We start from the raw sequence: 54607 nt of genomic DNA, 5'->3' as shown, positions 1-54607 counted from the left end.
GAGCTGTTTTAAAAAGTGATTTTGCATGATGTCTTGTTGTAATAGCGCAAGAGGTATCACTGATACTACCAGCCACCAACACAGGCAAACGCACGATTACCCCCCTTCCATCCGGCTAATCTCTGGCAATAGCACAATGTTCAGGCCACGCTCACCAGCCGGAATGAAATTTCATACAGCGCATTCAGCCCAGGGTAGATTTCACCGATCACCTGTTTAAGCTTTGCCAGCGTCATGTTCTCCTGACGGGCATGTTCCTCGTCCAAATCATCAAGCAGCACCGGCGTCACGCTGATGACGTCGATCGTGCAGAAATAGACGTCATCTTCGTAGCGGCCCACGCGCAAACGCTGGCCGGGCTGGAAATGGGATTCGCTGCTGTCGCGCAGAGTAATGGTTTTGAGCCCGGCGGTAATGTCGTGCTCAAAGCGGCGGAAAAACGTGATGTCGTTAGCCATGCTGCCTCCTGATAAACATTCGGCAGCATGATAAATCCCTTAGACGAACGGCGCTAACGGATCCGCCGTTTCAAAGGCGATTTTTCTGTCTGCTACCGGGGGGTAAATCAGTTCCTGGGTAATCGACAGCTTAATTTTCTTTGCTTCCTCGCGCACGTGCGTCACTTTTTGCTCCCAGCCTTCGGTAAACACCGCGCCCCAGCCGCCAAGATCGAGACAGGTTACATAGTTAATCTGGCGGTATGGCAGTGGTGCCACGTCCAGCAGGCTTGCCGCCACGTTATAGCCCACAAAGCGGCCAAGCATGATGGCGTGCTGGCAGGTCATTAGCGCGAGGTTACCCTGATCATCCGTTTCGGCACGCGCCACATCCCCTGTCGCAAAAATAGCTGGCTGCCCTTCCACCCGTAAAAAGGCATCCACGTGCAGGCGGCCTTGTTTATCACGCGGGGCATTAATCTGCGCCGTTAGCGGGCTGGCCTGCACGCCAGCGGTAAGAATTACCGTGCTGGAAGCAATGCGTTCGCCGTCGGCCAGCACAATGCCGTTCGCATCAATTTCGCGGACGTCAGTATTCAGCCGCCACTCCACGCCCAGCTCTTCGCTGGCCGTGGCAATCACATCGCGCAGTTCGCGGCTGTAGCGGCCGCCGATTTTATCGCCCCGTTCCACCACAATAACGCGGGCATTGGTTTCTTCACCCAGTACCGCGCGCAATCTGCCTGGCAGCTCGGTCGCCATCTCAATGCCGGTAAAGCCACCGCCACAGACAATGACCGTGTTGCGGGCTTCGCTTTCCAGCTGCTGCGCTAAGTCAGAAATGTGCTGCTCCAGGCGCAGGGCGCTCTCGAGCTGGTCGAGGTCAAAAGCATGCTCTGCCGCGCCGTCAATCAGATCGCGTTTCAGGTTGCTGCCCGTTGCCAGGACGAGGCAGTCATACTGCCGCGGCGTGCTGTTGCCCTGCTCGTCACGGTACCAAACGCACTGATTGACGCTGTCGATGCGCTGCGCTTCGCCTTTCACAAAAGTCACGCCAGTAACGTCGAACAACGGCTGAAGCGGAGCGACCAGCGAAGCCACCTCGGTTTCGTAAAAACGTGGGCGAACGTGCAGTTCAGGCTGCGGGGCCAGCACGGCGATCTCAATGTCGTCACGGTTATGCATCGCCGCCAGTCTGGCCGCACTCAGGGCCGCCCACATACCGGCAAAGCCGGCGCCAAGGATCAGGATCTTCTGTTGCATGGTTCTACTCCGGTAAAGGCCCTCAGTGGCCAACGACTGCGACTATACTTGTCGTAGTTAACTGCGACAAGATCTTTCGGAGTTTATTTTTAATCCCCTGTTTTAGGGGTTACAGATTGCATCGCGTGAGTAAAATCCCTACATTACCTGGATTAAATGAGTCGGAGGCAGTATGGCGTTTTACAGTTCGGGCGTGGAGTACGGCATTCATAGCCTGATATGCATGGTGGATGGCAAAGGTGAAGGCCGCGAAATGAACGTGCGCGAAATCGCCGAACTGCAGGGCGTGCCCTACGACTACCTCGGTAAAATTTTCACCAAACTTTCCAGGGCTGGGCTCGTCATCAGCAGCGAAGGCAAAGGCGGTGGGTTTATCCTTTCCCGTCCGCCAGACCAAATCAGCGTGCTGGACATTGTGGAAGCCATCGACGGTGAGAAAAGCATTTTCGACTGCAAAGAGATTCGCCAGCGGCTTGCCGTGTTTGAAGAAACGCCGCCTGAATGGGCCTGTGAAGGCATTTGCGGCGTACGAGCGGTGATGAACATTGCCCAGCAGCGCATGGAAGAAGCGCTAGCCCAGCATACGGTGCTGGATCTGGCTCGCCGCATGTACCGTAAGGCACCGGATGAATTTGTTATCGAGGTGCAAGAGTGGATCCGCGACCGGCGGAGCAATTAACCTTTCGCTTAGTACAATTTCGCAGATTCAAAGCCAGCCAGCGCATAAGTCGTTGGCTTTTTTGTTTAAAAAACAGGCGTAAACCGGTAAAAGGCAGCTTGTTTAGCCATCCCCCATTCCGGACATCCGAACGGCTTTCCTTCCCTACCGCCAGAACAGCACATTATATTACTTTCCGATCTAAACGCCGGGTTTATGTTCTTTAGAAGCGTCAATTTGCCGCCCTATCATTCCATACATGAACACTTTTCATGTTGAGAGAATGATGATTGCCGATTCCGTCCTGGACCTGATAGGCCACACGCCGCTGCTGCGGCTCAATCACCTTGATACCGGCCGCTGCGAGCTGCTGCTTAAGCTGGAAAACCAAAACCCTGGCGGCTCAATTAAAGACCGCGTAGCCCTGTCGATGATCGAACACGCTGAGCGCAGCGGTAAGCTGCAGACGGGTGGAACGATTATTGAAGCTACGGCGGGCAACACCGGGCTGGGGCTGGCGCTGATTGCCACACAAAAAGGCTACCCGCTGATTCTGGTGGTGCCGGACAAAATGAGCCAGGAAAAGATCTTCCATCTTCGCGCGCTGGGCGTGGACGTGCGCCTGACCCGGTCAGACGTCACTAAAGGCCACCCGGAATATTACCAGGATTACGCCCTGCGGCTGGCGGCAAATATTCCTGGCAGCTACTACATCGATCAATTTTCCAACGCCGCGAACCCTCTGGCGCATACCACCGGCACGGCAGTTGAGCTTTGGGAACAAACCGGAGGCCACATTGACGCCATCGTCGTAGGGGTGGGTTCCGGCGGCACGCTTGGCGGCCTGCAGCAGTTTTTCCACCAGCACTCCCCGCAAACTGAGTTTGTACTGGCCGATCCCTGCGGATCCATTCTTGCCGACGTGGTGGAGCACGGTCATCACGGCGAAGTCGGCAGCTGGCTGGTGGAAGGCATTGGGGAAGACTTTGTGCCAGGCCTTGCCAATTTTAAACAGGTCAAGCACGCCTACCGGATCAGCGACCGGGAAGCGTTTTCCACGGCCCGCGAATTGCTAACCCACGAAGGCGTCCTGGCGGGTTCTTCTACCGGCACCCTGCTTGCCGCCGCTTTGCGCTATTGCCAGGCACAAAGCACGCCAAAACGCGTGGTCACCTTCGCCTGCGATAGCGGCAACAAATATTTATCGAAAATGTTTAACGATCAATGGCTCAGCCAGCAAAACCTGGCGTAACTATTAAGGAAAATTCATGAATAAATTTGCTACCCAGAGCGTGCATAGCGGCACTTTTGATGATGCACACGGCGCGGTGATGCCACCGATTTATGCCACCTCGACTTTTGCTCAACCGGCACCGGGCCAGCATACGGGGTTTGAATACTCTCGCAGCGGCAACCCGACCCGCCAGGCGCTGGAAACGGCCATTGCCGAACTCGAAGGCGGTCAGCGGGGTTACGCGTTTGCTTCTGGCCTCGCGGCTATCTCAACTGTGCTAGAACTGTTGGACAGCGGCAGCCATATCATCGCCGTTGACGACGTGTACGGCGGTACCTGGCGGTTGATTGAAAACGTGCGCAAACGCAGCGCCGCGCTCCAGGTCAGCTGGGTTAAGCCTGACGACCTCGACGGGCTGCAGGCGGCTATTCGCCCTGAAACACGCATGATTTGGGTGGAAACGCCCACCAACCCACTGCTAAAACTGGCAGACCTGGCGGCGATTGCCGATATCGCGAAACGCCATCGTCTGATAAGCGTGGCCGACAACACCTTCGCATCTCCCGCACTTCAACGCCCGCTGGAGTCCGGGTTCGATATCGTGGTGCACTCAGCCACCAAGTACCTGAACGGTCATTCTGATGTTGTCGCCGGGCTGGCGGTTGTGGGCGGGAATGACGACCTGGCGCAGCAGCTTGGCTATTTACAAAACGCGGTCGGCGGCGTGCTTGACCCGTTCAGCAGCTTCCTGACGCTGCGGGGCATTCGGACTCTGGCGCTGCGTATGGAACGCCACAGCAGCAACGCAATCCAGCTGGCTGAGTGGCTCCAGACTCATCCTGAAGTCGAAAAAGTCTATTTCCCGTGGCTGGAGTCTCACCCGCAGTATCATCTTGCCCGCCAGCAAATGTCGCAGCCGGGCGGCATGATTTCAATTGTGGTTCGGGGGAATGAAAAACGCGCTGAAGAGGTGATTCGCAAACTGAAGCTGTTTACGCTCGCCGAAAGCCTGGGCGGCGTTGAAAGCCTGGTCAGCCAGCCATTCAGCATGACTCATGCTTCTATTCCGCTAGAACAGCGGTTGAGTAACGGCATTGTGCCGCAGCTGATTCGTTTGTCTGTCGGGATTGAAGACGCAGAAGATTTGCAGGCGGATCTGGCACAGGCGCTGAGTTAACGAATAATTCGCTAAAGCGCAGTAAGAAATACTGTCATAAATATAAATAATGGCCTTTTGTTGGCTCTGACCACATCCAGAGGAATACAAAAGGCCATTTATTTGCTGTGCGTTAATAAATTAAAGTTGTTTAGTCTTTAACCAAAGTACTGTCGGCGTAAAATATCTGCCCCGTCGTCAATCGCTTTATGAATTGCTTTCACGCTACGCTTTTCATCTTTTTCGCTCAGGGCTTCCAGCAGATCGTCGTAATTATGGTGACCCTGCGTCATTTCTTCCGACTGTGGGTACAAATAATTAAAGCATGGCCCAATGCGCACCCAAAGTTGCTCAATTAACACGGTGAGCGTTGGCATCTCTGCGTACTCAAACAGCTGGAAACGAAACTCCCGATTAGCCTGCAGCGCAGCTTCGACGCTAACATGTTTCGCTTCAAGAAACGCATCACATAGCTGCTGCAGTCGAGCGAGTTTGGTTTTATCCATATAACGCGCCGCCTGCTCTACCGCCATACCCTCCAGATTTTTACGGATGGTTGTAATTTCGTGGTAGCGCCCCAGAGAAATTTCAGGCACCAAAAAAGCCTGTGCCGGCGTCGCGTCAAGTGCGCCAGAAGAAACAAGACGTAGAAGCGCTTCACGCACCGGCGTAATGCTGGTACCAAGCTGCTCTGCAATCTCTTTGGTCACTAATCTTGCGCCGGGTTTTAAGGTTCCCACGATCAACGCACTCTTTAACCTGCCCTCAACTTGCATGGTTAAACTCATTCTTTGCGCTTTTTCTAAGTCAAGCATGTTTATTTCCTATAGCAAAATAACTACTTTGTATTTGCAGTTTAATAACTGGCTTGTCATCAATGGAGTATATAGGATATATCATGTACTCTTACCACAAATTTATACCACCATGCGAATTAACCTGACGAAACATTCGATATCCGTCAATAATTTAGACGGTAACGTATAGGGATTGACTACAATGAAAGCATCTGGCCGTAAGCTCGCAACTCTGGCTGTATTAATTAGCCTGGTAACCCCCTTTAGCTACGCAAGTGAATTAGTTATAGCCCAACCAGCTTCCGCCACCGCGATGGATCCTGGTTTCCTTAAAGAAGCCGCCACCCTGGTGGACAATATTTTCGATACGCTGGTCCTGCGTGATAAAAACATGCAGCTTCAGCCCGGTCTTGCCACATCCTGGAAAGCGCTGGATGACACGACCTGGCAATTCGACCTGCGTCCCGGCGTCACTTTCACCAACGGTGAACCTGTTAACGCGGCGGCGGTGAAATTCTCTATTGACCGTATTCTTGATCCGGCCAACCACGCGCCAACGATTTCTTACATCCGCACCATTAAGTCGGTAGAGGTCACCGGCGACTATCAAGTTCGCATTCACACCGACGGCCCTGACCCGCTGCTACCAACCCGTATGAGCCGCTATCCAACCTATATCGTACCGCCTGCCTATGTAAGTAAAGTCGGTGCTGCGGAATTTGCACGAAAACCTATTGGTAGTGGAGCATATACATTAAAAGAATTTATACCAGATGAACGTGTCGTTATGCAGGCTAATCCACATTATTGGCGTGGAAAACCCACAATTGACAAGGTGACCTGGCGTCCAATCCCTGAAGCAACCGCCCGCATTACTGCCCTGTTAACAGGGGAAGTACAGCTGGTTGACAGCGTCCCTGCCGACCTCGTTTCAACCCTTAAAAACAAGCCAGGCATCCATCTTGAGCAGGTGAAAGGCGGTGGGCTGACCATTTATCTCGGCCTGAAGAATGGTGAGAAACCTTTAAGTGATGCACGGGTTCGCCAGGCACTGTCGCTGGCGCTGAATCGTCAAGCCTATACCACCCAACTGCTGCACGGTTTTGGCACGCCAACCGGTACCATGGCTGGCGCGAAGGACTTTGGCTACCTCAATGTTCCAGCCCCTGAGCAGGACATCGCCAAAGCTAAAGCCTTACTTAAGGAAGCGGGTTACCCGGACGGCTTCACGCTGAAATTCCAGGCACCGCGTCGTTATATCGCCAGCGCTGAAGTGGCTCAGGCGATTGTTCAGGATTTAGCCGCCATCGGCGTGAAAGCACAGCTTGAAGTGCCTGAATGGTCCGTCTATACCCAGCAGGTGGCTTCTGGTAAACAGGCTGAAATGTACATGCTGGCGTGGGGCTCAACCCAAACGCTGGATGCCGATGCCGCGCTTTACCCTATCCTGCACTCCGGTGAGCCATACTCCACGGTCAGCAACCCTGAACTGGATAAACTGCTGAACGCCAGCCGCTCGACGGTCGATGCGAAAAAGCGCGAAGTTATCCTGCAGGACATCCAGAAAGTTGTCGCCAAAGAGCAGCCGTTGATCCCGCTCTACCGCGAGGATTCTCTGTATGCTAACAGCGACAACCTGACCTTTACCGGCCGCGCCGACGCACGTATCCCGCTGTATGATTTGAGGCTGAAATGATTTTTCCCGGACGCGCCCTGACCCGCCGCCCGCGTCGCCTGATTTCAGGTGACGGAGCGCTGGGGGGCTTATTGCTTGGCATCGTGATCCTGCTGGCACTGGTGGCCCCGTGGCTGCCCTTGCCCGACCCGTTAACTAACAACCTGGCGGATACCTTCCTGCCGCCAGTCAGTGAAACGGCAAGCGGGATGCACTGGCTCGGCACCGATCAGCTCGGGCGCGATTTGCTGTCAAGGATCCTGGCGGGTACCCGCCTTTCCCTGATGGTGGTATTACTGGCGGCGGCAATTGCCGCCGTTATCGGCACCTTGCTGGGGATGCTGGCAGGCTACGTTGGTGGCTGGCTGGATGCCGTTATCATGAGGCTGATGGACATTCAGCTGGCAGTGCCGTTTATTCTGTTAATTTTGCTGGTGATGGCGCTGTTCGGCACTTCACTGGAAAACATTATTCTGATCATGGGCGTGACCAGTTGGGCGATTTACGCCCGTGTGGCGCGCGCCAAAACGCTTGAGCTTCGCGAGCTGGAATACATCGAAGCCGTTCGCGCCATGGGGTTTTCCACGCCGCGTATTCTGCTGCGACATATTCTGCCTAACCTCGCCACGCCGCTGGTGGTTCTGCTGACGCTCGATATTCCAAGGTTGATTGTCCTTGAAGCCTCCATCGGCTTTCTGGGGATGGGGATCCAGCCGCCAACGCCAACGCTCGGTAACCTGATTGGCGAGGGCCGTTCCTACATGCTGCTGGCGGAATGGCTGGTGCTGTGGCCAGGGCTGATTATTGCGGCGCTGGTGATCGGCTGTAATCTGCTCGGCGACAGCCTGCTGCGTAAAACCCACACGAGGCTCGACTGATGCTGCGCTACATTCTTTCCCGCTTCGCGCAGGCCGTGCTGGTGATGTTCGGCGTCTCGCTGCTGATCTTTTATAGCCTGCACCTGACCGGCGATCCTGCCGCGGTAATGATGCCTCCAGGCTCTTCCCAGCAAGAAATAGACAACTTCCGCCATGCAATGGGTTTTGACCGTCCGCTGCTCTGGCAATACGGCCATTACCTGAACGGCCTGCTGCACGGCGACCTTGGCCTGTCGCTCCGCTATGACCAGCCAGTGACCGAGCTTATCGCCCAGCGCGTGCCTGCCACGCTGCTGCTGGCCGTTTCTGCCCTGGCGTGGAGCACTGTCGCTGGCCTGCTGCTTGGCCTGGTGAGTGCAGTCTGGCGCAACAGCGTTTGGGACTTACTCGCCCGCCTGTTCGCCTTCAGCGGCCAGGCCGTGCCGGTGTTCTGGCTGGGCCTGCTGATGATTATCTGGTTCAGCCTGCATCTGCGCTGGCTGCCCTCCAGCGGCTACGGCACGTTCAGCCATTTGATTATGCCCGCCATTAGCCTTGGGGCCTATTACATGAGCGCCATTGCGCGCCTGGTGCGTGCCAGCCTGATCGACGTGCTGTCTCAGGATTACATCCGCACGGCGCAGGCCAAGGGGCTGAGCTCGTGGCGGATCTTGATTCGCCACGGCCTGCGCAATGCGCTGATCCCGGTCGTTACCGTGCAGGGGATGTATTTTGCTTCCCTGTTGGGCGGCGCGCTGGTGACCGAAATTATTTTTGCCTGGCCCGGCATTGGCCGCCTTGCGGTGCAGGCGATTCAGAACCGTGACTTCCCGCTGGTGCAGGCGATTGTCCTGCTGGCCGCGCTGGTGTTTGTGGTGGTGAACCTAATCATTGATTTGCTGTACGTGGTGCTGAACCCGAGGATCCGGCTATGAAGTCACTTGATACCACGCTGGATCTCCTGCACCAGCTGACGCCTTTCCGCAGCGTGGCGGGTAACATCGACCAGCAGCGCGACCTGGCACAATGGCTTGAGCGTTGGTTAATTGAAGAAACTGACGCTGAAGTGCTGTACCCGGTCAGCCAGCAGCTTCAGGACGATGCCCCGCCTCTGGTTCACGTGCGAATTGATATCGGCTCGCCACGTACCCTCGTGCTGTACAACATGTACGACGTGATGCCCGCCGAAGAAGACGGCTGGGAAGTCGACCCGTTCGTGGGCGGCCTCAAACACTGGTCGGATAAAGGCGATGTGTTTATTTCTCGCGGGGCGGAGAACAACAAAGGCCCGCTGGCAGGCATGCTGATGGTGGTGCGCGACCTCTATCATTCGGGCCGCCTGCATACCAGCATTGAGATCCTGCTGGAAGGCGAAGAAGAGATTGGCAGCGGTAACCTGCGCCGCTACCTCGCCCGCCAGCCTTGTCCTGTTGCCCCGGCAGAAGCGGTGCTTTTCCCTTCCCTGTGCGAATACGGCGGTGGCGCACCGCGCATTTACCTGGGCTTCACCGGCCGCAGCGGTGGCCGCCTGGTGGTCAGAGGCGGTAGCTGGGGCGGGCCGAAAGCCGCGATCCACGCCAGCAACGCGGCGTGGATTGATAACCCGATCTGGCGGCTGGTGCAGGCGTTAGGCACCCTTGCCCCACCTCACGCCAACGGCGTACTCGAAACGGGCGAGCTGGATGAAGAAGCCAGCTCAATTCTGGACGATCTCGCGCTGGAATTTAATCTGGCGGAGGAACTGACCTTCCGCCGCAGCGAAAAATACGCGATCAGCGGCGACAGCTTCAGCAACCTGGCTTACCTGCTGGGTAGCGCGGTGTTGAGCGTTTCAGAGATAGCCAGCCTGCCTCGTGGCGCTCAGGGCGTGATCCCCCCGGAAGCCTTCGCCGATTTGGTGCTAAGAACGCCGCCCGTCGTCGATGGCGAACGCCTGATGCAGCGCATAAAAGAACAGCTTGCCAGCCCGGCTCTCGCCGGAGCCGTGTTTGAGCCGGGAGACAGCTATCCCGGCTACCGCTTCAGCATTGATGACGCTGGCGTGCTTGAACTGATGGCGAGCTATCACCAGCAGCAGGCAAAACCGCAAATCTGGCCCTGGGCGCCAGGTTGCGCACCGGCCTACGCCTTCGCCCCTGTGGCACCAGCCTTCCTGATTGGCGGCCTGGGCTACGGTGGCAACGCCCACGGCGTGAACGAATTCGTCACGCTCAGAGGCTTACAACGCTACCAACAATCGCTTAATGACTGGCTACTTGCCTTTTAAAGACCGCCAGCACCCGGGAACCAGACAGGATAATGCATGAAAAACGTCAATGATTTTGAACGTGTTACGCTCGGATTCTTCCCCACGCCGCTGGAATCTTTACCTCGCCTGAGCGAAACGCTGGGCGTTAACGTAAAGATTAAGCGCGACGACTACAGCGGCTTTGGCGGCGGCGGTAACAAAGTCCGCAAGCTGGAGTACCTGATGGCCGAAGCCTGCCGCGAAGGCGTAAACGTGGTGATCACTACCGGCGGCCACCAGTCGAACCACGCGCGCATGGTCGCCGCGGCCGCCCGTAAATTTGGCATGAAGCCGGTGCTGGTTCTACGCGGTGATGAGCCACAGACTTATCAGGGCAACCTCCTGCTGGACAAACTTTTTGGGGCGGAGCTGCAGTTCCTCGACCCGGAAGGCTATTTTACCCAGATCGAAGGCGCGATGCAGGCCCATTCCGATGCTGCAACGGCGCGCGGCGAAAAGCCGATGATCATTCCGCTGGGCGGGGCCACGGCGCTGGGTGCGCTGGGCTACGTTCGCGCCGTTGAAGAGATGGATGCCCAGCTTCGCGCCGCGGGCGAATCTGCCCCGGACGTCATTATCGCCCCAACCGGCTCTGGCGGCACGCTGGCCGGACTGTATGTCGGCGCCCGTCGCTACTGGCCGAAAACGCAAATTATTGGCGTCAGTGTCAGCGCCAAAGCCGACTGGTTCCAGACTCGCATTTCGGCGATGGCTGACGACTGCGCTCGCCTGCTCGACTGGGATCAAAGCTGGCAACCGCAGGATATCCTGATCGAAGACGGCTTTGTCGGCAGCGCCTACGGCGTGCCTTCTGACGGCGGCATTGAGGCGATTTACCAGGTCGCTCAGCAGGAAGGCGTGCTGCTGGATCCGGTTTACACTGGTAAAGCGATGCACGGTTTAATCACCCTCGCGAAAGAAGGCCGTATTGCCGCCGGTAGCAGCGTTGTGTTCATGCACTGCGGGGGTTCTCCGGCACTTTACCCGTTCGCTCAAAAACTTCTGGAGCACTGATTATGCAGATAGTGAACCGTCAGCAGGTGGCCGACCTTGGGGGAAACGACCCGGTACAAGCTCTGCAAGACATCGAGGATACAGTACGGTTGTTGAGGCACGGCGAGGCCGTGATGCCCGCCGAAACCCACGTCAACCTCGATACGCCGCTGGGCAAGGTTTATGCCCTGCCTGCAAGGGTCGGCGGACGGTTCAATGTCACTGGCGTAAAGTGGACGGCGCATCGCCCTCGCGCCAACGACGGCTATCCACAGGCGATGGCCACTACGCTGGTTAACCGAGCAGACAACGGTTTGCCGATAGGCCTGGTCGAAAGCGGCAGCCTGACCGCGACGCGAACCGCCGCCGTGTCTGCCCTCGCCTTAAAGCTGGCGGCTCCCCGCCGCCCTTCACGTATTTTATTGCTCGGCGCAGGCGTGCAAGCCCGCGCTCATCTTGAGATGCTGGTCGCACATTTTCCCGATCTGGATATGGTCTATTGCTGGAACAAAACGCCGGAGCCTCTCGCCGACATGCTCAGCCATGCCGACGAACTCCCCTGGCCGGTCACCCAGTTTGAAACATTAAGCGATGCGTTGCGCCAGCATTGGGACGCGCTGATTACCTGCACCAGCGCCAGCGAGCCGTTTTTACGCCCTGGCATCTGGCGTGCCGGAACCGTAGTTTTGCAAATCGGCTACCACGAAGTGGCTTTTGAAACGATTGCCGCCGCCGACAAAGTGGTGGTCGATCTCTGGGGCGACTTCAAGCTGACCAGCGCCAAAAGCCTGTTTCAGATGTACCGCGCCGGGCTTTTTGACGAGCAAAACGTCGCGGCAGATTTAACACATTTGCTGGTCGATGGCTGGCGGCCTGCGGAAACGGACAAGGTTTACTTTTCTTCTTTCGGCCTCAACGTGTTTGATATCGCCCTCGCCGCTCGCGTTCTAAGCGCTGCTGCCGAACAGGGCAAAGGCAGCAACTTGCCTTTTGGCTGGGAAACCGCCAATGCTGATTAACGCTCCCGATTTGGCAAAACGCATGGCGGACGGCGAAAAATTTGCGCTGATCGATGTCCGTGAACAAGCAGCGTGGGAAACAGCCACCCTGCCCGGCGCACTAAGCCTTAACGTCTACGACTATTTTGTCTCTGACTCTACCCCAAAAGGTTACGCCGCGATGGCCGGAGCGTTTGTTCATGCCTGGCAACAGCTAAAGATCGCGAGCGGGACAACGCCAGTGTTCTTCGAGCAAACCGTGGGCATGCGTTCTCCTCGTGGACTTTGGTTTTTGTGGTTTGCGCTGGGTACTGAAGGGGTAATTTTGGATGGCGGTGTGGATGCGTGGATTGAGGCCGGGGGGAAATTAGCGCCGGGGACAGGCCCTTCGGCGATTGTTTCTGACGCCGGAGCCCCTGAATGTCAACCGGCCATGCCTCAGCTGGCCGCCACCCGCGCCGAAACGATCGACGTCGATCCGGCCACAGCTATGCTGCTGGATGCCCGCCGACCAGCGGAATATGACGGCAGCTTTGTGCACGAATGCTGCGCGCGAGCGGGACGTATTCCTGGCTCAACGCTGCTTTTTTGGGAGGATGTGGTCGAGAATGGCCAGTTCAAATCCGCTGCAGAGCTGGCGCGCCTCGCCACCGAAGCCGGATTCACACCGTCAAAAAGAGTGATAACCTGGTGCCACCGCGGCGCACGCGCCGCCACTGTTCTGGTGGCACTCAAACTTGCTGGTTACGAGAACGTGGCCGTTTACGTCGGTTCCTGGCACGAGTGGGCAAGCCACCGGGAATTACCGCTGCTTAGCGGAGAGTAATCATCCCGCCTTACGCAGCTTCAGCGCCTGCTGAATATTCGGCGCGGCGGCAATCAGCTGCCGCGTGTATTCATGCTGCGGCCTGTCCAGCACCTGCTTTGTGACCCCGGTTTCCACAATTTCACCGCGATATAACACCGCAACTCTGTCGCAGGCCTGCCGCACGGCACCAAGATCGTGGCTGATAAACAGCACGGTTAGCCCCAGACGGTCACGCAGATCGGCGAGCAAAGCGAGGATCTGGCCTCGCACCGAAAGATCGAGCGCTGAAACGGCTTCGTCGGCCACCAGCAATTCGGGTTCAAGCGCCAGTGCTCGGGCAATGGCAATACGCTGGCGCTGCCCGCCAGAGAAAGCCGCTGGCAGTCGATCTGCCGCAGCGGCCTCCAGCCCAACCAGTTCCAGTAATTCGCGAACACGGTTTTGAACTTCCCCGGCAGGTCTCAATTTATGCACGCGCAGCGGTTCAGCAATCTGCTCGCCTACCGGCATTTTGGGATCAAGGCTGGCGTAGGGATCCTGGAAAATAATCTGCGCCCGACGGCGCATTCCCTGTTGTTCCTCACGGCTGGCACGACGCACGTCCAGACCGTCAAAAATAATGGTGCCGCTGTCCGCCGGAATTAAACCTATGGCCGCCCTGCCGAGCGTCGTTTTACCCGAGCCGGACTCGCCGATCAGCCCGACAATCTCACCTCGTTCAATTTCGAGGCTGGTGGGTTTAAGCACGGTCTGGCGGCTGGCGGGGAAAAACGGCAGCGTATGCGCCTGCGGGTAACTTTTGGTGAGCTGCGACAGCTGCACCAGCGGTGAACGAGTGACGTCTTTGCGCCGGGTAGGCTGAGGCTCTGGCTGAGAAGCGGCAATCAGCCGGCGGGTGTAATCAGCCTGCGGCGCGGTCAGCAACGTCGGCACGTCGCCCTGCTCAACAATGTTACCCTGATAGAGCACGCAGGCACGGTCTGCATAACGGGCCACCACGCTCAAATCATGAGTGATAAACAAAATGCCCATCGCCATTTCCTGCTGCAATTCCTGCAGCAAAGCAAGAATTTGCGCCTGAATGGTCACATCCAGGGCGGTGGTTGGCTCGTCGGCAATCAGCAGCGCGGGTTTGCAGCTAATAGCGCTGGCAATCATCACGCGCTGGCGCATGCCGCCGGAAAGCTGATGAATATACTGTTTAGCTCGCTGTTCAGGGTTCACAATCCCGACCCTGTCCAACAATGCGACCGCCTCACGGTGCGCCTGCTTCCAACTGAGTTTTTGGTGGCGCACCAGCACTTCTGCGATTTGCTCCCCCACTTTCAGCACCGGGTTCATGCTGCTCATCGGTTCCTGAAAAATCGTGGCGATTTGCTGCCCGCGAAGCTCACGCGGATAGGCTTTCCCCACCGCAGAAACAACCTGCCCGTTAAACGTTACATCACCGCCGGTGTGCCGGACGCCCACAGGCAGCAACCCCATAACCGCCAGCGAAGTTAACGTTTTCCCCGAGCCAGATTCACCTACCAGCGCAACAATCTCTCTGCGTGCAACGCTGAATGAAGCGTCCTTCACCAAAGGCTTGCCTTCCAGCGTATTGATACAAAGCGAATTAACGGTTAACAGCGGGTTTTGATTGGTCATACCGGTTCCAGACGGGCGCTAACAGCGTGATTTTTGAGACTATAATATCTGCCCTGACGCGACAAGATGATTTGCTGATAGCTTATTCATTTGGTCTTACTCTCCGGTGTTATTTATACTTCCGTCATACCAACCTGATGTGATTGTTGCCATGACGACCCAAACTCTTCCCCGCCGCTGGGCGCTGCCTGCGGGCCTGCTGGCCTTGCTGTTAAGTGCGCTGGCGCTGGTGTTTATCAGCCATCACTGGAGCGCTTTTATTCAGTGGTGCCTGAGTATGCAGATCAGCCTGCACCGCTACCTGGTCTTCTATTTACTGCAAATCAACAACCATCAGTACAGCGGCGGCGTCTGGCTGCTGGTCGGCAGTTTTTTTTATGGTGTCCTGCATGCCATTGGTCCCGGGCACGGTAAATTTATCGTCACCACTTATCTCAGCACCAACCAGGAAACGCCGCTTGCCGGGCGTGTGGTGCCGTTTCTTGGCAGCCTGATGCAGGGCGTGAGCGCCATTATTTTTGTCTTTGTGCTGGCGATTGCGCTTAATTTGTCCAGCGGCGATCTCAGCGAAAGCCGCTGGTATGTGGAGAAAATAAGTGCGGTACTGATTGGCTGTTTCGGGATCTTTATTGTGCTGAAAGCGCTGCGACAGCAAGCGCCGCTCCGGATGAAATCCTTCACGCCGATAAGCAGTGATGCAACAACGCTGCAGCATCATTCACACGATGATCGGTGCGGTTGTGGGCACAACCACGGCGTTGGCTACGATGGCCGGAACGGTAACTTGCTCACGCACCTGGGCGTGATTCTGGCGATTGGCGCTCGGCCTTGCAGCGGTGCCATCATGATTTTGGTGTTTTCGAATGCGTTGGGATTTATTAGCTGGGGCATTGCCGCGGTGATGACTATGGCTCTCGGTACTGCCCTGTCGATTCTTGGGCTGTCCGTGCTGGTCACCCGCACCCGCGACTCAGTGGGTAAACTCTGGCTTTCGCGCACGCCCACTCAGGTTCGCATTATTACCACCGGGCTGAAAGTCATTGGTGGCTTACTGATCGTGCTTTTTGCCATAGTGCTGTTTATCACCACGATTCCCGTTAGCGCCAACGGCGACTTTATCGCAGCGGGCTGCTAGCACAGAACGGATTAGAACAGAGAGAACAGCAGCGCGACCGGGAAACTCATCGGCCAGGTGGCGCCAATCAGCACCGAACAAAGCAGCTTAATGCGTTTGGAGTCTTTGGCGAGCAGCCAGGTGATCCCGGCACAGATCAACGCCATTACGGCGTAAAAAACCAGCATGTGTTGATAAAGCGTCATACAAAACATTACTACTTGTTAAAAAATTTTGCAGAATATGCTCTTTTTTATGACGCAGATCAAGTTTAGAAACTTTATTTACTCAGTAATAGCTGACTTCCGTCGTCACCTGATGACGCTGGGTTTGCTGCGTTTTTCCGATACCGGTCACCAGGGTGATGTCGCAGGCGATGGGCGATAAATGCTCGTCGTAGCGGCAGTGGCTTTCCGCCGTCAGAAACGGCGTTCTCATCGTTTCAGTCACCAGTTTGTAATCGAACGGACGATGCTCCGCGTCCTCGTAGATGACTTTGGTTTGCGAAGCGACTTTGTCGCTCATGTAAAAATCCACCTGGTTGGGAAGTCCGTTAGCATCATACTCGTGATGAGCAATCCGCTGGCCGCCCGGCATGAAAAAAATATCCTTCAGCAGTCCGTTAGGCCAGTAGGCATACTTCACTTCGCCCAGCTCATCTTTTTTCTGTTTCACCAGGCACTTTTCATCAAGCTTGAGGGATAGCGGTTTGCCATTTTGGATTCCTGTCAGCGTGTTACCTTCACGATGAAGCTGTAGCACCATTTTTTGCGCCGAGTCCCGGATATCGAGGCTGGTCACGCACCCTGTACGATCCACCTTTAGGCGGTTCTCATAATTTATCTCCCCCGACGGGGGGTTCATGACGGTATGCATTTCGCGCACGTTGCCTGCTGGCGCATTGAAATCAAACATCGTCGCCAGGTTGGCGATAACCGGGTTTCTTGCCATTTGGGCATAAGAGAAGGAACAGAAAAGGAGTGGTGCCGCCAGCAGAATGGCTTTTTTAAACTTCATACATCTTCCTTGAAAGCAGACCAACACCTCGTCGGCAACTAGCAGAAAATAAACAGATTAATTCTGGGATTTAACGTGACACTTTACGCGATCCGCCAAACAAAACCCACCGAAGTGGGTTTTTAGGGCACTTACAGCTTAGGAATAATCAATACCTGTCCGGGGTAAATTTTATCCGGGTGGCTTAGCATCGGTTCATTCGCTTCAAAGATGGTGTTGTACTTGTTGGCATCGCCATAGACATGTTTAGAAATGGCGCTCAGCGTGTCGCCCGATTTTACCGTGTACCAGGTCGATTCCTGCGCCGCATCCGTTGCCTGAATATTGTTTTCAACGCTGCTAATACCGGCCACATTACCCACCGCGACCTGAATTTTTTCTTTCAGCGCTTGAGTCAGCCCATCTCCCCCGGAGATCACCGCTTTGCCGTTTTCTACCGTGACATTCACTTTGTCAGCGCCGGGAATGCCGCTGTTTTTCAAATGTTCCTCAAGTTTGCTGCCCTGCTCGCCTTCATTCCCTTTCAGCGAATCCCACAGTTTCGCACCTGCGTCTTTGACAAAATCAAATAACCCCATGGTCTTTTCTCCTGTTTACTGGTCCCTGTAAGTCTGGCAAAAGAAGCAAAAATCGCCAGCTCGGTGTTTATCATCATGCACGGGGTATTTTTTATGATGTGAGATGAAGCAAGCTAAAAGCAGGTTGCTTAACCGAATGGTGTTAACCAGGAGATGGCCTTTGTGATGGCAATTGATTTTTTTATAAAACTTAATGATATTGATAAGGTTGAATAAAAAGGTTAACCCATATGTTCTCATTCTTGAAAACACTTGGCCGGATGTTTGACAGTCAGGATGCAGGCAAAAGTCAAAAGAAATACTCTGACCAGGAGCTTATTCAGTGGGCTACCGGCTGTATGCTGGAAGGTCTCCCTGATGATTTCTATCAAGCCAGGCTTCTATGTGTTCGTTTCCCCAACCCAGGGAAGCCAGGCTGTTGGATAGTAAGCATAAACCACGATGTAATGTTAACTGCTGAATCAGACTATGAGCGCTTCCATCCTGCTGATGATCTATACCCAACGCAGTGCGTTGAAATGCTCCTTGATGGTAAAGAGTGGCAAGAGGCCACTATGATTTTTAACAAGGAAAAAACTTCATTCAAATGGATTTGACATTATCACAGGCACTCAGTGAGTGGCTGCCGTTATGCCTCGAACCGTTGTTTTTATCACATGCAAAATCACTGGAACCGACAAAATGATTCGGAACGCAATCAGCATGTTAATAGTGATTTCATAGATAATGTCTACGGTCATATAGTCGATGAAAGGCGTATACATTAGGATCCTGAACACAACAAGATATAAGCCGACCAAAAAAATGTAAGCGAGGACACTCTTCAGGATAAATACCATCAGCGGCTTTAGTCCTAATTTTTTTTGCCAGTAGAAGGCGTCTTTCATCGTACGAAAATAATTCAACATCCTTGATTTCCACTCACTAAACCTCATGGAAACATTTTAACGAATTAATTCACTTGAGACACTGTGTTTGGATGTACTCCTGCAACCCTGCTATTTGCTTGCTGCTGGTTTCGATTTTCTCCCTGAGACGCAAATAATTCCGTTCAGCGGCGGCAGTAAGTCCGGGGCTTGTGCGTCTCTGCTCTTCGTACATAATCACGATAGCGCTAATTGTTTTTTTGATTTGCGGTCACCCTGCTACAGCGATTCGCAGCGAAGAGTAATTTGTCACCGCAAAGCTTATGAGTCACGCCATACATTTGCATGCTGGGCGTTGAGTGCTGGAGCGAACCCGAGCTTTATTGCCAGTCAGATGGGACATACAAATGCGCAGATGGTTTTTAATGTCTACGGAAAATGGATGACAGAGAAAAACGGCGATCAGATTGCTATCCTCAATAGTAATTTTGACTTCTCTGCCCCTTCACTGCCCCATAAGAAAGTGGTTGAAACACAATAATATTGTATTACAACCACTTAAAACCTAATCAGTGCTTAATCATCACATGCCGAATAACGGTGTAATCCTCCAGCCCGTAAAGCGACATATCTTTTCCGTAGCCGGACAGTTTTTGCCCGCCGTGCGGCATCTCGCTCACCAGCATAAAATGTGTGTTCACCCAGGTGCAGCCGTACTGCAGCTGGGCGCTCAGGCGATGTGCACGGCCCACATCCTGCGTCCAAACCGAGGATGCCAGGCCATAGCTGGAGTCATTGGCCCACGTTAATACCTGCTGCTCATCGTCAAACTTAGTGATGCTAACGACCGGGCCGAACACCTCTTTTTGTACAATGGCATCGCCCTGCTTCGCCCCGGCCAGTAGCGTAGGCTGATAGTAATAACCGTCGCTTGTCACCTTGTTACCGCCCGTCACTACCTTGATATGCGGCAGCGCTTTGGCTTCTTCAACGGCTTTGCTGACTCGCTCAAGATGTGTCTTTGAACTCAGCGGACCCAGCTCGGTGCGTTCATCCTCAGGCGGGCCATATTTGAGACTGGCCACGGCTTCCCCTAGTTGCTCAACCAGCCTGTCGTAAATGCCGTTTTGGGCGTAGATCCGGCAGGCGGCGGTGCAGTCCTGCCCGGCGTTGTAATAGCCAAAGGTACGCACACCTTCGACCACTGCCTGTAAATCCGCATCGTCGAACACGATAACTGGCGCTTTGCCGCCCAATTCCATATGCGTACGCTTAATCGTCGGGGCGGTATGGCTAATAATGTGTTCCCCGGTAGCAATGGAGCCGGTAAGTGACACCATGCGCACTTTTTCATGTCCGGTCAGCGCATCGCCAACGGTTTGCCCTCGCCCAAACAGCACGTTAATCACGCCAGCGGGGAAGATATCCTTCGCCAGCTCAGCCAGTTTAAAAGCGGTCAGCGGCGTAATTTCAGAGGGTTTGATCACCACGCAGTTCCCGGCGGCCAGCGCCGGAGCCAGTTTCCAGGCAGCCATCATCAGCGGATAGTTCCAGGGGGCAATAGACGCCACCACGCCAACCGGATCGCGGCGGATCATCGAGGTATGCCCGCTCAGATATTCTCCGGCAGCCAGGCCGCTCAGACAGCGGCTTGCCCCGGCAAAAAAACGGAAGACATCCACAACAGCCGGGATTTCGTCATTCAGCACGCAGTGGAAGGGCTTGCCGCAGTTTTGCGACTCGAGGCGGGCAAAGTCATCCCCGTGTTGCTCTATGGCATCGGCCAGCGCCAGAAGATGTTCGGCACGTTCTTTCGGCGTCGTTTGTCCCCATGTGGCAAACGCTTTATCCGCCGCAAGTACCGCCTCGTTGACTTGCTGAACGGTGGCTTCAGCCACCTCCAGCAGCACCTTGCCAGTTGCCGGATTGAAGACCGGCTGCTTTTCCCCGAGGCCATCCACAAGCTGGCCGTTAATTAACAATTGGCTTTGCATCCCGATCTCCTTTCCCGTTCTGATAATGAGGCCCGCAGAGGCGAGTTAGCGTAAAAGGACTGAGTAAAAAGCATAGTTCCGGCGGTTCGACGCCTGAGGCAAAGCATGGGGATTTTCATCAGGTTGTGATACACCACGCAGTAAGCCTGTAAAACTGCTTCACTCTCTTTGGTATAACAGGCGCGAGAGAAAATTAGGTATCTATTGAAAATTAATATGCATAGCACGCGGCGCGCCCTATGCTTTAGGCAGCCCTTTTCTTAGTTAACCGCCAGGAGGCACAATGACTATTTCAGCCCGTAATCAATTAACCGGTACCATCAGCAACGTCACGGACGGCGCAGTCAACGACGAAATCGAATTAACCCTGAACGGCGGCGGCAAGCTGGTTGCCGTGGTCACCCGCAGCAGCAAAGAAGCGTTAGGCCTCGTTAACGGCAAACAAGCCCTTGCCCTGATCAAAGCCCCGTGGGTCGTGCTGGCGAGTGAAGATTGCGGTTATCACTTCTCCGCTCGAAACCAGTTTCCCGGCGCGGTAAAAGCGATTGCAGAAGGCGCAGTGAATACCACTGTGCATATTCAGACCGATGCGGGTTTTGAATTAACTGCCGTTGTGACTAACGAAGCCGCTGATGAAATGGCGCTTAAGGTGGGTTCTCGCCTGCTGGCGCTGGTGAAAGCCTCATCCGTGTTGATTGCGGTGAAAAAATAACGCTTTAACGTCCGGCAGCCATTCCGGCTGCCGATTTTCACTCGCTTACTTGTAGCGTACGTCAAGCTTGCTGTAGGCCACCACCGCTTCTGAACCGTCCTTGTTTTTGTCCTGGTTGTAGTTGCCCGCCTTGAAGTAAAGCTGGATACCTTCCCAGCCCTGTTTCGGGTAGTCAAAGGTTTGACTGGCCTTTTTGCCTCCGACGCTGGCTTCAACCTTCACTTTCATGCCGCTCGCCGTGCCTTTAGCTTTAATGCTGTAATCAATTTTGTCTTTCAGCCCGACGCCCGAAAGTAGCGTGGTACGTTTCTCCGGATCGCCGTAGTTTTCTTTCACGCCCGCCACTATCGCGCCGTCTTCCCAGCGCAGTTTCAACATCTCTGAGCCGCCGGGCTTGTCGCCGTGAATTTGAGCAAAAATAATCGAGCGCGTGGACGGATTTTTGACGATATACACCGCCCCTCGCTGTTCATTGTCAAAATCACTGCCATTGACGAAATTGTGCGTAGCTCTTAGCTCGACGCGCGGAAATTCGCTGTGCGGCGTAGAGCCAAAACCGGACGGCGCTTTAAACACCATCGCCCCGGTAGGAATGGCAGAATCACAGTTTTTGTCCCCGCCGCAGTTGCTGTAGAAATAGCGGTTATGCAGCCCCGGCGTGATCTTCACTTCATTCGGTTTTTCACTGCCATCAAAGGATTGCAGCAGATAGTCCTTTGTCAGCACCGGATAATTTTCCCCCGGCGCGTTCTGGCCACTCTCGGCCCATGCGCTGCCGCTCAGCACCGCCAAAAACAGGCTAACAGGCAGCCCGTAACTTACTGTTTTACGCTTCATCTTTAACCCCAATGCAAAATGTAAACCCGCCCAAGCAGCTAACCACTAATCAGCGTAGATGCTTTACTTAAAATCTGTTGCGGTAACATGTCAGTAGTAACAATGGGTTTCCGGTAATTAACTTGATGCATAAAGGGAACAATCATGATCAAAAAACTGCTCGTTTCAGTCCTGTTTGCGGCTAGCTACTCCGCCTTCGCGCTGGCGGATAACACAGGCGCAGCGTTTAAAACGTTTCCGCTCGGCAAGCTTGAGTTAACCGCGCTGCACGATAAAAACAACGCCCTGCCCAACGATGGCAAAGTGATTGGCGTTGACGTGGGAGAAAAAGCGGTCGCGGATGTGCTGTCTGCGGCGGGCGCGCCAACGGACAATATCAAACTCAGCGTCGATGCCCTGCTGGTCAAAGACGGCAGCAAAGTCATCCTGCTGGATACCGGGCTTGGCCCTGGCGCTCAGGGGCAGTTGATTGCGAGTCTCGCAAAGGCGGGATATCAGCCAGAGCAGGTAACCGACGTGCTGATCACCCACGTTCACGGCGACCATGTTGGTGGGCTGCTGACGGCAGACGGCAAGCAGGCGTTCCCTCACGCCACGGTGCAAATCTCCGCTCCGGACTGGGCATGGCTGCAAACGTTGCCGAAGATGAAAGCGCTGGCTGAGGCCATCCAGCCGCAGGTGAAAACCTTTAAACCTGGCGATCAGGTGCTGCCGGGGATCACCTCTGTCCCGCTGCCAGGCCATACGCCAGGGCACGTTGGCTACCAGATTGTCTCCGGCAAGCAGCGAATTCTGGACATCGGCGACTCGGCGCACAGCTCGATTGTTTCGCTCACGAAGCCCGAATGGGCGATTGCCTATGATAACGACCGTAAGGAAGGGATCGCCAACCGCAAGGCGCTGCTGGCGAAACTGGCCGCCGATCGTGAGCTGATTTTTGCTCCACACTTCCCGTTCCCGGGCGTCGGCCATATTGTGGTGAAGGGCGACCATTACGTTTTCCAGCCGACAGAATAACTGTGACAGAAGCCGGTTCGCCGGCTTTTAAATTTCCGGCCTGTGGAGCTGATACCAGACATGCCGCAGCAGCGGATGCTGCTCCGGCACCATGGGATGATCAAACTCACCGTTTCGGCGCATGCCCAGTTTTTCCATCACCCGCTGGGACGGCAAATTTGGCAGTGCGGTAAAAGCCACGATGTTGTCCAGATCGTATTCGTCGAAACCAATGCGCAGCGCTTCCCTCGCGGCCTCAGGCGCGTACCCTTTGCCCCAAAACGCTTTTCGTAGCCGCCAACCGATCTCGACACACGGGCCAAACGGCAGCGAGTAGCCTGGCCGGTTCAGGCCAACGAACCCGGCCAGCTCTCCGCTATGGCGTTCTTCCACCGCCCAGAAACCAAAGCCGTTTTCCGCCATACGCTGGCGGAATGTCTCCAGATAAGTCCGGCTTTCTTCCGGTGTCAGGGGCTGCAGGAAATAACGCATCACGTCCGGGTCGGCGTTCATTTCGGCAAACGGAACTAAGTCCTCATCTCGCCACGCTCTCAGTAGCAATCTTTCAGTCTTGTACATGTTGCTCCTCAATCAATTCCTTGATTAAACGTGACAACGTCACTGCTGCCTGGCGCTCCCTGTCGCCCCACGCCCACGAGGCGTTGAAGCGGAAATAGTTATCCCAGGCTCTGCCCGTAGTGAACATTTTTCCCGGAGCGATGCTTATCTTATGCGCCAATGCTCGCTCGTTAAGCACGCTGGCGTCCTGCCCCTCCGGCAACTCAATCCAGAGGAAATAGCCGCTTTCGCTGCGGTGGATTTTGACTTCTGGCGGGAGAAGCTCACTCAGCGTTTGCCAGGCCTGCTGTTTTCGCTCGGCCAGCATCCTGCGCAGTTTTCGCAGGTGCGTGTCGTAGCGGCGGGTAGCCAGAAAATCGACCAGGGCCAGCTGCATCGGCGAACTGGTGGACAGCGTGCTCATCAACTGCAACTGCTGAATGCGGCGGGCGTGCTTCCCGGCGGCAACCCAGCCGATGCGAAACCCGGCCACCAGACATTTTGAAAATGACGAACAATGCAGGGTCATACCGTGGGTATCATACGCCCGGGCTGGCAACGGCCTCTCCCGCCCGTAATAAAGCTCGCTGTAAACGTCATCCTCAATCAGCGTGACGTTATGCGCCTGCAACAGCTCCACCAGTTGCACTTTTTTCTCCGGCGGCAATGTCACACCCAGCGGGTTCTGGCTGTTGGTCATTAGCCAGCAGGCTTTGACCGGGTATTCCGCCAAAGCCTGCGCCAGCGCGTCGAGATCGATCCCGCTCACCGGGTCGGTGGCAACCGAGAGCGCTTTCAGCCTCAGACGCTCCAACGCCTGCAGCGCGCCGTAGAAGCAAGGGTTCTCGACAATCACCCAATCACCCGGCTCGGTAACTGCCTGTAGGCTTAGATTGAGCGCCTCAAGTGCGCCTGCGGTAATCACGATTTCATCCGGTGAAACGTGCATCCCCTGCTGGGCGTAACGCTGGGCAATGGCGTGGCGCAGCGCTTCGTTGCCGGGCGGAAGGCTTTCAATCACGCTGATGGCGGTCGCCGTTTTGCTGACCGCCGCCATTGAACGGTGCAGTGCCTGAAGCGGGAACAGTCGCGGGTCCGGGAACGCAGAGCCGAACGGCACCACAGAGGCATCCGTGCTCGCCTGCAGCACATCAAAAATATAGGTATTGATATCGACGGTTTCAGCACGGGTCACCTGCACCGCAGGCGGCGCACTGCGCGCCACGGGCCTGGGCGCAACGTAGTAGCCAGACTGCGGCCTGGCCACAATCGCCCCCTGGCTTTCAAGCATCTGATAGGCGTGTCCGACGGTCATAAAGCTCATGCCGCTGTGTCCGACCTGCTCGCGCAGCGACGGTAAACGATCCCCCGGCTGCCAGACACCGAGGGCAATCTGGTCGAGGATCTGCTGCGCCAGCTGCTGGTACTTTTTCATGCACTGCTCCCTGTCTATATCACAGCGCTAAAAATACGCTGTTTTGTACAACTGTTATAGTCAGAAAGTGATTTTTAAACACGGAAAAACGGGCGGCAAAGCCGCCCGTGAGGAGATAAATGCGGGGATTTTACTTCACATCGGCCAGCGCCGTTTTCTCGACGTAAGGCTTCATCAGGCTGTCCGCCGTTTGCTGGGCGGATTTCGCGGCCGCTTCCGGGGTCACTTTCTGATCGTTCACCACCGCCGCCAGCTGGTTTTCCATCGCCTGACGAACAGCAACCGTTTCATAAGTCGAATACCAGGGATGGGCATATTTCAGCTGATCCAGCGCGATTTGCGCCCGCGGATCTTTCTGCAGGTATTCTTTCATTTCCGGCGTGTCGTAAGAGGCTTTTAGCGGGGAGAAGTACCCGGTGAAACGGCTCCACGCACCGTTAACCTGCGGACTAACCAGATAGGTCAGGAACTGATAAGCCGCCTTTTTCTGCGCGTCGGAAATGCCTTTGAAGCTCACCAGGCTCGCCCCGCCGATGGGCACCGCCCGCTGTTCTTTGGCGGGCATCATCGCCACTTCCATATCAAAATCTTTGCTGTTTTCACGCATAAAGCCCAGCGTGCCGGTGCTCAGCATCGCCATGCCCAGTTTGCCGCTGAAGAACGCGGCGCTGATCTGCTTGGAGTTAAGCACGCCGGACGGCATTACTTTGTCGCGGTAAACCATGTTCTGCCAGAAACGCAGCGCGCCAATGGTGGTCGGCGAGTCGTAATACACTTCGCCCGGGTAGTTTTCGTTGAAGTAGTTGCCGCCGTTGGCGCGAACCAGCGAGGAGAAGATCCAGCCGCCGTAATCGTCGTTGGTGGACGGCAGCATGATGCCCCACTGCCCTTTGCTGGCGTCAGTCAGCTTCTTCGCATCGGCCAGCATTTCGGCCCAGGTCTGCGGCGGCTGCTTAATGCCCGCCTGGTCGAACATCGTTTTGTTGTAGTACAGGATTGGCGTGGAGTTATGGAACGGAATCGAGTAAGTCACGCCCATGACTTGGGCATTCTTGTGCATTGCCGGCCAGAAGTCGTTCATCAGGAAATCGCCTGCTTTGCGGTTGCCGTATTTAAACAGCTCGTCCATCGGCAGGATTTCGTCTTTTAGCGCAAGGTCGGTGGTGAAGTTGGCCGACATAATGACCAGCGCCGGTGGCTGCCCGGCTTTCTGTGCGGATTCCGCTTTAATTTTGGTGGTGTCGTAGCTGCCGGTAAAAATACCGCGGACTTCGACGTCCTGCTGCGAATCGTTAAACGCCTTGATGACGCGGGTCATCTCCATTGTCAGCTTGCCGTCGACCGGCGCCGGGAACATAAAATCAATTTTCTCTTTTGCCAGCGCTGCGCCGCTAACGGCCAGCGAACAGCAAACGGCAAGCGCCCGCCATTTATGCATCAGGGGGTTAAACATGGTCAATCTCCTGGTGTAAGTTGTGGTGAAGGTCTGTGTGGAAAAGGTGTATATCCGATGAAGAAAAACCGAGGGTAAGCGTATCGCCTTTTTCTGGTACCTCGCCGCGGTGGCGACGGGTATAGCGTAACGTTCCCAGGGGGGTGCTGACATGGAGCAGATAATCTGCGCCCATCAGTTCTCGTTGCAGCACCGTCGCCGTTAGCGTCAGGTGCCCGTTTTCTGGCCTGTCGGTGAGGTGCTCGGGGCGGATCCCGAACCAGACGCTTTGCTCTTTTTCCGCAGCTGGCGGCAGAGGTAGATTCAGCGTGGCAGGCAAAACGCGGCCGTTTTCACAAGGCAGAGAAACCAAATTCATGGCCGGGGAGCCAATGAAACCGGCGACAAACAGGTTGGCTGGATGAGCATAAAGGTGCTCCGGCTCGCCCACCTGCTGCACCACGCCCCCGTTCATCACCACAATACGGTCGGCCATAGACATGGCTTCCGTCTGGTCATGGGTGACGTAGATGGTGGTGGTTTTCAACTGATGATGCAGCGCCATGATGCTGTCGCGCACCTCGGTACGCAGGCGCGCATCCAGGTTGGAAAGCGGTTCATCCATCAAAAAAAGACGCGGATTGCGCACAATGGCTCTCGCCATCGCCACGCGTTGGCGCTGCCCGCCGGACAGTTTGGCCGGTTTACGATCGAGCATTTCGCCCAGTTGCAGCATCGAGGCCACCTGCTCCAGGCGTGGCTGCCAGCTGGCTTTGTCTTCTTTGCGGATCTTCATGCCAAAGGTGATGTTGTCCCGTACCGTCAGGTGTGGAAACAGCGCATAGTTTTGGAAGATCATCGCGAAGTTACGCTCACGCGGCGACATCGCCGTAATGTTCTCCCCGCCGAGCCAAATCTCGCCGCCGCTAACCTCTTCCAGCCCCGCCAGCATCCGCAGCAGCGTACTTTTACCGCAGCCTGACGGCCCGACCAGCACCACAAACTCGCCTTCGTCGATGCTGAGCGACAGCGCGTTCAGCGCCGCTTTGCCTTCAAACTGTTTGCTAACCTGATTCAGTCTTAACATAGCGATTAGCACTCATCCGTCGGGCAACTGATCGCCGCGTCATACAGCCACGGGCCAGCATAATGCGCCAGCGAATGCTGATAGCTTACCCACTGGTCGCCCACCTGACGGTGCATCAGGCAGGACGGCGGCGACAGATCGTAATACGGGCGGCTGTCCTCAAAGTGGTATGGCACCTGGTGAACCGTACCGGGAATAGTGGCTATCGTTGCCTGGCGGTATTGGGTCATCGTCAGGCTGTGGTTGTGGCCACAGAAAATACGCACCAGTGACGGGAATCGGGTCACTAAATCCAGCAGCAGGTGGCCGTTTTCGCAGGCAATTTTGTCCATTTGCGCATTACCCAGCGGCAGCGGAGGATGGTGCATAAAGACGGCTGTCGGCTTGTCGCCTCTCGCGGTTAACTGCGCCTCAAGCCAGGCTACGGTATTGTCGGTCAGCCAGCCTTTGGAGTGCCCGGCGAGGCTAGAGTCGATAAACAGCAGACGGGTAGCGAAGTCGTCCACCGCATAGCGGATGTTTTCCGGGTCGTCCCCCAATTGCGGGCAAAGCGGACGCAGGTATTCCAGAAAATGTGCCTTATCGTCGTGGTTGCCGGGGATCAAATACAGCGGCGACTTAATGGTGCCCAGCACCTGGCGCGCAACCTGGTACTCCGAAGGGCGACCGCAGTTAACGATATCCCCGCTGACGATGACAGCGTCCGGGCGCTCACGCAGTGCGTTTAGCTGCGAGGCCACGTCGGCATTGCCCGCGTTAATGTCGATAAAGCCGTACAATTTCTGGTTCTGACTGCGGAAATGGGTGTCGGAAATATGGGCCAATAACATCACTCAACTCCTTACTTGATACCTGAAAAACCAAAACTTCTCAGAAACTGTTTCTGGAAGGCGATAAAGGCGAGCATCAGCGGCAGGCAAACCATAATGGTCCCGGCGCTGATCGTGCCCCACTGGCCGCCGGATTCGGCGCCCATAGCAAACGAAACGAGCCCGACCGTCAGCACCTGTTTGTCCGGGTCGTTGAGCATCATTAGCGGCCACAGGTACTCGTTCCAGTGGTAGGTAATGCTCACGGTGGCGAAAGCCAGCACCGAGGGCCAGCACATCGGCAGCAGCACGCGGTAAAGCACCTGCCACCAGCGGCAACCCTCCATCAGCGCGGCCTCCTCCAGCTCTTTGGGGATGGCGAGGAACGCCTGACGCATCAGGAACACGCCGAACGCGGAGGTGAAATACGGCATCATCACGCCGGTCAGCGTGTTGAGCAGCCCCAGCGTTTTGAGCGTCATCATGTTCGGCACCATCATCACGACGGGCATGATCATCAGCTGCACCAGAAACAGCAGAAACAGCGTTTGCTTGCCGCGAAATTCATGGCAGGCAAAAACGTACCCGGCGGTGGTGATGGTGATGAGCTGCACGAAGAAAGTGCCGAAGCTGAAAATCAGCGTATTAGCGTACAAACTGAGCCAGTCGGCGCTCTGCCACGCATCGCGGAAGTTGTCCAGCGTGAGCGGAAAACGCGGCCATATCGAGGCCATACCCTCGCCGAAGGTGCTGGCGCTAAAAGCTGACGAAAGCATCCAGATAAACGGGCTTACCCACAGCAGCGCAAGGCAACACATCAGCACGGAAAACGTAATGCCCTTAGATTTCCGTAGCCGCAACCACAGCGGTTGCGGCACGCTACGCGCGTTGACAACGGACCCAGAAAACTCAACGCTCATGGTGTGCGCCCCTTTCTAACAGCTTGAGGTTAACGAACGAGAATACAAACAGCCCGGCCAGCGTCAGGAAGGTGGCGGCAGAGGCTTTGCCTAAATCATGGGTGTCCCAGGCGAGACTCTGGATGTAATACAGCAGCACGGTCGTGGCGTTATCCGGCCCGCCGCGCGTCATCACCGCTACGTGATCGATCTGGGTTATGGAGTAGATAAGCGCTGTGGTGATCACAAAGCTCAGCGTCGGGCGCAGCAGCGGTAAAGTCACTTTGAAGAACACCTGCGTGGAGGTCGCCCCTTCCATGATTGCCGCTTCACGCGCCGAGGCTGGCAGGCTTTGTAATCCGGCGAGGAAGAACAGCATGTAATAACCGGCGAACTTCCAGACGCCAATCAGCGCCAGGGCGTAAAGCGCACTGTTGCTGCGCCCGAGCCAGTTGTTATTCATCGGCCCGAACAGCTTCGCGAGGTAATAATCCAGCATGCCCATGCCCGGCATAAAGATGAACAGCCACAGCGCCGCCGCGCTCACCATCGGGATAATCATCGGAAAGAAAAAAGCCGTCCGCAGCCAACGGTTAACGCGGTGGTTTTCCCAAAGCGCAACCGCCAGCAGCAACGCGAGTGTCACGCCGGGGATCACGGTCAGCACGATATAAAACAGATTATTCACCAGCGATTTCCAGAAAACCGCGTCGGCAAAAAGGCGAACATAGTTACCTACGCCCACAAACGCGCCTGCCTCACCTGCCATACGCGTATCAAACAAGCTGTCGTACACGGAGCGGATCAGCGGAAACCAGGTAAAGAGCAGTAAAAAAATCAAAGATGGCGTAAGGATCAGCCACGGAAGCCAGGGACGTTTTGCCATTGTCTGCAAACCTGTCAGGGGTCAGAAGTCAGTCAGTATGGGAGGGGTTTATGGCAGAAACGTGACGGGGAAATGGCAGTTTTGCGCCAGATAAAACAGGCAGCGTCCCGGCTGAGGGGTAACTGCCTGTCGCTCAAAGAGATTGTCTTTGCAGGGATATATTCTTTAACCGGACAAAAATGCTACTGCATCTGTTCCAGGCTGGCCTTTTTCGTTTTGCGGTTATAAAGACACAGCTCTTTGCCCGGCACAGGGTTACTGTTCTTAAATTTGTAGTTGCCTGAAATCACCACCGCCGAGTAACCGACCTCGTCGCTGAAGTCAGTCCGCTTCCCTTCGATCTTTTTCTCCTGCAGGGCACTGATGGCAAGACAGCTTTTTTGCACGTCTTTATCCAACTGCTGCCAGGCCGCTTCCGAGGAAGCCAGGCTGCTAAAGGTCGTCAGTAATACCGGGATTGCGGCAAGAGCATATCGCTTCTTCATGAACACCTCGTAAACAAACGGATAACGGGGTTTCACACCCCTCAGGCGAATAATCTAAAACATTATCAGCCCGGAATTATCTGTATTGTAGCCAATGCCCGGTATCACTTGCCCAGCTTCGACAGCATCTCAGGCCGCATAAATTTATGGATGACCAGCATAAACAGCAGCGACGGCACCAGTAAGATCAGCGCGGTAATCGACGACACCTGGTAATTCCCGGACATGCTGGCGTTGTAAAGCAGCAGCGGCAGCGTGGTGATATCCGGCGCGCCGACGAAAAAGGTACCGGTAAACTCATCCAGCGACTCAAGGAACACGAAGATCCCGGCGGCCATGATCCCCGGCAAAGCCTGCGGCAGCACGATATGCCAGAAGGTAAACAGCGGCCCAGCCCCTAAATTGCGCGATGCCCGCGCCAGCAGTGGATCAATCGCCGAAAATGCGGCCACACAGATCCAGACTGAATACATCAGGCCATGTACGCTGTGCACCAGCACTACGCCAGCCACGGTGCCGTTCAGCCCCCACTGATAGAAAAGCCGCGCGATGTTCATATACACCGTCAGGTTTGGAAACGCCTGTGGGATCAAAAACAGCAGCATAAACATCACCCGGAACGGCATCGCCCGACGGGAAAGCGCGTAGCCTGCGGGAATCGATATCAGCAGGCAAACCAGCACCGACAGCACGGCAATAAACACGCTGGTCAGCAGCGAGCCGGACACATCACTGTACGGGCTAAACACTTGATACCAGTACTTTAATCCCCACTGGCTCGGCAAGGTGTGCGGATAAAACCAGCTTTCCGCCACCGTCCAGACCAGCAGGTTCAACAGCGGGCCGAACATCGCAAACAACATAAAGGCCAGCAGCAACACCTGCAGCGGCAGCCCGAGTCGTCCTTTCATCAGGCTCATGCTTCTCCTCCTTTCTGGCGCAGGCTGTGGCGCAGATAAAACCAGGACAGTGCGCCGCAAATCAGCAGCGAGATCACGCCCAGCGCATTAGCCACCGCATAATCGCTGTAGGAGTTCACGCGGAATGCCATGTCCACGGTCATCATCGTTGGCGTTCCGGTGCCAATCATCAGCGGCACGGACAGCACGGACATCATGGTCACTGTGGAAAGCACCAGCGCGACACCAATAGCCGGTAACACCTGCGGCAAAATAATGTCGAACAGAATGCGAACGCGTGAAGCCCCCAGGTTTCTGGCAGCCAGAACCTGCGAAGGCTCCAGCGCCGCCATCGCCCCACAAATCAACAAGGTGGCAAACGCCAGCTGTTTCCAGACAAAGGTAATGATGATCCCTTTCCAGCCGAGCCAGGAAATCGTATCCAGCGGTTGCACCAGATCGCTCGCAACCAGCATGTTATTCATCAGGCCGTTTTTGGCGAGAAATGTGCGCATCATCTGCGCGGCAACGATAAACGGAATAAACAGCGGCAGGCGATAAAGCATGCCCAGCAGCCGAACAACAGGGCGGCAGGAAGAAAGCGTAATCACCGCCGAGATCGTAATCGACAACACGGCGAGCAGCGCAACCGACACCAGCACGATAAACACCGTGAACAGGATATCGTTTGAATACAGCGTCAGGACTTTGGCAAAGTGCTGTAACGTCAGCGCCCCGGTATCAGAAGTAAAGGCGACCACCAGAGAAAAGCCCAGCGGGTACAGAAAAAGCACCACAATCATCAGCGCGGCGGGGCTCACCAGCAGCAGATAGTTTAGCGAAACGCGCATAGTAAACCTTTGAGCTTGAGCGTGGCGCCCGGCCTGAACCGGGCGCCGGGAGAGGATTAGTTAGACACCTGGCTTTCGTACCCTTCTTTGATGTCATCAAAGTAAGGCGCTATCGGGAAGCTTTTGCCGTAGTCGGCGAGCGCTTTCGGGGAAATCTCGGCAAACAGTTTGCTCCAGGTTGCGTCGTCCAGCTTTGGCTTAACGTATTTCGCGTCAATCCCCGGATACCAGTTGAACTGCTTCACGATCCCGTCGGCCTGCACTTCCGGGCTGGTGGCCAGCGCAATGAACTCGCGCGCCAGTTCAGGCTGTGCCGCTTTGGCCGGCGTGACGTAATACATCGGCTGCCCCGGCATGCCCGGTGAAAGTAAAGCCAGCTTAATGGACGGCGGTAGTTTGCCCTGATCTTTCCAGGTGTAGAACATATCCACCCAGACCGGCCCCATGGCGATTTCCCCGCGGGTCAGCATGTCTAAGGTGCCGGCGTTGCCCGGCGTAAAGGTCACGTTCTTATTGAACGCTTTCAGTTTTTCGAAGGCCTGCGACCAGTTCTTTTCTACGCTTTTATCGTAAGGCAAGGCGGACAAGCGCTGGGCGTCGGTGCCGTAAGCGTAGATCCAGCCGACGACAAAACTGACGCCGGACATGCCGTTTTTAATGCCGTTGTAGCCAAACGCCTGCGGGTGTTTCGCCGCCCACTCAACCAGCTCGTCATAAGAGGCCGGTGGCGCTTTCATGGTTTCGCTGTTCCAGGCGATGGCCGTCTGGCTCAGGAACATCGGCATCACATAGCCGTCCACGTTCACGCCCAGCGCATTTTTGGCGTTGTCTGCGGTGACCATGTCGCCCGTTTTAATTTGCTGGCGGTACTTTTCCAGCAGCCCTTTTTCCACCAGTTCGCCGCCCGCTTTCTGGTGCACCACCGCCACGTCGATATCCCAGGTTTTCGCCCCGCTCTGCTGCTGAGCGCTCAGTTTTTCGATGATTTTATTCGAGCCTGCGTCCCCCGGCCCGGTGCCCACCACGCGCACTTTCACGCCCGGATGCGCGGCCTCAAACTTTGGCCCCAGCCAGGTTTTGACGTAATCCACCATATTCTGGTCACCGGCGGTGGCCACGTTTAAAACGGTTTCCGCCTGTACGCCATAACTTAAAAACAGCGCCGTGACGGCGGCAATCCTGGTTTTAGTAAACATAATTACCCCTCAGAGAAATAGAATGGTTCAAGCTGTGTGGGACAAACTAAAAATATGCAGGGCTGACTCAGGCACATGCAGCCTGACTTTTGTATTCAGCGGCAAATTATCAACAGAATCGGCATGGAAAAGACGCTGCCGACAGCGAATGGCATAGCGGTAGTTGTGGCCAATAAAAGCATTCTGCTCAACCACCCCTTCAAGCGTTAATCCACTCTCCGGGAAAGCTTTATTTAATGGTGAAAGCGCGGCATCCGAACTTCTGAAATAGATTTCCTGTTCGCCCTTATTATTTAGCGAGGCCAGGCCCAGCGCCTGTATTTCTTCCGACGTAATACGGTTGTCGGCGCCCATAAAATCAGCCACAAACGGCGTGGCGGGCTTTTGGTAAATCTCTTCCGGGGTGCCGGTTTGCTCGATTTGCCCATTATTCAGCACTACGATGCGGTCGGCCATCACCAGCGCTTCCTGCTGGTCGTGGGTGACGATCACCGAGGTAAAGCCCAGTTTTTTCTGTAGCTGCTTAATTTCATGGCGCACGTTTAGCCGGACTTTGGCGTCCAGGTTCGACAGGGGTTCATCCAGCACCAGCACGTCTGGCTCAATGGCCAGCGCGCGCGCAAGGGCCACGCGCTGCCGCTGCCCGCCGGAAAGCTCGGTGATTTTTGCCCCGGCCAGGCCGTTCAGGTTCACCATCTGCAAAAGTTCAAGCACTCTCGCCTGAATTGCGTCCCGCCGCCACTTCCGAAGCTTCAGGCCATAACCAATATTTTGCTCCACCGTTAAATGCGGCCACAGCGCATAGCTTTGAAATACCATGGTGATATTTCGCTGTTCCGGCGGACTTTGGGTGATATTATTTCCGGCCACAACAATTTGGCCCTGCTTAACCGGAATAAACCCACACAAAGCGTTTAATAACGTTGTTTTCCCGCAACCAGACGGGCCAAGCAATGCAATCATCTCGCCTTTCTTCACGGCAAGATTAATTTCTTTTAGCACCACCTTCTCGCCGTAACTAATTTGCAGGTGCGCCATTTCCAGGTAGCTCATAACGGTGTCCGGGATATCTGTTTATGACTTTTTTTTGCTCTGAATGAACACGTGTTCATTTCGCTGTAAAAAAAATGAAACGCCGCTCAGAGATGATGTGAGCCTACTGTGGCGTGTCTTTGTGACACTTTAATTAACCGCGATAAATTTTTAGCGAGGGGCAATGAAAATCGACGTGCTTGGCTGCGGCAGCGCTTTCTCCCGCTGGCAAAATACTTCCGCGCTGCGGATTGTTGATGACGAAAACCGGCAATGGCTTATCGACTGTGGCCCTACCGTACCCCGCGCGCTGTGGCAGCGCGGCGGCGGCATCAACGACATCGACGTGCTGTTTTTCACCCATGTGCATCCCGACCACTGCACCGGGTTAACGGCGTTGCTGAATCACTGGAAGAGTTTTGGCCGCCAAAAGCCGCTGGTGATCTACAGCCAGCCGGAACAGCGCGAGGTATTGATGCAGCTGGCATCGCTCGCCAACTGGCCAGAACCTTCTCTCTGTTTCCCTATCGAATGGCGCGACAGCGAAGCGGATTTCCACTGGCATCACTGGCGGGTTCGCACCGCCCCAACCCGCCATGAAATGCCGAATCTGGCGCTGCGCGTGGATATTCGGGAATATGCCTTGTTCTATAGCGGCGACGGGCGGCCAACCGAAGATTCCATCGCACTGATGGCCGGAGTGGACCTGGCGTTTCAAGAGTGCGCCTCGCTGTCTGAACTGGCGGAGGACGCCTCCCACGGGGATTTCCCCGGCTGCCTGAAGCTGTTTACTTCGTTGGGGCTGCCGTCGCTGGGGTTGTACCACTGTAACGATGCCATTTTACCTGCGCTGAAGCTGGCCTGCCGCCCTTACGCAGGGCTGTTCGTCAGCCATGACGGGCTACAGTACGACTTCCATCAGCAGCGGTTTTATACCGAGGATTATTTGCCTTGAGTTCGTCAATGCATAAACAAAGCGTGACCGCCGAAGATGTCGCGCGCCGGGCGGGCGTTTCACGCGCTGTGGTTTCTCGCGCACTGAGCAATAACGGCAGTATTTCCCCTGCCACGCGAGAACGCGTGCTGCAGGTAGCCGAAGAGCTTGGTTATCAGGTCAATTTTCTTGCTCAGGGGCTTAACCGCCGACGCAGCCATCTGATTGGCGTCATCGTGTCTCGCATCAACGATCCGTTTCGCAGCAGTTTGCTTGACGGCCTTCTCAGTGAAATTCAGCGCAACGGCTTTCAGGCTCTGGTCACGGAGATCCGCTCTGAGCAGGAGCTGGCGGAAACGCTACGCCATTTCACTCAGTTTCGCGTCTCCGGCGTCATCGTCACCTCCGGCAAACCGCCCGAAGCGCTGGTGAACGAGTGTGTGCAGCAGCACATTCCGGTGGTCGGCATCAACCGCCAGCCCGACATTCCCGGCGTGGATTACGTCTGCGCGGATAACGCCTCCGGGGCGGTGCTCGCCGCTGAACAGTTGGTCAACAGTGGATGCAAACACTTTGGCTGGCTCAACAATCACGCCTCAACCTGGGCTGGCAGAATGCGCGGCGAGGCGTTCCACCAGGCGCTTCTCGAGCGTGCCGTAAACGTTGAGCAAAATCTTGTTTCACTGCTTTGTGCGGAAGAAGGCTATGAAGGCGGCTGGCAGGCCGCAGCGGCTGTGGAACAGATCCCGGAGGGTATTTTCTGCGCCAACGCTCAGCTGGCCTGCGGCTTTCTCGACGGGATGCGCCAACGCGGCAAACATGCCCCACAGGATTTTCAGCTGATCGGCTTCGACAACACGCCGCAAACGGCGCAGTACAGCTACCGGCTCACCACCCTTAACCAGGATGTGGCAGAAATCTCACGGCTAGCGCTGGCTCACCTGCTGGAGCGTGCCCGGACACCTTCACAGCCTTCACGCACCAGCTGGGTGAAGGTCAACATGATTCACCGACATACGTCGATTTCCCTTACTTAAGAGCAAAACATGACCGAACAACAGCAACAGGCGTTATGCACGTTAATCCGCGAAGCCGGAGCCCGCGCCCAGGCGCTGCGCGATGCAGGCTTAAGCGTTGAGAAAAAAGGCCGCCAGGACTTCGTCTCCCAGGCGGACATTCTGGTTGAGCAAGAGATTAAAAGCTGGCTACAAACGCATTGCCCGCAGGACGGCTTTCTGGGGGAAGAAAGCGGCCTGGTGGAAGGCGAACGCGGCGTCTGGGTGCTCGACCCGGTAGATGGCACCACTAACTTTATTCTTGGCATGGACTATTGGTGCATCTCCCTCGCTTACGTCAGGCAGAACGTGATTGAGCTGGGAATTATCTACGCCCCCGATCGCGATGAGTTCTTTTTTGCCCGGCACGGTGCGGGCGCCTTCCTGAACGGCAAACCGCTCAAGCTTCACGATCCGTCTCCGGAAAGCGTGGTCATCGGCCTGGGGCGCTCTAGCCGCGCGCCCGTTCCTCTTTATGCACGCACCATAGAAGATGTGCTGAACGACGGTATGGAATACCGCCGTTTTGGCGCAGGCGCACTGATGCTGGCGCACGTTGCCGCGGGCCAGGTTCACGCGTACTACGAGGAGCATATGAACAGTTGGGACGCGCTAGCCGGGCTACTGCTGATCACCGAAGCGGGCGGCGGCAGTAACGCTTTTCTCGCCAACGGTGGCCTGTTGAAAGGTAATCTGGTGCTGGCTGGCTGCACCAGCGTGCAGGAAAGGTTAATGGTGCTGCTGGAAGCCTAAACGATAAAACCCGCGGCTCACTTCGCGGGTTTTATCCCTCTCAACGGTCGATCATAAAGTCTTCATCATTGGTTCGCCAGCGCAGCGGTGGCGACAGACTGTAATTCCCTTCCCTGAGGAAACGGCGTTGTTCAAGCTCAACTCGCGACGTATCTTCATGGGCTTTTTCTTCCTGCATAATAATCACCCTCGCATCTAAAAACGCGTTCAGCCAGGCTTTTTCGTTGCCGCCCTGCGCGGGGGTTTTGGCCACGGCTTTTGCCGCCGCGCGAATCCCCCCAAACGCCTCTCGCTGGTTGCCCGGCCCATGCATGACAAGCGCGTCATAATAGATAAATTGCCCGAGTGTGCTCAGCCCGTCTTCTTTCGCTTGCCTAACGGCTGGTTCAAGATACTGATCTGTCAGGATTTGTTCCTGTGCTACCCTGAAGGCAGGATCGCTGGCGGCTCTTTTCCAGGCGCGAACAAAATCAGGGTCAAGTCCGGTGTGAGCGCTGCTTTCTTCTTCCGCGAGCGTTTTCAAGGCAGGCAGATACTGCGCAAGCGGATTGGCCGCCCGCCGCTTGGTGTAACGCGCCACAACGTCGAGCATATCGCCATTGGCAGAGGTGAACCCGATAAGTCCGGCGGTATAGCCACGATCGTCGTCGATATCTTCTATGTAGGCATACTGTTTTCGCCAGTCCAGGGAGGCGTTTTCCGCGCTGGACACCAGTTGCATGGCGATATCCCTTTTTGCGGGGGACAGCAAATCCTCTGCGGATACCTGAAAAGTCAGACAGAACCCAACCAGTAAAAAAACGCCCAGCTTTGGTGGCAGCATCATGTTCTCCTGCAAGATCGTTCGCGATATAGACCGGAGAGTTTCGCATTGGTTCTCAGTCAAACTGTTATCCCTTTTTCCTGCCCCTCTGTTTCTACACCCCAGACGTGGCGCGACCTACAATCGAGCCGAATAATTTGCTATGCGGAGTTCTGCATGTTCGGTTTAGACGCTTTTCACCTCGCGAGGATCCAGTTTGCATTCACTGTCTCCTTCCACATTATTTTTCCGGCTATCACCATCGGGCTTGCCAGCTACCTCGCGGTACTTGAAGGGCTCTGGCTCAAGTCTAAAAACCCGGTTTACCGCTCGCTGTATCACTTCTGGTCGAAGATTTTCGCCGTTAACTTTGGCATGGGCGTGGTCTCCGGGTTGGTCATGGCCTACCAGTTCGGCACCAACTGGAGCGGATTTTCCGAGTTTGCCGGTAGCATCACTGGCCCGCTGCTGACATACGAAGTGCTGACCGCTTTCTTCCTTGAAGCCGGTTTTCTTGGCGTGATGTTGTTCGGCTGGAACCGCGTTGGCCCCGGTCTGCATTTCTTCGCGACCTGCATGGTGGCGCTCGGGACCATTATTTCCACTTTCTGGATCCTCGCCTCAAACAGCTGGATGCAAACCCCACAAGGCTTTGAGATCCATAACGGCCAGGTTGTCCCGGTGGACTGGCTGGCAGTGGTCTTTAACCCTTCATTCCCTTATCGCCTGCTGCATATGTCGGTCGCGGCGTTCCTGAGCAGCGCCTTTTTCGTGGGAGCCTCCGCTGCCTGGCATCTGCTGCGCGGCAACAGTACACCGGCCATTCGCACCATGTTTTCAATGGCCCTGTGGATGGCGGTAATTGTCGCCCCCATTCAGGCAATGATCGGCGACATGCACGGCCTCAATACGCTCAAGCATCAGCCGGCTAAAATCGCCGCCATTGAAGGGCATTGGGAAAACCGTCCCGGTGAGCCAACGCCGCTGCTGTTGTTCGGTCTGCCGGATATGGATCAGGAACGCACCCGCTTTGGCCTGGAAATCCCGGCGCTTGGCAGCCTTATTCTTACCCACAGTCTGGAAAAACAGGTGCCCGCCCTAAAAGAGTTCCCGAAAGAGGACCGCCCTAACTCGCCGATTGTCTTTTGGTCGTTCCGCGTGATGGCCGGCTTAGGCATGTTGATGATCCTGCTTGGCGTCGCCAGCCTGTGGCTTCGCTACCGCGACCGGCTGTTTGAGAGCCGCCCGTTCCTGCACTTTGCGCTGTGGATGGGACCATCGGGGCTGATTGCCATTCTCGCCGGGTGGATCACCACGGAGGTTGGCCGTCAACCCTGGGTGGTTTATGGCCTGCTGCGAACCAAAGATGCCGTATCTGCCCACGGTACGCTGCAAATGAGCGTCAGCCTCGCCGCTTTCTTTATCGTGTACATGTCGGTGTTTGGCGTCGGCTACAGCTACATGATCCGGCTAATCAAAAAAGGCCCTCAGCCGTTTGACGACCATCCGGCACCTGGCACCCCGTCCCGCCCACTGTCTGCGGTTGCTGATTCACTTGAGGAGACGCGCTAATGGGCATCGACTTATCCGTTATTTGGTTTGTCATTATCGTCTTCGCCACCCTGATGTATATCGTGATGGACGGTTTTGATCTGGGCATTGGCATTCTGTTTCCGTTTATTCGCAGTGCTGAAGACCGCGATGTGATGGTTAACAGCGTAGCTCCGGTCTGGGACGGGAACGAAACCTGGCTGGTGCTGGGCGGTGCAGCCTTGTTTGGCGCTTTCCCGCTGGCGTATGCGGTTATCGTCGATGCCCTGACAATTCCGCTCACGCTGATGCTGGTGGGGCTGATTTTCCGCGGCGTCGCCTTCGAGTTCCGCTTTAAGGCCACGCCGGCGCACCGCCCCTTCTGGGACAACGCTTTCCTGGGCGGATCGATTCTGGCGACTTTTTGCCAGGGTATTGCCGTCGGAGCCGTGATCTCCGGCTTTACGGTCAGCGGGCGACATTTTGCTGGCAGCCAGCTTGACTGGTTAACACCGTTTAACCTGTTCTGTGGCCTGGGTCTGGTCATCGCCTACGCTTTACTGGGTGCCACCTGGCTGGTGATGAAAAGCGAAGATCCTCTGCAAAGAAAAATGCGGAGCCTTACCCCGGTATTGCTGCTGGCGCTTTTGGCGGTAATAGCGGTGATTAGCGTCTGGACGCCACTTCGCCACGCGAACATTGCTGAACGCTGGTTCACCCTGCCAAATCTGTTGTACCTGCTGCCGGTTCCGCTGCTTGTGGTGCTGTTCAGCCTGTGGCTTTGGCGGAGTGTTCGGTCGGCAAACAGCCTGCACGCCACGCCGTTTGTGCTGACGCTGGGGCTGATTTTCCTGGGCTTTAGCGGGCTGGGCATCAGCATCTGGCCAAACATCATTCCGCCCGGTATTACGCTGTGGCAGGCCGCCGCCCCGCCGCAAAGCCAGGGCTTTATGCTGGTTGGCGCGCTGTTTATTATTCCGATCATTCTGGTTTACACCTTCTGGAGCTATTACGTGTTCCGTGGGAAGGTGCAGCATGGCGAGGGCTACCACTGATGAAAGAAACGGCTAAACGTGTGATGTGGATGGTTATTCTATGGAGCGCCAGCGTAGTTGCGCTGGCCGCAGTGGGGATGGGATTTCGTCTGCTAATGACCGCGGCAGGCTTTAAATCTTAATTAGCTGAACCGTACATCGTGGGGGGAATATATTCATTCCCTCCCCGTTAATTCGTTCTGAGTCCACAGTGATGAAATTGATTTTCTTTAAAACTGTGCTAATTCTTTAATGCGTTAATGAGGAAAAACAGTTAACCGTCTCAATGAATTATTCAGAGGATGACAAAGATGAAATATATGCTACCCGCCCTGGCTTTAACCTTGTTGGTTTCGTCACCTGTTTTTGCGGCAAAACAAATAACGCATGAAGAATCATCTGGTTATACAAAAGTTGGCGATCTTTCCCTGTCACAAGACGGCACCCCAACCGTCGGGCACAAGGATTTATCCAAAGAGGTAAATCAAAAATGTGAAGAGTCCAGCGTGAAACCTGCCGACTGTTTTTATGTGATTGTCGCCGCCACGGGTGATGAATCCAACCATAAAAACATCAATATTGAAGTCTTCAAGAAATAAAGACCTGAGTGGCCCTTAATAAAGGGCCCTTTATTTTATTACCGCCCCCCAGAATAACCCTCTGCCGCGTTCACTCTGCCCCACTTCACCATCAAGTCTCGCCAGTTGCGCTTTTCCGTCTCGGAGGTAAACCGGGGATGATGGCTGGCAAGATAGGCTCTCAATGCCGGGTAAGCTTTTCTTTCGGCGAGGGACTGTGCATAGGCCAACTGCATACCAGGAGAATTCATCACACCCTGCCGCTGAAGGTCGAGAATACGCCGGTCTCGCTCAAGGTGGAGCAAAATAGCGAACCACTGCTGATACTGCTCTTCATTCAATGTGGCCAGACGATCGTGCATCGCAAATCCGCGGTCAGCAAAGTGCCATTTTTGCAGGTCGATAGCCCGCTGGGTCAAACTGTTTATCAACGTCTGGCCCTGTGACGATGTGCGAAGCACTTCATCATTAAGCTGCTGCAGGGCTATATCCAACTCCCCAAGCCTGACGGCATAGTTGCCGACCCCGGCCCGGCACACCACTGATGGAGAAGCTGCACACTCTTCATCAAGCGCCAGAAGCTGTTCGCGGGTCGTGATTTTTTTCTCCGGCTGCGGGATGGCATCCAGCATTTGACGGATTTGCGCATTGCTAGGCGTTTTACGCAACTGCTCGTTTAACAGCGCGATCGCTTTATCGTTGTGGTTGAAATGGGTATAGGCTTCAGCCAGCCAGAGGGTCAGCCGGATACTTTCCGGCGCCAGTTTGTGGGCATGCTGAAAACTGGCGATCGCCTGTGACTCATTGTTGGAGAGAAGCGCTTTTTTCGCCCTTGTGATATGTGGATAAACTTTAAAGTAGCGGTAGTCACTTAACCCTAGATCATCCTTCGAACCTTCCGTCGTCGCCAGCGCGTATCCGGCAAACATCAGGCCACAGGCCAACGCCACCAGCCATTTCATGTACGGCCTCATGCTAATTCTCCGATAAGACTGGAGATTTGCAGGCTGCTCAACCCGGCGCTTTGCATCAACCCGCTCAACGAAGGCTGCAGTTTTTTCTGCTGTTCCAGCGCGTGGTCGACAGCAGACTGCCCGACGACCCCTTCCTGCACCAGGAAATCGCCAAATTGCATATCACTGCGTTCATAGCGCAGCAGAACTGCTTTCAGCACGGCCGCATCCAGATAGCTTTCAGTGATCAACACTTCCGCAAATAAAATTTGCCCGGAAACGTACTCGTGCCATAACGCTTCTGCCCGCTTCGGACTCAGCATCCCCGCTGCCGCCGCTCTGGAAAGCAACGCAAATTGCTCCGTATTTTGCGTTTCGCCGTACCCGTGCCTTAGCCCAACCACAACCTCACCACGAGGCACGATGACGTAGCGCACAGGTCGGCCAATCTTGCGTGCCAGTGCGGCCAGCGAAACAGGATCCAGCGAGCTTTCACTGGCGAGAACCAATTTATCTGGCTCTTCTCTCAGCGGCAGTACCGCGTAATGACGAGCCACCCCGGCAGGTAACTCCGCGATGAGTCGTTTATCGAGACAGCGGCAATCCATACGCTCCATGGGAACACCAGCCTGTTCTGCCAACGCCTGTGCAAGTTGCAGCACGTTGATAACGCCACTTCTCAGCAAACGCCCGCCAAGTTTCAATCCTGGAATCCGCTGCTGTATGGCTTCATCGAGTTGAGCCTGGCTGATCATGCCGTGTGCCATCAGTATTTCGCCCAGCGGACGCAGGGCCGGATCCCGTGGCAGCGTGTGAGGAAAGTCATGGCGGGTTTTGTCCCAGGCCACACAGCGCGGATCGCCGTACAGGATCACCAGCCGTATAGCACGGCAATTAGCCATAAAATTGATCAGCGCCCCCCAGAATAACCGGGGAATACTGAGTAACCCCTGCCGGAGCCCGTAAAAACCGCTGACGAAAATAATACGCTGCAAGATGCGATTGGCTAGCAGGCCAAGGTTGATCCACAGCAGGATGACGAACCATTGGTCACAGCACAAAATTGACATGAATTGCCAGGCATCATCCACGGTATGCTCATAAATCCATAGCCCACCCAGTTGAATCGCTATCAGCATCACGGCAAAACCCAGGAAATTTACCAGGCCGCTCTTTCTGTCTCGCCACAGGAAGTAATTTAGCCTCCAGCTTGACGTCCAGCGGTGGGTTTTGAACCCCTGAAAGACAGTGCCGATGATCCAGCGTGATTTCTGCCTTACCGCCTCGCGAAATGTATCCGGGAAATATTCACGAACGCACACCACATTAGCCATTCGCCGTCTGGCCCCAAACGACCTCTTTCGCTCCCCGGCATCGTCCATCACCTGAAAACGGCAGAAAGTCTCCGTCATGCCTTTTTTTCGCAGACGGAAACTGATGTCGTATTCCTCGCTCAGGCTTTGTGCGTCGAAAGCACGCCCCTCACCGTCCGCAAGCAGCGCAAGGATGGCCCGGCGACTAAAGCAGGTTCCGACGCCAGCGCTGGGCACTTGTCCCGCCAGGATTTCACGAACGGGTACATCTTTACCCTGCAGTTCGGAAAATTCATCCAGATAACTCAGGCTGGTGAAATGCTTCCAACTTCGTTCCAGCGGGTAAACAGGAAGCTGAATCAGATCGTTGCGGTCGACCAGGGAATTAAACAGGCGCAGCTCAAACGGGGAGATAACATCCTCTGCATCATGGAGAACAAAACCGGAGAAGCTAAAACAGGCGTCGCGCTCAAACAGGAAAACAGCATCCAGGATGTTGTTCAGACAGTCAGCTTTGTTGGTTGGGCCAGGCCGGGCACAAACGACCTTATGCACGTTGGGAAAGCGAGCGCAAACATCTTCAACGTCGCGCTGGGTGGTGAAATCATTCGGGTAGATACCAATGAAAATATGGTAGTTTTCGTAGTCAATCGAGGTCGCCGCAAGGCGGGTCATTTTGCCCACAACGCCCGTTTCATGCCAGGCTGGCACCAATATTGCTAACGGTTTTTCCTGAAGCTGAAGCAACGTCTGGCGGCTGACTTGAGGATGTTGACGACGGACGGTAAAGGCGCGCCACAGGCGACGAAGCCAATACACAGCGTCAATAAAAAGGTCGTCTATTCCACTGATAAATATCAGAATAGCCAAACCCATTGCGATTACTTTGACACCATAAAGATAGCTCGAAAAGTAATCTACCCACCCGTCCATGCCTTACCCCAGAGGTTAAGTTGTCGTTTATCTGGCGGCGGTTTTTTTGTCACCATCAGAATGTTACCGGTATCATAGGGGAACAGAATATTCTGATAAAGCATCATGCTTCATTTATTTTTGATTTAAACCGCAAACAAACTGGAGATTAACTTTTAAACCAGTTGAAGACGCTGGATTTAACAAATTAAACAGCCCATAAACATCAAGCGCGATGGCCTGGCCTTTTTGCTGTGCCGTCTTTCGAAAACTGTGCCGCCAGGTCAAAATAGCGCTCCGCAATCGCCGTCTCTCACTGGATACCCCAACATGACCTATAGCTGGCTTATTCTCGCAATCGTCGCCGAAGTGATTGCTACCACTGCGTTAAAACTCTCTGATGGTTTCAGCCGCCTGTGGCCCAGCGTCGTGACAGTTCTGTTCTATGGCGTTGCGTTTTATGCGCTGTCTATCACCATGCGCACTATCCCAACCGGGATCATTTATGCGATCTGGTCAGGTGCCGGGATCGTCTTGATAGGTATGATTGGCTGGCTTTTCCTGGGGCAAAAGCTCGACTGGCCCGCGCTCGCGGGGATGGCGTTAATTATTCTCGGCGTGCTGGTAATTAACCTGTTCTCCAAATCCGTAGCCCATTAATCAAAACGGGCTGTCTTAAAAAGGCAGCCCGCGTCGGTCGTCAATTCTGCTCCGCCACCATAATGGCCATAGTGTCCGGCTCCAGCGCACGAAAAATATGCGGCTGATCCGCCGGGTAACAAATATAATCCCCAACCCCCAGCTCAGCAGCAGACTCCGTCAGGCCGACCAGCGCCCGCCCCTGGGTCACAATCATATGCTCCACGGACCCCGGCGGATGCGGCTCCGACAGCCTCGGCGTCCCCGGCTGTGCTTCAACCAGATAGATATCCCGGCGCACGCCTGGCGGGCAGGTTGCCAGCAAAATAGCCACATAATTAGCCTGTTCGGCGGCGATGCGGCTGCCTTCTCCCCGGCGAATAATCTGTGTTCTGGCACTTTGCGGTTCCAGCAGCGTGGCAAACGGAATATTCAACGCCACGCACAGCGCCCAAAGCGTTTCCAGGCTAGGATTGCCGTTCCCGGCCTCCAGTTGTGAAAGCGTGGATTTCGCAATCCCGGCTCTTCGAGCCACTTCCGCCAGCGACAGCCCTGTGCGCCCGCGTTCCCGCACCAGACTTTTGGCGATAGTGTCTATTGGCTGGGTCATAAAACTCCCCCACTGTTCGGTAAAATGAACGATTCGTTCGCTTGATATAGTAGCAGATTGCAGTCATTATAATGGCGATTTCGTTCGATATGGAAACCATTAGATGATGCGCGAACACCTCCGCACCCTGCCCGGAGACACCAAAAAAGCAATATTTCTGGTCTGCCTGGCCGTCGGCGTCGTGGGCGTTTCCTACGGCTCGCTTGCAATGGCCTACGGATTCCCCCTCTGGTTGCCGGTTCTGGCCTCTTTTGTCGTCCTGGCGGGGGCGTCCGAGTTTATGTTTATCGGCATTATTGCCAGCGGCGGTAATCCTTTTGCGGCCGCGATGGCCGGCCTGTTGGTCAACGCCAGACATATTCCGTTTGGCGTGGCCGTGCGTGAACTGGTGGGCACGCGCCTGCTAAGCCTTCTGGGTTGCCATATCATGAACGACGAAAGCGTCGTGTTCGGCCTGTCTCAGGCCACGCCTGAAAAACGCAAAGCTGCCTACTGGCTCTGCGGGGCTGGCGTCGCGCTCTTCTGGCCTGCTGGCACGCTGCTCGGCGCAGGCGTGGGTAGCCTGCTTCCTTCCCCGGAGGTGATCGGGCTGGACGCCGTTTTCCCGGCAATTTTGCTGGCGCTGGTGATCCCGGCGTTTAAAAGCCGTACCACTCTGGTTCGCGCCTCGACCGGTGCCGCCATTTCCCTTGCCGCCACGCCTTTCGCTCCCGTCGGGCTGCCGGTGCTGCTTTCCATGTTAGGCCTGCTGGCGAGGAAAAAATAATGACCAATACATTGACCGTGCTTGCCGGACTGGCCGTACTTTCAGCTGGAACCTGGCTGATGCGCTTTAGCGGCGCCAGGCTCGGCAGCAAGCTGGCGCTTTCCGAACGTTCGCAAAAGCTGCTTAACGACGGGGCAACGACCCTGCTGTTCTCTGTGGCGCTGGCAACCACCTTTTTTGAAGGAGCTCATTTCGCCGGGTATGCCAGGTTTGCAGGCGTTGCCGTGGCCGTTGTCCTTGCCTGGCGCAAAGTGCCGCTGATTTTTGTCATCATCGCCGCGGCACTGGTTACCGCCCTCCTGCGCCTGGCCGGTATTCACTGATGGGCTGCCGCTATTGCGCGGCCTTTCGCATATTCAGCCTTAACCACAGTGCAACAAAACGCCTTCCTTGCTCGTTTTTACCTTGCTGACAAACCTTTAAATCACTTTTGATTCGCCGAATAGTGTCGCACTGGGATTGTCGCTAGAGTAGCGAGGTTCCGTGCTGACACAGCCTCTCACCCCGGCCCTCTCCCCTCAGGGGAGAGGGCCGGGGTGAGAGGAAAAAAGCAGCACCTTACCACCAAAGAAAAAACACCCACGAGGCGTGGCAAGATGGCAATAAAACACCCCCTGAACACTATCCTGTTATTAATTGTTACCGCACTCTTCTCCGGCCAGACGATGGCTGAACGCCACGGGCATGAATACTTCGTGGTGAAAGATATGGATATTCAGCTTAGCCACCAGGCCGACAGCAATGAACTGCGCCAAGCGGCAGAAGATTCCGCTGATGATTTTCGTGAACACCATCATGCGGTAACCCACAGACGGCCAGCCACCTGTTTGCGTTAAGTCGATTTTCAACAATCGTTAGTAAATTTTCTTCGTTCTCATCCTTTATTGCCTGAGTTGTTATGAGTTTCAAGGCGCTGCGCGCGCCGCTAAAAATCAGACAATAAAGGATAACACCATGCCATCATCGCCTCGCCAGAACACGATCGCTCGCGGTCTGGCATTAGCAGCAGCCTTTGCTGCTTTCAGCACCAGCGCCGCCCCGGTAAAAGGCGGGGAATTGGTCTACCTGGAACAACAGGCTCACACCAACCTTTATCCTCCGGCCGGGGGCTTTTACCCGAACGGCGGGATCCTGAACCAAATCACCGACAAACTGACCTGGCAAAATCCCAAAACGCTGGAAGTGGAGCCCTGGATTGCCGAATCCTGGACCAGCAATGCTGACAAAACCGAATACACCTTCAAGCTGCGCCCGGGCGTGACTTTCTCCGACGGTACTCCGCTGGACGCCAATGCCGTCGCCAAAAACTTTGACACTTACGGCCTCGGCAACAAAGCCCTGCGCCTGCCGGTATCGGAAGTGATCAACAACTACGATCACAGTGAGGTTGCTGACCCGCTGACCGTGAAGTTCTTCTTCAAAAAACCGTCGCCGGGATTTTTACAGGGCACGGCAACCATCGGCTCCGGCCTGGTTTCCCTGAAAACGCTGGCGCGCACTTTTGACGAGCTGGGTGATGCCCGCAATATCATCGGTTCCGGCCCGTTCGTGGTGCAAAACGAAACCCTGGGCCGTGAAGTCGATTTGGTGGCACGCAAGGACTACCAGTGGGGGCCGAAAAACAGCCCGCAACAGGCGCCAGCCAACCTCGACGGCATTAAGATTCTGGTGACACCGGAAGACAGCGTGCGCATCGGCGCGCTGCTGGCAGGCCAGGCGGACTTTATTCGCCAGGTGCAGGCTTATGATGAGAAACAAGCCACCGATCAGAAGTTCCCCATTTACGCCGCCCCTACCCGTGGCGTGAACGACGGCATTGCGCTGCGCCCGGATAACCCGCTGGTCGCCGACGTCAAAGTTCGCCAGGCGCTGCTGCACGGTACTAACGCTCAGCAGGTTGTCGATACTCTTTTCTCCGCCAATTACCCGGTCGCCACATCGGTGATTGCCAGCACCGCAGCGGGTTATGTTGACCTGCGCGATAAGCTGAAATACGACCCTGCGCTGGCCAACAAACTGCTCGATGAAGCCGGCTGGCAAAAAGGCAGCAACGGCATTCGTCAGAAAGACGGCAAGCCGCTGGCGCTGACCATTTACGAATCCCTGCCGCAGCCGCAGAACAAAGAAGTGCTGCAGCTGGTTGCCCAGCAGTGGAAGCAAATCGGCGTGGGTTTGAGCGTGCGCGCCGGGGATGCCGGTAGCCGGGTGCTGGATACCAACGATCCGCAGAAAACTGGGGTTAACGTCATCGAAGTGGGTCGCGCTGACCCGGACGTGATCAAAAGCCAGTTCCATCCCGCCAACCGTGACGCCCTGCTGCAAAAAGGCGGCCTCAGCGCCACCTCGCAGTTTACCGACGACAAGCTGAATGCCCTGCTGGTTGGGATCTCTTCCGAAGTGGACCCGCAGAAGCGCCTGGCGCTGGCGGGCGATGCCCAGCGCTATCTTATCGACCAGGCGTACGTCATTCCTATCTTTGAAGAGCCGCAGGTCTTTGCCGGTGCGCCGTGGCTGAAAGGCGTGGCGTTTGAAGCGGTCGGACGCCCGTCGTTCTACGCCGCCTGGCTTGAAAAACACTAAGGGGCAACCATGACACGTTATCTGGCCGGGCGCGTAACCCAGGCGTTGCTGGTACTGTGGGCGGCTTATAGCGTGTCGTTCATTCTTCTACAGCTGTTGCCGGGCGATGCCGTCTTGATCAAATTCCAGAACCCGGATCTCGGCCTTAGCGCCGAACAAATTCAGGAGATGCGGGTGATCTACGGCGAAAACACCACGCTCTGGCAGCAATATTTGACGACGCTCGGCCATATGCTGCGCGGTGAGTTTGGTTACTCCATCGAGGCTGGCGTTTCCGTCAGCAAGCTGATTGCCGCCAACCTTCCTTCGACGCTGCGCCTGGCCGGGCTGGGGTTTGCCGCCGCGATGATTCTCGCTGTGGGCATTTCAGCGGCCTCAACCCTCGCACCGCTACGCGGGTTAAGAACGCTCTTTGCCAACCTTCCGGCGCTGTTCATTGCCGTACCGACGTTTTGGCTCGGTATTGCGCTCATCCAGCTGTTTTCCTTCCAGTGGCGGCTGATTCCGGTGATCAATCCCGGTTTCTGGCAGGGGCTGATTTTGCCGGTCGCCACGCTTGCGGTGCCCATTAGCGCCCCGCTTGCCCAGTTGCTGATGCGAAACATCGACCAGGTGCTGACTCAGCCGTACGTCGCCGTTGCACGGGCAAAAGGCGGCAGCCGCGCCGGAGTACTGTGGCGACACGTGGCCCGCAACGCTCTGCTGCCGGTGCTGACCGTGGCCGGTTTGCTGTTGGGTGAACTGATTGCCGGGGCACTTATCACCGAAACCGTCTTTGGCCTTAACGGCCTGGGTCAACTGACGCAGCGGGCGGTGAATAATCAGGACGTCGCCGTGCTACAGGCAGTGGTGATGATTTCCGCCCTGAGCTTCGTGGTCATTAATCTGCTGGTGGATGTGCTTTATCCCCTGCTCGATCCTCGCCTTAAGTCTATTCGGGGAGTAACCGCATGACGACCGTTGATATCAATACTCCGCTGCCGCGCCGTGCGGTAAGCCGTTTTTCGGGTCTGCGCGCTAACATCCAGCCCGGTCTTTGGCTGGCCTGGTTAACGCTGATTATTGTCGCACTTTGGGCACTGTTCCCGGCACTGTTTACTCAGTGGAGCCCAACCGAAGGTGTACCGGGCGCGCAGCGTCTTGCGCCTCAGGCCGGGCACTGGCTAGGCACCGATCAGCTTGGCCGCGATCTCTATGCGCGAATCGTCTGGGGCGCATCGCATTCGCTTTCCGGGGCGCTGGTCGCGGTGACGCTCGGGCTGGTGGTCGGCACCGCACTTGGCATCCTGGCCGGAGCAACCGGCGGTAAAACGGAACACGCGCTCATGCGCGGCGTGGATGTGCTGCTGGCCATTCCCGGTCTGCTGCTGTCGCTTAGCGTCATTATCCTGCTTGGCTTTGGTACGGTGAACGCCGCAATCGCGGTGGGCGTTACGTCTATTGCTAACTTTACCCGCCTGGCGCGCGCAGAAGTGGTTCGTATTCGCCACAGCGATTATGTCGAGGCCGCAGTCGGCAGTGGCGGTACCTTCCTGCAGGTGCTTTGGCGCCATATTTTACCGAACGCTTTGACCTCCGTGTTCGCCTTTGCCGCGCTGCAGTTCGGCTCCGCCATTCTGGCGCTGTCTACGCTAAGTTTTCTGGGTTACGGCACCCCACCGCCGACGCCGGAATGGGGACTGCTGATTGCCGAAGGCCGGAACTATCTGGCAACGGCCTGGTGGCTTTCTACCTTCCCCGGCGTGGTTGTCGTGGCCGTCGTGCTTGCCGTGAATCGTCTTAGCCACCACTTTGCCCGGAGATCGTCATGAATACGCCGCTGCTAAAAATCACTGACCTGAGCATCGCTTGGCGCCAGCGCGGCGGTAACAAACGCGTGGTGCATAACGCCTCCTTTAGCCTGAACGCCGGAGAGGTGCTGGCGATAGTGGGCGAATCCGGCTCCGGAAAAACCACCCTCGCCCAGTCGATTATTGGGCTGCTGGGCGAAAACGGCGTGATTGAATCCGGTGAAATTCAGCTCAACGGGGAAACCATCAACCGCTGGTCAGACCGCCAGCTCGATGCCCTGCGCGGAGCCAGTATCAGCCTGATCCCGCAGGATCCGGGCAGTTCCCTGAATCCGGTAAAAACCATCGGCCAGCAGGTGGCCGAAGTGCTGAAACTTCACACCCGGCTGCCTAAAGCCGAGCGGGAAAGCCAGGTTGTGGCCCTGCTTGAAAAAGTGGGTCTGAGCCACCCGGCGCAGCGTGCGGGCCAATATCCGCACCAACTTTCCGGCGGGATGAAACAGCGGGTGCTGATCGCCATGGCTATCGCCCTGAAACCCGCGCTGATTATTGCCGATGAGCCAACCAGCGCGCTGGACGTTACGGTGCAGAAACGCATTCTTGATTTGCTGGAGACTCTGCGGCGCGAGTCCGGTACGGCTGTACTGTTTGTGACACACGACCTGGCGCTGGCCGCCCAGCGTTCCGACCACATTCTGGTGTTCCGAGACGGGCGAATCCAGGAGGCTGGCCCAACGGCTGACGTCGTTCGACAGCCTAAAAACCCCTATACCCGCCAGCTGTTTGCCGATGCTCCTGGGCTGTCGCGCACGCTGCGAGCCTGGCCTTTACGCGCCCCGCAAACGGCGGCCATCGAAATCCGCAACCTGAGCCAGCATTTTTCCCTGGGGAAAGGCAGTGACCAGACGCTTCGGGCTCTGGACAATGTGTCTTTTACCGTGGCCAAAGGCACCACCCACGCGCTGGTCGGCGAGTCTGGATCGGGTAAATCCACGCTTGCACGCATTTTGCTGGGTTTCCAGAAACCGGACAGCGGGCAAGTGCTGATCGACGGGATCAATACCACCGATCTCAGCCCGGAAGCCCGCCGCCAGCTCCGGCAGAAAATTCAGCTGGTGTATCAGAATCCTTTCGCGTCGCTTGATCCGAGCCAGACGCTTTTTCGCATCATTGAGGAGCCACTGCTTAACTTCGGCAAGCTGTCGAAGGCCGAGCGGCGCGCCAAAGTAGAAGCGATAACCGAACGCGTGGCGCTCCCGCTGGAGGCGTTGACCCGCAAACCTCGCGAGCTTTCCGGCGGGCAGCGGCAGCGCGTAGCGATAGCCCGCGCGCTAATTCTTGAACCGCAAATTCTGGTGCTGGATGAGGCTACCTCTGCGCTGGATGTCACGGTGCAGGCACAAATTCTGCGCCTGCTCGACGACTTGCAGCAACAGCTAGGCCTGACTTACCTGTTTATCTCCCATGACCTCGCCACCGTGCGCCAGCTGGCACACAGCGTTTCGGTCCTGCGTGCCGGAGAACTGATGGATAACGGCCCGATTGCCGACGTATTTCACGCCCCGGCCAGCGATTACACCTGGCAGTTGCTTAACGCTATTCCCGACATTGGCCCCGGCCATAAGGACGTTGCATGACCATCAAACGACTGGGCTTTTTTACCCGCCTGCTTGACCACGCCCCGGCCGCCGAACGCTATCGGTTGGCAACGGAACAAATTATTCATGCCGAATGGCACGGCTTTGACGCCGCCTGGGTGGCACAGCACCACTTTCACGAGGCCGAAGGCGGCCTGCCCGCCCCGCTGGTCTTTCTGAGCCACGTGGCGGCGCATACCCGGCGCATACGTCTTGGCACAGGCATTATTACCCTGCCGATGGAATCCGCGCTGCGCGTGGCCGAAGACGCGGTTGTCCTGGATCTGCTTAGCGGCGGGCGTTTTGAACTTGGCGTCGGCTCCGGCGGCACACCGGGATCCTTTCCGGCATTTGGGCTACAAAGCGCGGAAAGAGGGAAAATTTACGCCGACAACCTCGCATTACTGCGCTCAGCCCTTAACGACGAGCCGCTTGCGGGCACTGATAACCATCTTTATCCGGCCTCCCCGCAGCTAAAAAATCGGATCTGGCAGGCAACGTTTTCCATTGACGGCGGCGCGCGGGCAGGAAAAGCGGGCGATGGACTAATGCTTTCCCGCACTCAACCTCGCCCGGCTGACGCGCTGGATACCCCGCTGGATGAGATACAAAACCCGATCATCGATGCCTACCTGGACGCCTTGCCAGAGGGCATTGAGCCGCGCATCCTGGGGTCAAGAACCGGTTTTGTCACCGACGACGGCGGACTGGCAAGGCAGCTCGCGGCCAAAGGGCTGCGCCAGCAGGCAGAACAGCACCGGGCGCAGGGGCATCCGGTTTTGGGCGATACGCTGGATAGCCACATTGCCTCGTTTGATGTTCACCTGGGGACGCCGCAGCAGGTCATTGCCTCCCTGGCGCGCGACAGCACGCTCCAGCGCGTGACAGACCTTTCGTTCCAGGTGCATTCCATCGATCCGCCGCACGCTTATATTTTGCGTTCCATCGAACTGCTCGCGCAGCAGGTTGCCCCGGTGCTTGGCTGGGTTCGCAGCAGCGCCCGCCCAACCTCTACATCGTCATTGTCTAAGGAGTCATTATGAGTCATTCGGATCTGCTCAATCACCTGGCAGACATTATTCCCGGCACCGCGCTTGCCGAAGCACGGGAAATCCGCGAGGCCGCCACAGCCCACGCGCAGGGCAGCTATGAGGCGCTTTTCGGTGAGGCCAGCTCAAGTGGCCTGACGTTAGTGGAAAGACTTCACCTCGCCAGGCGAGTGGCGGAATGGCACGACGATGCCCGGCTCACGGATCATTACACCCAGCGTCTGGCAGGCAAACCCGCCAGCGAACGCTTTAGTACTTTGCTCCATCATGCCGAAAGACTGAGTTTCCAGCCGGTGCAGGCGGGCCCGCAGGACGTCAAAGTGCTGATTCAGGTTGGCTTTAGCGAAGAAGAAATAGTGACACTGTCACAGATTGTTGGCTTCGTTTCCTTCCAGAGTCGCCTGCTGCGTGGCTTACGCCTGATTGGCGGTCAGCCGGTAGACGGCGAACAGGTCCGCATTCCCGCCGCCGGAGAGTGGCACCGCCAGCCGTTAACCGCCAGCGGCAAATCCGCCCCGGTGGCGTTTACCCAGGCCGAACTTAACTGGGAGCCCTGGATAGCCGCCCTGCCTTACGCGGAATACGGCCAGGAACAGCAGGAAACTCTGAAACGCTTTGGGCATCAGGATTCGGATTATTTCCGCCTGTTGGGCCGTAATCTGCCGGTACTGGAGCAGCGCACGCTTACCGATAAAGGCATTTTCTATACGCCCGGCGGTTTGCCGCGCGCCGAGCGAGAACTTGCCGCTACGGTGACCAGCAAGGTCAACGGCTGCATTTACTGCGCCTCTGTGCACGCCCGCAAAGCCAGCCAGCTGTCAAAACATAACGAAGCCATCGAGCGGTTGCTTGCCATCGAACCTGCCGGGACGCTGAGCGACGGGCAGTCACCCCGCTGGCAGGCAGAAATTAACTTTTCGGCGGCGCTATCCGCCACCCCGGCGAGCGCCAATGCTCAACAGATACATGCCCTGAGGGAATTGGGATTAAGCGAGCTTGAGTTGCTGGATTTGGTGCAGTCCACGCCCTTTTTTGCGTGGGCCAACCGTCTGATGCTCACCCTGGGCGAGCCGTTTAACTGAGTGCAGCAAGACAAAACGTGTCGGGGAAAGATGATCCCCCGGCACGCTTAGTGATGTCGTAACGGACGATTAATGATTCGCCGCCTGGCGAAGATCG

Annotated in this window: 57 protein-coding genes and 3 pseudogenes (2 of these 60 running past the window's edge); 32 read left to right on the top strand and 28 right to left on the bottom strand. The window is 55.9% G+C overall.

The window, feature by feature from the left end:
- From B9Y90_RS07280 to B9Y90_RS07270, 3 genes are all read right to left on the bottom strand, one after another.
- Window positions 1-27: the beginning of a hypothetical protein gene (locus B9Y90_RS07280; RefSeq protein ID WP_085540769.1), read on the bottom strand. The gene continues 1362 nt to the left of window position 1, outside the view; 27 of the gene's 1389 nt are visible here — the first part of the coding sequence; its start codon is at window positions 25-27; the stop codon falls past the left edge of the window.
- A gap of 113 nt (window positions 28-140) precedes the next feature.
- Window positions 141-458: a N(4)-acetylcytidine aminohydrolase gene (gene yqfB / locus B9Y90_RS07275; RefSeq protein ID WP_085540768.1), complete on the bottom strand. Its 318-nt coding sequence runs from the start codon at window positions 456-458 to the stop codon at window positions 141-143.
- Window positions 459-497: 39 nt separating this feature from the next.
- Window positions 498-1700 carry an NAD(P)/FAD-dependent oxidoreductase gene (locus tag B9Y90_RS07270; RefSeq protein ID WP_085540767.1) on the bottom strand — a complete coding sequence of 401 codons (1203 nt, stop codon included), beginning with the start codon at window positions 1698-1700 and terminating at the stop codon, window positions 498-500.
- Window positions 1701-1872: 172 nt separating this feature from the next.
- On the opposite strand from B9Y90_RS07270, the gene B9Y90_RS07265 reads away from it, so the two are divergent.
- The 3 genes and pseudogenes from B9Y90_RS07265 (at window position 1873) to B9Y90_RS07255 (ending at window position 4769) form a co-directional block, all read left to right on the top strand.
- A complete protein-coding gene (locus B9Y90_RS07265; protein ID WP_085540766.1) occupies window positions 1873-2379 on the top strand; it encodes an RrF2 family transcriptional regulator in 507 nt (168 codons plus the stop codon).
- A 262-nt stretch (window positions 2380-2641) separates the two neighbouring features.
- Window positions 2642-3604, top strand: a pseudogene (locus B9Y90_RS07260) (PLP-dependent cysteine synthase family protein); the annotation flags it as partial.
- Window positions 3605-3626: 22 nt separating this feature from the next.
- Window positions 3627-4769 (top strand): trans-sulfuration enzyme family protein, encoded by a 1143-nt coding sequence (locus B9Y90_RS07255; RefSeq protein WP_085540765.1) that lies wholly within the window; start codon window positions 3627-3629, stop codon window positions 4767-4769.
- Between the two features lie 137 nt (window positions 4770-4906).
- Here B9Y90_RS07255 and B9Y90_RS07250 read toward each other — a convergent pair whose 3' ends face one another.
- Entirely contained in the window at window positions 4907-5563 is a 657-nt protein-coding gene (locus B9Y90_RS07250; RefSeq protein ID WP_039293430.1) for a GntR family transcriptional regulator, read from the bottom strand.
- Between the two features lie 184 nt (window positions 5564-5747).
- Here B9Y90_RS07250 and B9Y90_RS07245 point away from each other — a divergent pair, with 184 nt between their 5' ends.
- The 7 genes from B9Y90_RS07245 to B9Y90_RS07215 are packed head-to-tail and all read left to right on the top strand — an operon-like array spanning window position 5748 to window position 13181.
- On the top strand, window positions 5748-7241 hold the full coding sequence (locus B9Y90_RS07245) for an ABC transporter substrate-binding protein (RefSeq protein ID WP_085540764.1): 1494 nt from the start codon (window positions 5748-5750) through the stop codon (window positions 7239-7241).
- Window positions 7238-8098, top strand: coding sequence for an ABC transporter permease (locus B9Y90_RS07240; RefSeq protein WP_085540763.1), 861 nt, complete (start codon window positions 7238-7240; stop codon window positions 8096-8098). Before B9Y90_RS07245 ends, B9Y90_RS07240 begins: the two co-directional genes overlap by 4 nt.
- Window positions 8098-9012 carry an ABC transporter permease gene (locus tag B9Y90_RS07235; protein WP_085540762.1) on the top strand — a complete coding sequence of 305 codons (915 nt, stop codon included), beginning with the start codon at window positions 8098-8100 and terminating at the stop codon, window positions 9010-9012. Before B9Y90_RS07240 ends, B9Y90_RS07235 begins: the two co-directional genes overlap by 1 nt.
- Window positions 9009-10343: a M20 family metallopeptidase gene (locus B9Y90_RS07230; RefSeq protein WP_085540761.1), complete on the top strand. Its 1335-nt coding sequence runs from the start codon at window positions 9009-9011 to the stop codon at window positions 10341-10343. The genes B9Y90_RS07235 and B9Y90_RS07230 overlap by 4 nt, the downstream gene beginning before the upstream one ends.
- Before the next feature lie 36 nt (window positions 10344-10379).
- Window positions 10380-11378: a 1-aminocyclopropane-1-carboxylate deaminase/D-cysteine desulfhydrase gene (locus B9Y90_RS07225; protein WP_085540760.1), complete on the top strand. Its 999-nt coding sequence runs from the start codon at window positions 10380-10382 to the stop codon at window positions 11376-11378.
- 2 nt (window positions 11379-11380) lie between these two features.
- Window positions 11381-12376, top strand: a complete 996-nt coding sequence (locus B9Y90_RS07220) for an ornithine cyclodeaminase family protein (RefSeq protein WP_085540759.1) — start codon at window positions 11381-11383, stop codon at window positions 12374-12376.
- Window positions 12366-13181 carry a sulfurtransferase gene (locus tag B9Y90_RS07215; protein WP_085540758.1) on the top strand — a complete coding sequence of 272 codons (816 nt, stop codon included), beginning with the start codon at window positions 12366-12368 and terminating at the stop codon, window positions 13179-13181. Before B9Y90_RS07220 ends, B9Y90_RS07215 begins: the two co-directional genes overlap by 11 nt.
- Here the strand turns inward: B9Y90_RS07215 and B9Y90_RS07210 are convergent, their stop codons facing one another.
- On the bottom strand, window positions 13182-14810 hold the full coding sequence (locus B9Y90_RS07210) for a dipeptide ABC transporter ATP-binding protein (protein ID WP_085540757.1): 1629 nt from the start codon (window positions 14808-14810) through the stop codon (window positions 13182-13184).
- 151 nt (window positions 14811-14961) lie between these two features.
- On the opposite strand from B9Y90_RS07210, the gene B9Y90_RS07205 reads away from it, so the two are divergent.
- A complete protein-coding gene (locus B9Y90_RS07205) occupies window positions 14962-15945 on the top strand; it encodes a nickel/cobalt transporter (RefSeq protein ID WP_085540784.1) in 984 nt (327 codons plus the stop codon).
- A gap of 11 nt (window positions 15946-15956) precedes the next feature.
- On the opposite strand, the gene B9Y90_RS07200 is transcribed toward B9Y90_RS07205, so the two are convergent.
- The 3 genes from B9Y90_RS07200 to lysM all read right to left on the bottom strand — a co-directional run bounded on the left by B9Y90_RS07200 (window position 15957) and on the right by lysM (window position 17519).
- Window positions 15957-16130, bottom strand: a complete 174-nt coding sequence (locus tag B9Y90_RS07200; protein ID WP_008461495.1) for a GhoT/OrtT family toxin — start codon at window positions 16128-16130, stop codon at window positions 15957-15959.
- An 82-nt stretch (window positions 16131-16212) separates the two neighbouring features.
- Window positions 16213-16941 (bottom strand): YnfC family lipoprotein, encoded by a 729-nt coding sequence (locus tag B9Y90_RS07195; protein ID WP_085540756.1) that lies wholly within the window; start codon window positions 16939-16941, stop codon window positions 16213-16215.
- Between the two features lie 131 nt (window positions 16942-17072).
- Window positions 17073-17519: a peptidoglycan-binding protein LysM gene (lysM, locus tag B9Y90_RS07190; protein WP_085540755.1), complete on the bottom strand. Its 447-nt coding sequence runs from the start codon at window positions 17517-17519 to the stop codon at window positions 17073-17075.
- A gap of 230 nt (window positions 17520-17749) precedes the next feature.
- Between lysM and B9Y90_RS07185 the strand changes: the two genes are divergently transcribed.
- Window positions 17750-18115 (top strand): hypothetical protein, encoded by a 366-nt coding sequence (locus B9Y90_RS07185; RefSeq protein ID WP_085540754.1) that lies wholly within the window; start codon window positions 17750-17752, stop codon window positions 18113-18115.
- 361 nt (window positions 18116-18476) lie between these two features.
- On the opposite strand, the pseudogene B9Y90_RS07175 reads toward B9Y90_RS07185, so the two are convergent.
- Window positions 18477-18596, bottom strand: a pseudogene (locus tag B9Y90_RS07175) (lysis system i-spanin subunit Rz); the annotation flags it as partial.
- A gap of 54 nt (window positions 18597-18650) precedes the next feature.
- Here B9Y90_RS07175 and B9Y90_RS07170 point away from each other — a divergent pair.
- Window positions 18651-18926: pseudogene (locus B9Y90_RS07170) on the top strand (tyrosine-type recombinase/integrase); the annotation flags it as partial.
- A gap of 28 nt (window positions 18927-18954) precedes the next feature.
- Here the strand turns inward: B9Y90_RS07170 and patD are convergent.
- On the bottom strand, window positions 18955-20379 hold the full coding sequence (gene patD, locus B9Y90_RS07165) for an aminobutyraldehyde dehydrogenase (RefSeq protein ID WP_085540753.1): 1425 nt from the start codon (window positions 20377-20379) through the stop codon (window positions 18955-18957).
- 283 nt (window positions 20380-20662) lie between these two features.
- Between patD and B9Y90_RS07160 the strand changes: the two genes are divergently transcribed.
- Complete coding sequence (locus B9Y90_RS07160) at window positions 20663-21091, top strand: TOBE domain-containing protein (protein ID WP_085540752.1); 429 nt, start codon at window positions 20663-20665, stop codon at window positions 21089-21091.
- A 45-nt stretch (window positions 21092-21136) separates the two neighbouring features.
- On the opposite strand, the gene B9Y90_RS07155 is transcribed toward B9Y90_RS07160, so the two are convergent.
- Entirely contained in the window at window positions 21137-21928 is a 792-nt protein-coding gene (locus B9Y90_RS07155; protein ID WP_085540751.1) for a polysaccharide lyase family 7 protein, read from the bottom strand.
- 144 nt (window positions 21929-22072) lie between these two features.
- Here B9Y90_RS07155 and B9Y90_RS07150 point away from each other — a divergent pair, with 144 nt between their 5' ends.
- On the top strand, window positions 22073-22945 hold the full coding sequence (locus tag B9Y90_RS07150) for an MBL fold metallo-hydrolase (RefSeq protein ID WP_085540750.1): 873 nt from the start codon (window positions 22073-22075) through the stop codon (window positions 22943-22945).
- 27 nt (window positions 22946-22972) lie between these two features.
- Here the strand turns inward: B9Y90_RS07150 and B9Y90_RS07145 are convergent, their stop codons facing one another.
- From B9Y90_RS07145 to B9Y90_RS07090, 12 genes are all read right to left on the bottom strand, one after another.
- Complete coding sequence (locus tag B9Y90_RS07145; protein ID WP_085540749.1) at window positions 22973-23503, bottom strand: GNAT family N-acetyltransferase; 531 nt, start codon at window positions 23501-23503, stop codon at window positions 22973-22975.
- Entirely contained in the window at window positions 23490-24917 is a 1428-nt protein-coding gene (locus tag B9Y90_RS07140) for an aminotransferase-like domain-containing protein (RefSeq protein ID WP_085540748.1), read from the bottom strand. The genes B9Y90_RS07145 and B9Y90_RS07140 overlap by 14 nt, the downstream gene beginning before the upstream one ends.
- Window positions 24918-25047: 130 nt before the next feature.
- On the bottom strand, window positions 25048-26355 hold the full coding sequence (locus B9Y90_RS07135; RefSeq protein WP_176227850.1) for an ABC transporter substrate-binding protein: 1308 nt from the start codon (window positions 26353-26355) through the stop codon (window positions 25048-25050).
- Between the two features lie 7 nt (window positions 26356-26362).
- Window positions 26363-27436: an ABC transporter ATP-binding protein gene (locus B9Y90_RS07130; RefSeq protein ID WP_085540746.1), complete on the bottom strand. Its 1074-nt coding sequence runs from the start codon at window positions 27434-27436 to the stop codon at window positions 26363-26365.
- A gap of 5 nt (window positions 27437-27441) precedes the next feature.
- On the bottom strand, window positions 27442-28266 hold the full coding sequence (locus tag B9Y90_RS07125; protein ID WP_085540745.1) for a phosphodiesterase: 825 nt from the start codon (window positions 28264-28266) through the stop codon (window positions 27442-27444).
- A gap of 11 nt (window positions 28267-28277) precedes the next feature.
- A complete protein-coding gene (locus B9Y90_RS07120; RefSeq protein WP_085540744.1) occupies window positions 28278-29165 on the bottom strand; it encodes a carbohydrate ABC transporter permease in 888 nt (295 codons plus the stop codon).
- A complete protein-coding gene (locus B9Y90_RS07115; protein WP_085540743.1) occupies window positions 29155-30030 on the bottom strand; it encodes a carbohydrate ABC transporter permease in 876 nt (291 codons plus the stop codon). The genes B9Y90_RS07120 and B9Y90_RS07115 overlap by 11 nt, the downstream gene beginning before the upstream one ends.
- A 182-nt stretch (window positions 30031-30212) precedes the next feature.
- Entirely contained in the window at window positions 30213-30515 is a 303-nt protein-coding gene (locus B9Y90_RS07110; protein WP_254902670.1) for a hypothetical protein, read from the bottom strand.
- 104 nt (window positions 30516-30619) lie between these two features.
- Window positions 30620-31435: an ABC transporter permease gene (locus B9Y90_RS07105; RefSeq protein ID WP_085540741.1), complete on the bottom strand. Its 816-nt coding sequence runs from the start codon at window positions 31433-31435 to the stop codon at window positions 30620-30622.
- Window positions 31432-32265 carry an ABC transporter permease gene (locus tag B9Y90_RS07100; protein WP_085540740.1) on the bottom strand — a complete coding sequence of 278 codons (834 nt, stop codon included), beginning with the start codon at window positions 32263-32265 and terminating at the stop codon, window positions 31432-31434. Before B9Y90_RS07100 ends, B9Y90_RS07105 begins: the two co-directional genes overlap by 4 nt.
- A gap of 56 nt (window positions 32266-32321) precedes the next feature.
- Window positions 32322-33461, bottom strand: coding sequence for an ABC transporter substrate-binding protein (locus B9Y90_RS07095; protein WP_085540739.1), 1140 nt, complete (start codon window positions 33459-33461; stop codon window positions 32322-32324).
- A 27-nt stretch (window positions 33462-33488) separates the two neighbouring features.
- Entirely contained in the window at window positions 33489-34514 is a 1026-nt protein-coding gene (locus B9Y90_RS07090) for an ABC transporter ATP-binding protein (RefSeq protein WP_085540738.1), read from the bottom strand.
- A gap of 163 nt (window positions 34515-34677) precedes the next feature.
- Between B9Y90_RS07090 and B9Y90_RS07085 the strand changes: the two genes are divergently transcribed.
- From B9Y90_RS07085 to B9Y90_RS07075, 3 genes are read left to right on the top strand one after another with little or no spacing between them, the layout of a single operon-like run.
- Window positions 34678-35448: an MBL fold metallo-hydrolase gene (locus tag B9Y90_RS07085; protein WP_085540737.1), complete on the top strand. Its 771-nt coding sequence runs from the start codon at window positions 34678-34680 to the stop codon at window positions 35446-35448.
- A gap of 8 nt (window positions 35449-35456) precedes the next feature.
- On the top strand, window positions 35457-36464 hold the full coding sequence (locus tag B9Y90_RS07080) for a LacI family DNA-binding transcriptional regulator (RefSeq protein WP_085540736.1): 1008 nt from the start codon (window positions 35457-35459) through the stop codon (window positions 36462-36464).
- A 9-nt stretch (window positions 36465-36473) separates the two neighbouring features.
- Window positions 36474-37235 carry an inositol monophosphatase family protein gene (locus B9Y90_RS07075; protein ID WP_085540735.1) on the top strand — a complete coding sequence of 254 codons (762 nt, stop codon included), beginning with the start codon at window positions 36474-36476 and terminating at the stop codon, window positions 37233-37235.
- A gap of 40 nt (window positions 37236-37275) precedes the next feature.
- On the opposite strand, the gene B9Y90_RS07070 is transcribed toward B9Y90_RS07075, so the two are convergent.
- A complete protein-coding gene (locus B9Y90_RS07070; RefSeq protein WP_303393653.1) occupies window positions 37276-38061 on the bottom strand; it encodes a chitosanase in 786 nt (261 codons plus the stop codon).
- 153 nt (window positions 38062-38214) lie between these two features.
- Between B9Y90_RS07070 and B9Y90_RS07065 the strand changes: the two genes are divergently transcribed.
- The 4 genes from B9Y90_RS07065 to B9Y90_RS07050 all read left to right on the top strand — a co-directional run bounded on the left by B9Y90_RS07065 (window position 38215) and on the right by B9Y90_RS07050 (window position 41200).
- Complete coding sequence (locus B9Y90_RS07065; RefSeq protein ID WP_085540733.1) at window positions 38215-39609, top strand: cytochrome ubiquinol oxidase subunit I; 1395 nt, start codon at window positions 38215-38217, stop codon at window positions 39607-39609.
- On the top strand, window positions 39609-40622 hold the full coding sequence (gene cydB / locus B9Y90_RS07060) for a cytochrome d ubiquinol oxidase subunit II (RefSeq protein ID WP_085540732.1): 1014 nt from the start codon (window positions 39609-39611) through the stop codon (window positions 40620-40622). The genes B9Y90_RS07065 and cydB overlap by 1 nt, the downstream gene beginning before the upstream one ends.
- Window positions 40622-40744, top strand: a complete 123-nt coding sequence (locus tag B9Y90_RS07055) for a DUF2474 domain-containing protein (protein ID WP_085540731.1) — start codon at window positions 40622-40624, stop codon at window positions 40742-40744. The genes cydB and B9Y90_RS07055 overlap by 1 nt, the downstream gene beginning before the upstream one ends.
- Before the next feature lie 168 nt (window positions 40745-40912).
- Window positions 40913-41200, top strand: coding sequence for a YdgH/BhsA/McbA family protein (locus B9Y90_RS07050; protein WP_085540730.1), 288 nt, complete (start codon window positions 40913-40915; stop codon window positions 41198-41200).
- 38 nt (window positions 41201-41238) lie between these two features.
- On the opposite strand, the gene B9Y90_RS07045 is transcribed toward B9Y90_RS07050, so the two are convergent.
- Window positions 41239-42141: a tetratricopeptide repeat protein gene (locus B9Y90_RS07045; protein ID WP_254902669.1), complete on the bottom strand. Its 903-nt coding sequence runs from the start codon at window positions 42139-42141 to the stop codon at window positions 41239-41241.
- An 8-nt stretch (window positions 42142-42149) separates the two neighbouring features.
- Entirely contained in the window at window positions 42150-44378 is a 2229-nt protein-coding gene (locus tag B9Y90_RS07040) for a glycosyl transferase family protein (RefSeq protein ID WP_085540728.1), read from the bottom strand.
- 309 nt (window positions 44379-44687) lie between these two features.
- Between B9Y90_RS07040 and B9Y90_RS07035 the strand changes: the two genes are divergently transcribed.
- Entirely contained in the window at window positions 44688-45017 is a 330-nt protein-coding gene (locus B9Y90_RS07035; protein WP_085540727.1) for an SMR family transporter, read from the top strand.
- Window positions 45018-45057: 40 nt separating this feature from the next.
- Here B9Y90_RS07035 and B9Y90_RS07030 read toward each other — a convergent pair whose 3' ends face one another.
- Window positions 45058-45606 (bottom strand): helix-turn-helix domain-containing protein, encoded by a 549-nt coding sequence (locus tag B9Y90_RS07030; RefSeq protein ID WP_008461431.1) that lies wholly within the window; start codon window positions 45604-45606, stop codon window positions 45058-45060.
- A 106-nt stretch (window positions 45607-45712) separates the two neighbouring features.
- Here B9Y90_RS07030 and B9Y90_RS07025 point away from each other — a divergent pair, with 106 nt between their 5' ends.
- The 9 genes from B9Y90_RS07025 (at window position 45713) to B9Y90_RS06985 (ending at window position 54510) form a co-directional block, all read left to right on the top strand.
- Window positions 45713-46372, top strand: a complete 660-nt coding sequence (locus B9Y90_RS07025; protein ID WP_039306238.1) for an AzlC family ABC transporter permease — start codon at window positions 45713-45715, stop codon at window positions 46370-46372.
- A complete protein-coding gene (locus B9Y90_RS07020) occupies window positions 46372-46695 on the top strand; it encodes an AzlD domain-containing protein (RefSeq protein WP_085540726.1) in 324 nt (107 codons plus the stop codon). Before B9Y90_RS07025 ends, B9Y90_RS07020 begins: the two co-directional genes overlap by 1 nt.
- A 273-nt stretch (window positions 46696-46968) precedes the next feature.
- The gene (locus B9Y90_RS07015; protein WP_085540725.1) at window positions 46969-47208 is read left to right on the top strand and encodes a DUF2554 family protein; all 240 of its coding nucleotides are present in this window, start codon (window positions 46969-46971) and stop codon (window positions 47206-47208) included.
- A 118-nt stretch (window positions 47209-47326) separates the two neighbouring features.
- Complete coding sequence (locus B9Y90_RS07010) at window positions 47327-48952, top strand: TIGR04028 family ABC transporter substrate-binding protein (protein ID WP_085540724.1); 1626 nt, start codon at window positions 47327-47329, stop codon at window positions 48950-48952.
- Window positions 48953-48961: 9 nt separating this feature from the next.
- On the top strand, window positions 48962-49906 hold the full coding sequence (locus B9Y90_RS07005) for an ABC transporter permease (RefSeq protein WP_085540723.1): 945 nt from the start codon (window positions 48962-48964) through the stop codon (window positions 49904-49906).
- The gene (locus B9Y90_RS07000; protein ID WP_085540722.1) at window positions 49903-50763 is read left to right on the top strand and encodes an ABC transporter permease; all 861 of its coding nucleotides are present in this window, start codon (window positions 49903-49905) and stop codon (window positions 50761-50763) included. Before B9Y90_RS07005 ends, B9Y90_RS07000 begins: the two co-directional genes overlap by 4 nt.
- Window positions 50760-52379: a dipeptide ABC transporter ATP-binding protein gene (locus B9Y90_RS06995; protein ID WP_085540721.1), complete on the top strand. Its 1620-nt coding sequence runs from the start codon at window positions 50760-50762 to the stop codon at window positions 52377-52379. Before B9Y90_RS07000 ends, B9Y90_RS06995 begins: the two co-directional genes overlap by 4 nt.
- The gene (locus B9Y90_RS06990; RefSeq protein ID WP_085540720.1) at window positions 52376-53422 is read left to right on the top strand and encodes a putative FMN-dependent luciferase-like monooxygenase; all 1047 of its coding nucleotides are present in this window, start codon (window positions 52376-52378) and stop codon (window positions 53420-53422) included. Before B9Y90_RS06995 ends, B9Y90_RS06990 begins: the two co-directional genes overlap by 4 nt.
- Window positions 53419-54510, top strand: coding sequence for an alkylhydroperoxidase domain protein (locus B9Y90_RS06985; RefSeq protein ID WP_085540719.1), 1092 nt, complete (start codon window positions 53419-53421; stop codon window positions 54508-54510). The genes B9Y90_RS06990 and B9Y90_RS06985 overlap by 4 nt, the downstream gene beginning before the upstream one ends.
- A gap of 69 nt (window positions 54511-54579) precedes the next feature.
- Here the strand turns inward: B9Y90_RS06985 and paaK are convergent, their stop codons facing one another.
- Window positions 54580-54607, bottom strand: the final stretch of a protein-coding gene (paaK, locus tag B9Y90_RS06980; protein ID WP_085540718.1) for a phenylacetate--CoA ligase PaaK. The gene runs 1289 nt beyond the window's last position; only the last 28 of its 1317 coding nucleotides appear in the window; its start codon lies beyond the right edge, outside the window; it ends in the stop codon at window positions 54580-54582.

Origin of the sequence: Cedecea sp. NFIX57, assembly GCF_900177785.1 — a bacterium.
GTDB classification, from domain to species: domain Bacteria; phylum Pseudomonadota; class Gammaproteobacteria; order Enterobacterales; family Enterobacteriaceae; genus Cedecea; species Cedecea neteri_C.
Note: the sequence above shows the minus strand (reverse complement) of the source record. Positions and strands in the feature narration are given on the sequence as shown.

Excerpts from the sequence above, each read along its gene's own strand:
- yqfB (WP_085540768.1), bottom strand. The coding sequence starts at position 458 with ATGGCTAACGACATCACGTTTTTCCGCCGCTTTGAGCACGACATTACC.
- B9Y90_RS07270 (WP_085540767.1), bottom strand. The coding sequence starts at position 1,700 with ATGCAACAGAAGATCCTGATCCTTGGCGCCGGCTTTGCCGGTATGTGG.
- B9Y90_RS07265 (WP_085540766.1), top strand. The coding sequence starts at position 1,873 with ATGGCGTTTTACAGTTCGGGCGTGGAGTACGGCATTCATAGCCTGATA.
- B9Y90_RS07255 (WP_085540765.1), top strand. The coding sequence starts at position 3,627 with ATGAATAAATTTGCTACCCAGAGCGTGCATAGCGGCACTTTTGATGAT.
- B9Y90_RS07250 (WP_039293430.1), bottom strand. The coding sequence starts at position 5,563 with ATGCTTGACTTAGAAAAAGCGCAAAGAATGAGTTTAACCATGCAAGTT.
- B9Y90_RS07245 (WP_085540764.1), top strand. The coding sequence starts at position 5,748 with ATGAAAGCATCTGGCCGTAAGCTCGCAACTCTGGCTGTATTAATTAGC.
- B9Y90_RS07240 (WP_085540763.1), top strand. The coding sequence starts at position 7,238 with ATGATTTTTCCCGGACGCGCCCTGACCCGCCGCCCGCGTCGCCTGATT.
- B9Y90_RS07235 (WP_085540762.1), top strand. The coding sequence starts at position 8,098 with ATGCTGCGCTACATTCTTTCCCGCTTCGCGCAGGCCGTGCTGGTGATG.
- B9Y90_RS07230 (WP_085540761.1), top strand. The coding sequence starts at position 9,009 with ATGAAGTCACTTGATACCACGCTGGATCTCCTGCACCAGCTGACGCCT.
- B9Y90_RS07225 (WP_085540760.1), top strand. The coding sequence starts at position 10,380 with ATGAAAAACGTCAATGATTTTGAACGTGTTACGCTCGGATTCTTCCCC.
- B9Y90_RS07220 (WP_085540759.1), top strand. The coding sequence starts at position 11,381 with ATGCAGATAGTGAACCGTCAGCAGGTGGCCGACCTTGGGGGAAACGAC.
- B9Y90_RS07215 (WP_085540758.1), top strand. The coding sequence starts at position 12,366 with ATGCTGATTAACGCTCCCGATTTGGCAAAACGCATGGCGGACGGCGAA.
- B9Y90_RS07210 (WP_085540757.1), bottom strand. The coding sequence starts at position 14,810 with ATGACCAATCAAAACCCGCTGTTAACCGTTAATTCGCTTTGTATCAAT.
- B9Y90_RS07205 (WP_085540784.1), top strand. The coding sequence starts at position 14,962 with ATGACGACCCAAACTCTTCCCCGCCGCTGGGCGCTGCCTGCGGGCCTG.
- B9Y90_RS07200 (WP_008461495.1), bottom strand. The coding sequence starts at position 16,130 with ATGACGCTTTATCAACACATGCTGGTTTTTTACGCCGTAATGGCGTTG.
- B9Y90_RS07195 (WP_085540756.1), bottom strand. The coding sequence starts at position 16,941 with ATGAAGTTTAAAAAAGCCATTCTGCTGGCGGCACCACTCCTTTTCTGT.
- lysM (WP_085540755.1), bottom strand. The coding sequence starts at position 17,519 with ATGGGGTTATTTGATTTTGTCAAAGACGCAGGTGCGAAACTGTGGGAT.
- B9Y90_RS07185 (WP_085540754.1), top strand. The coding sequence starts at position 17,750 with ATGTTCTCATTCTTGAAAACACTTGGCCGGATGTTTGACAGTCAGGAT.
- patD (WP_085540753.1), bottom strand. The coding sequence starts at position 20,379 with ATGCAAAGCCAATTGTTAATTAACGGCCAGCTTGTGGATGGCCTCGGG.
- B9Y90_RS07160 (WP_085540752.1), top strand. The coding sequence starts at position 20,663 with ATGACTATTTCAGCCCGTAATCAATTAACCGGTACCATCAGCAACGTC.
- B9Y90_RS07155 (WP_085540751.1), bottom strand. The coding sequence starts at position 21,928 with ATGAAGCGTAAAACAGTAAGTTACGGGCTGCCTGTTAGCCTGTTTTTG.
- B9Y90_RS07150 (WP_085540750.1), top strand. The coding sequence starts at position 22,073 with ATGATCAAAAAACTGCTCGTTTCAGTCCTGTTTGCGGCTAGCTACTCC.
- B9Y90_RS07145 (WP_085540749.1), bottom strand. The coding sequence starts at position 23,503 with ATGTACAAGACTGAAAGATTGCTACTGAGAGCGTGGCGAGATGAGGAC.
- B9Y90_RS07140 (WP_085540748.1), bottom strand. The coding sequence starts at position 24,917 with ATGAAAAAGTACCAGCAGCTGGCGCAGCAGATCCTCGACCAGATTGCC.
- B9Y90_RS07135 (WP_176227850.1), bottom strand. The coding sequence starts at position 26,355 with ATGCATAAATGGCGGGCGCTTGCCGTTTGCTGTTCGCTGGCCGTTAGC.
- B9Y90_RS07130 (WP_085540746.1), bottom strand. The coding sequence starts at position 27,436 with ATGTTAAGACTGAATCAGGTTAGCAAACAGTTTGAAGGCAAAGCGGCG.
- B9Y90_RS07125 (WP_085540745.1), bottom strand. The coding sequence starts at position 28,266 with ATGTTATTGGCCCATATTTCCGACACCCATTTCCGCAGTCAGAACCAG.
- B9Y90_RS07120 (WP_085540744.1), bottom strand. The coding sequence starts at position 29,165 with ATGAGCGTTGAGTTTTCTGGGTCCGTTGTCAACGCGCGTAGCGTGCCG.
- B9Y90_RS07115 (WP_085540743.1), bottom strand. The coding sequence starts at position 30,030 with ATGGCAAAACGTCCCTGGCTTCCGTGGCTGATCCTTACGCCATCTTTG.
- B9Y90_RS07110 (WP_254902670.1), bottom strand. The coding sequence starts at position 30,515 with ATGAAGAAGCGATATGCTCTTGCCGCAATCCCGGTATTACTGACGACC.
- B9Y90_RS07105 (WP_085540741.1), bottom strand. The coding sequence starts at position 31,435 with ATGAGCCTGATGAAAGGACGACTCGGGCTGCCGCTGCAGGTGTTGCTG.
- B9Y90_RS07100 (WP_085540740.1), bottom strand. The coding sequence starts at position 32,265 with ATGCGCGTTTCGCTAAACTATCTGCTGCTGGTGAGCCCCGCCGCGCTG.
- B9Y90_RS07095 (WP_085540739.1), bottom strand. The coding sequence starts at position 33,461 with ATGTTTACTAAAACCAGGATTGCCGCCGTCACGGCGCTGTTTTTAAGT.
- B9Y90_RS07090 (WP_085540738.1), bottom strand. The coding sequence starts at position 34,514 with ATGAGCTACCTGGAAATGGCGCACCTGCAAATTAGTTACGGCGAGAAG.
- B9Y90_RS07085 (WP_085540737.1), top strand. The coding sequence starts at position 34,678 with ATGAAAATCGACGTGCTTGGCTGCGGCAGCGCTTTCTCCCGCTGGCAA.
- B9Y90_RS07080 (WP_085540736.1), top strand. The coding sequence starts at position 35,457 with ATGCATAAACAAAGCGTGACCGCCGAAGATGTCGCGCGCCGGGCGGGC.
- B9Y90_RS07075 (WP_085540735.1), top strand. The coding sequence starts at position 36,474 with ATGACCGAACAACAGCAACAGGCGTTATGCACGTTAATCCGCGAAGCC.
- B9Y90_RS07070 (WP_303393653.1), bottom strand. The coding sequence starts at position 38,061 with ATGATGCTGCCACCAAAGCTGGGCGTTTTTTTACTGGTTGGGTTCTGT.
- B9Y90_RS07065 (WP_085540733.1), top strand. The coding sequence starts at position 38,215 with ATGTTCGGTTTAGACGCTTTTCACCTCGCGAGGATCCAGTTTGCATTC.
- cydB (WP_085540732.1), top strand. The coding sequence starts at position 39,609 with ATGGGCATCGACTTATCCGTTATTTGGTTTGTCATTATCGTCTTCGCC.
- B9Y90_RS07055 (WP_085540731.1), top strand. The coding sequence starts at position 40,622 with ATGAAAGAAACGGCTAAACGTGTGATGTGGATGGTTATTCTATGGAGC.
- B9Y90_RS07050 (WP_085540730.1), top strand. The coding sequence starts at position 40,913 with ATGAAATATATGCTACCCGCCCTGGCTTTAACCTTGTTGGTTTCGTCA.
- B9Y90_RS07045 (WP_254902669.1), bottom strand. The coding sequence starts at position 42,141 with ATGAAATGGCTGGTGGCGTTGGCCTGTGGCCTGATGTTTGCCGGATAC.
- B9Y90_RS07040 (WP_085540728.1), bottom strand. The coding sequence starts at position 44,378 with ATGGACGGGTGGGTAGATTACTTTTCGAGCTATCTTTATGGTGTCAAA.
- B9Y90_RS07035 (WP_085540727.1), top strand. The coding sequence starts at position 44,688 with ATGACCTATAGCTGGCTTATTCTCGCAATCGTCGCCGAAGTGATTGCT.
- B9Y90_RS07030 (WP_008461431.1), bottom strand. The coding sequence starts at position 45,606 with ATGACCCAGCCAATAGACACTATCGCCAAAAGTCTGGTGCGGGAACGC.
- B9Y90_RS07025 (WP_039306238.1), top strand. The coding sequence starts at position 45,713 with ATGCGCGAACACCTCCGCACCCTGCCCGGAGACACCAAAAAAGCAATA.
- B9Y90_RS07020 (WP_085540726.1), top strand. The coding sequence starts at position 46,372 with ATGACCAATACATTGACCGTGCTTGCCGGACTGGCCGTACTTTCAGCT.
- B9Y90_RS07015 (WP_085540725.1), top strand. The coding sequence starts at position 46,969 with ATGGCAATAAAACACCCCCTGAACACTATCCTGTTATTAATTGTTACC.
- B9Y90_RS07010 (WP_085540724.1), top strand. The coding sequence starts at position 47,327 with ATGCCATCATCGCCTCGCCAGAACACGATCGCTCGCGGTCTGGCATTA.
- B9Y90_RS07005 (WP_085540723.1), top strand. The coding sequence starts at position 48,962 with ATGACACGTTATCTGGCCGGGCGCGTAACCCAGGCGTTGCTGGTACTG.
- B9Y90_RS07000 (WP_085540722.1), top strand. The coding sequence starts at position 49,903 with ATGACGACCGTTGATATCAATACTCCGCTGCCGCGCCGTGCGGTAAGC.
- B9Y90_RS06995 (WP_085540721.1), top strand. The coding sequence starts at position 50,760 with ATGAATACGCCGCTGCTAAAAATCACTGACCTGAGCATCGCTTGGCGC.
- B9Y90_RS06990 (WP_085540720.1), top strand. The coding sequence starts at position 52,376 with ATGACCATCAAACGACTGGGCTTTTTTACCCGCCTGCTTGACCACGCC.
- B9Y90_RS06985 (WP_085540719.1), top strand. The coding sequence starts at position 53,419 with ATGAGTCATTCGGATCTGCTCAATCACCTGGCAGACATTATTCCCGGC.